The following is a 57,671-nucleotide window of genomic DNA, read 5'->3' as shown; positions in this document are numbered from 1 at the left end:
CAAAGACACGTCGTCATTTGATCGAATTTTGGATGATTGAACCTGAGATGGCATTTACACATCAAGAAGAAAGTCTAGAGGTCCAAGAACAATATGTTGCTTTCTTAGTACAAAATGTATTGGATCACTGTGATTACGCATTAGATGTCTTGGAACGAGACAAAGAAGTATTGAAAACTTATACGAAGTTACCATTCCCACGTATCTCTTATGATGATGCGATTGAATTATTGAAGAAAAATGGGTTTGATGATATTGAGTGGGGCGATGATTTTGGTTCTCCGCATGAGACATTCATTGCCAATTCATTTGAACAACCCGTATTTATCTTGAATTATCCAAAAGCAATCAAACCTTTCTATATGAAACCACATCCAACTCGTGAAGATGTAGTGATCTGTGCCGATATGATCGCACCAGAAGGATACGGTGAGATCATTGGTGGTAGTGAACGGGCAACGGATTATGAATTCTTATTAGAACAGATCAAAAATCATGGTTTAGACGAAAATGAATATTCTTGGTATCTTGATTTGCGTAAATATGGTTCAGTGCCACATTCTGGATTTGGATTGGGCTTAGAGCGAACAGTTACTTGGATCGCAGGTATCGACCATGTGCGTGAAGCAATTCCATTCCCACGTTTGTTGAACCGTATCTATCCATAAAAATGAAATAGCTGGTTCAACCACAAAAAACTGCAGAAAGTGGCCTCTTAGGAGGTTAACTTTCTGCAGTTTTTTTATAACTTAGTCAGTTGGTAATGGCTTTTTTAAAGCTTCGATTAATGGTTGGATCGTTGATTGCTGAAGAAGCAATTCTAAGGTACGAATCTCTTTTAGCGAAGGATAATTGTCTAAAAGTAGCCAGTTTTTCTGAGGAGCTATTGGAAGATTAGAAATCCAGTAATCGATGGAATCTGCATTTTGATCGTTCATTACAGAATCTTGGACATCAATGATTTCAAAAACTGCGTACTCATTCAATTTCGTTTTAAGAAGCGTAATCAGTAATTCACTATGTACTTGGTCGTAGGTAAAAGCAAGACCAATTTTTTTCTTCTGTTGATTTTTTCTAATAAGTTCCTTTAAGTGTTTATCATAGATAATTGTAAGATAGAGCCATTCATAAAATAAAGGATCATCATTTATTTCATTTCTGAAAGTGATCAATTTTTGTAACAGTCGGTTAGCAGTATGGGCAGAAAAGCGCCCATTTTGCTTAAAAAATTCAATCACAAATCGTTTTTTTTGATCATTTAACAAATATTTGATTTTTCCAGACAAAGTTAGTGATTGATCGATCGAATAATGGAGCTCGATTTCTTTATTTTCTCCAAATAGCTGGTAGAGTTCAGTTGTCAACTGAATCAAGGATTGCTTTTTCTCTTGCATTTCTAGTGAAAGCTTTGGTTCTTTCATCATTGACTGAAATGTTAAGAGATTTGATTGGACGACACCCGTATATGAAAGCTTGAATACTTCTTTGAAGTGTGCATAATCAATGACGATTCGTGAATCATCAAATGGTAAAGTTGCTGAGGATATTGCCTTTTTATCCGCTGATTTATAATAAGTCGTTGATTTTTGGATATGGACACTAAGCTTAATAATCACCCAGATCCAGCTACTTAATCGTTGTTGTTCTCGAGAAGTAGAGAAGTTGGGCAATTCGGTAAATGCTTGCAACAGTTGATCAAGAATTAATTGTTCTTTCGGAAGAATATATTGAGTATTAGCGTGATATTTTTCTGAAAAAAAGACATAAAAAAACTGATATAGTTTAGATGAATCTCCTGTAAAGTAGAAAGGAGAGTCAGTCAGACAAATATCATGGCAGTTCAAAAAATCAGCTACTTGTTTTTTGATACGGCGAAATTGAGATTTACTGATTTTTAGTTTTTTTAAAATTTCCGAAGTTGTTATAAACGGACGAGAAAAAACCAGAGAAATAAATTGAAGCTGTACAGAATCTTGATAAATATAACTGTATACTTCACTATAGCTGATTGGTTTATTTTTTCTCAGCAATAAATGATCTTTTTTCTTTTCCACTTGAAAAAAGCCACGATTTTCCAGCTCATTCAATTGTTTAAGAATCGTTTGCTTGGTTGCTTGGGTTGTTTCTTCTAGTTGTTGAACGGTCACTTGTCCATTTGCTAAATATGTTTCTAAAATAATTAATTGGATATAATGTTTTTTGGATAATATCGCTTTCATCTTGGTTGGAACCTCCTTACTCGTTATAAGGATTGTACTAATGAAATAGCTGCTATCGGCAATGATAATTTCTTTTTTTGGAAAAAAAAATTATGGACAATTCCAAAAAATTAGTAAACATTAGCAGGATTGCTAAATAGAGAGATGAAAAATGGGAATTTGGCGATTTATTTCTTTTTTTGTGTAAAAAAGGATCTTTAAAATAAAATGTTCATGAAAATTCAAGGCAAATAAAAGAGTATCTCCAGAGATAATATAGAATGAGTCTCGTTACCTAATCGTAACAGCAGAAATCAATTAGTGGGGGAAAATAGAATGAAAAATAACATGAAGAAGGTATTTGTCGCAAGTATTGCCTGTCTGTCTTTAGGAACTTCTATAGGCGTACATGCAACAACCATAGGCAAGGAAGCTATTACTATCAGTGATAACTTGAAAGAAGTGGTTGAGGACTCGATTATCAGTAACGGGGATTTTAGCGCTGGTTTAGATCATTGGATCGTGTCAAACCCAGAATCGAACAATCCAACACTGGTAACTGAAAATGGGGTTTCTTATGTGAAAGCAATGTTGGGCGAAAATATCCATCAATATGTGAAATTACAACCCAACACGACCTACACATTTTCTTATGACGCTGCGGGAAGTAAAAATTTTCCGGGTAAAGTCGAGTTTGGTACATTGAATCACGGAGAAGAATTTGTTTCTTTACAAGAATCGGCACATAATAATGAACAATGGGAAAGACATTCGTTTACTTTTACGACACCAGAAAAAGACAATACATATATTATCCGTTTTTCTTCTACGGGAAATGGTTGGGCAACTTTTAAAAATATCGATATCCAATCAGAAGATGACACATCCCAAAATACTTTGTTATCTGTTGGAGTAGAAAGTCACCAACCATATATCTACTTAAACTTAACGCCAGAACAATTTAATAGCAAACAACGCCTGATGGTTTATTTGGATGGTAACTATTATTTTGAAACGTATAATGGTAAAGCTTACTACTCTTACAAAGATATAACAGACGAACTAGTAAAGATACGTCGTGGGTTTGAAGGCAACAAAGGTGAAAAAATTGAAGTTTATTTAGCGCCTGGATCACCTGGTCAAAGCTCTGCAGGTAAAGTATTGTTAGAAACCTATGTAGTAGAGAAAAAATTGGAATCAGCAGCGACTGAATATGATCAGATCGTGAAAGATATTCAAGTAGTTGGAAATAAAGTAGTGATGGATATTGATCGAGAAATATTTGAGCAAGACAATCGAATCGTACTTTATAAAAATGATGCATATATCGCGGAAACTTATAAAGGAAAAGCTTACTATTCATCAGTCAAAAAAATGAATGAGACTGTTCGGGTGACTTACAGTAAAGGCGTGGTTGCTGGCGATATCATTTCAGTTAAATTAGTAGGTAATCGACCAGGAACAAGTACTACGAATAGTTTCCAACAACTACTAGCGACTATAGAAGTGGAATAATCCCAGTAAATAGATATCGCTTAGGATGAAGAGATACGACAACAATAAAAAAACTCCCTCACTCGTTTGGCTAGTGGGGGAGTTTTAATCAAATAGGAGAAATGCTTATTTTTTTTATTGCTGATAAGATAGCTATTAGGTATGGATTAGTTCGGGTAAGGACAAGTGTAGATTCCGTTGTTCAGTTCTTTTTTATTTGTGACACTCCTGTACTCTTACAATGGATGATATGGTTTTCACTTTATGAGTCGCTTTTTTTATTGTAAAGGTAATGCTTTTTTGATTGATAAAAAATAGAAGAAGTATTAGTTTGACAAATGAGTGACCACTCATATATAATTATACATGAATAAACGTTCATGTTTAAAGTGAGGAGGTCAGAGCATGAAAAGCTATCGATTAGAAGGATTGGATTGCGCAAACTGTGCAATGAAAATCGAAAAAAGAATCAACGAAATCAATGGGGTAAAGCAAGCAAATGTTAACTTTGCTGTAGGTAAATTAACGATTGACGCAGATCAGGATAAGATAGGTGAAATCGAAACTGAAACTAGAAAAGTGATCAAGGAATTAGAACCAGAAGTTGAGGTAAAAGAGATGGAAGAAGTGACTTCGACATTAAATGAAGAAAAAAAGGATCTGATTCGTATTGTCCTATCAGCTATTGGCTTATTAGGCTTGTTTATTTGGGCTCCAGCTGAACCGATTCGTTTTATTGGATTTTTACTTGTCTATTTATTTATTGGTTTTGATGTTATCAAGCAAGCTGCATTAAACATTACGAGAGGTCAATTGTTTGATGAAAATTTTTTGATGGCAATCGCAACGATCGGTGCGATGTTGATTGGTGAATATCCAGAGGCAGTAGCGGTCATGTTGTTTTATCAAGTAGGTGAATATTTCCAAGGCTTTGCAGTCAACCAATCAAGAAAATCGATACGTGCATTGATGGAGATTCGACCAGAAGTGGCTCATGTTGAAACAGAAGCTGGATTGGTGACAACCCAGCCAGAAAGAGTAATGATTGGGGAGCATGTTTTTGTCAAACCAGGAGAACGAGTACCATTAGATGGGAAAGTCATCAGTGGGCAGTCATTAGTTGACACTTCTGCATTAACGGGAGAATCGGTTCCAAAAGAAGTTTTTGAAGGAGAGTCAGTATTAAGTGGTTTTATCAATATCAATCAACCATTAGTTGTTGAAGTAGAAAAAAATTATCAAAACTCAACCATTAGTAAATTGCTCGAATTAGTAGAAAATGCAAGTAGTAAAAAGGCACCAGCAGAAAATTTCATCACTAAATTTGCTCGTTACTACACGCCAGTGGTAGTAGTATTAGCTGTTTTATTAGCCATTTTACCACCACTTGTGTTACCAAATACAGGATTTGATGAATGGATTTACCGAGCTTTGACGTTCTTAGTGATTTCGTGTCCTTGTGCTTTAGTAATTTCGGTACCCTTAAGCTTTTTTGGAGGGATTGGTGGAGCTAGTAAAATGGGTGTATTAGTGAAGGGTAGTAATTACCTTGAATTATTAGCTCATACAGACACCATGGTTTTTGACAAAACAGGAACTCTGACAAAAGGTGATTTTTCTGTTCAATCAATTGAAACTACTATGGTTGAACCTTTATTCATGCAATATGTTGCAAGTGTAGAACAATATTCGACACATCCGATTGCACAAGCGATTTTAGCTGATTATGAAGGAGCATTATTACCCACGGATCAAATGGAAGAAGTTTTAGGCGAAGGAATCAAGGCAGTTGTGGATGGGAAAGTAGTCTTAGTAGGAAATCATAAACTTTTCACTCGATACAATATAGCCTTTCCAGTCAATCAAGCAGTTGGTACCTTAGTATATGTGGCAATTGATCAACAGTATGTTGGAAGCATAGTGATTGCAGATTCCATCAAAGAAGATGCAAAAGCAGCTTTACAAAAACTAAAAAAACTTGGAGTTAAACAAACTGTGATGCTTACCGGGGACGCACAAGCAATTGCGACACATATTGGAAATGAATTAGGAATCGACACGGTCTATAGCGAGCTCTTACCGCAAGACAAAGTGGCTAAATTAGAGCAAATCCTCACGAACGCATCGCAAAAGACTGCGTTTGTTGGTGACGGAATCAATGATGCACCTGTGCTAGCTAGAGCTGATGTCGGAATAGCGATGGGAGGTCTTGGAAGTGATGCAGCAATCGAAGCGGCTGATGTAGTGATCATGAATGATGAACCTGGAAAAATCGCAGATGCTATTCGCTTATCAAGAAAAACGTTGAAAATCGTTAAACAAAATATTATCTTTGCAATCGGGATCAAAAGTGTTGTCTTAATTTTAGGCGCATTCGGGATCGCCACAATGGGAGATGCCGTATTTGCTGATGTAGGTGTCACTGTACTAGCAGTCTTAAACGCTATGAGATGTTTAAAACTCTAACGATCGACTGTTGATCTAAACACAAGCATCGTTAAAGTGAACTTTTCTTGCCTACGGAGTAGGATTATCAGAAAATAAGTGAAAATCTTTAACCAAACTATTTATATGCGTATTTAAAATGAAGTTCTTAAGTGTATCTTGTTTGTTATTGATCAATAGAAAAGAAATTTTCCTTTATTCGTCAGCTTGATGACTGTTCGGATGAAAGGGGAATTTCTTTTTTTTATGTAAAAGCAACGATTTTTGAATTGTACTACCCATTGTTGTTTTTTGATTAGAAAGTAAGCATATTAAAATAACTATTTGATCTAATTTTTAGAAAATTCTTTTACATCGTTCAGTTTGAAAGGGATTAACTAATTTATACAAGGTGTTATCTTGTGTTAAATGATAAAAAGATGGAAAAACAGTGTGGGAAAATTAAAAATATACACACATAAAATAACGAACTATTGTAAATAGATAAGAATTTGTTTATGATTGTGAATAGATAAATATTTTATTTAAAAAAATTTAAAAGGAGAAAACAGATGAACGATAAACAACTACGTTGGTTTACCGTAGCACTCATTGCTTTCAACATGGTTTGGGGCATGGGGAATGTAGTAAACAACTATGCGCAACAAGGAATCTCAGTTGTTACTTCTTGGCTATTGATTCTTGCTATTTATTTTATCCCTTATGCCTTGATCGTAGGGCAACTTGGTTCCGCATTTAAAGACAGTAAAGGTGGCGTCAGCTCTTGGGTCGAAAATACGACATCAAATAAACGGTTGGCATACTATGCTGCATGGACTTATTGGGTCGTCCACATTCCTTATCTTGCACAAAAACCTCAGGCAATTTTGATTGCTGCTGGATGGGCAGTTCAAGGAAATGGAAATATTGTTAACACAATGACTGTTCAAATGGTAGCAGTGATTTCCTTAGTAATTTTCTTAGCCTTCTTGTATCTTTCTACAAAAGGATTATCCACATTGAAGGTCATTGGTGGATTAGCAGGAACTGCGATGTTTGTCATGTCACTTTTATTTATTTTGATGGCAGTAACAGCTCCATTTATTACTACTGATATGGAATTTGCTACTACAGGAATGAATCAGGTCAAAACATACATCCCGACATTTGACTTTAGCTATTTTACGACCGTTTCGATGCTTGTATTTGCAGTAGGTGGGGCAGAAAAAATCTCTCCTTATGTTAATTCCACAAGAAATCCAGCCAAAGAATTTCCAAAAGGAATGATTTTCTTGGCTGCAATGGTTGGTGTTTGTGCGGTTTTAGGTTCTGTAGCGATGGGAATGTTATTTGCGAGTGACAATATTCCGAAAGACTTAATGGCAAATGGTGCTTACAGTGCTTTCCAAATCCTAGGCAACTATTATGGCATTGGTAATTCGTTGATGATCATCTATGCTTTGACAAATATGGTTGGTCAAATTTCCGCATTAGCCTTCTCAATCGATGCACCACTGAAAATTTTATTAGCAGATGCAGATCCAGAATTTGTTCCTTCATGGTTACGTAAACGAAGCAATAAAGGAACACTCGTCAATGGCTATTTATTGACTGGGATTTTAGTTAGCATCATCATTTTACTACCCATTTTTGGAATCAAAGACATGAACGAATTAGTGAAATGGTTGACTAATCTAAATTCAGTAGTAATGCCTATGCGTTATTTATGGGTATTCTTAGCGTATATGATGTTGAATAAAGCTTACAAGAAATTTACTTCTGAGTATAAATTCGTGAAGAATCCAAAGGTTGGTTTTATTTTCGGTGCTTGGTGTTTTGCCTTTACCGCTTTTGCTTGTATTCTGGGAATGGTTCCCAAAGTCGAGTATGCGGCTGATCCTAAAGCTTGGTGGTTCCAGTTGATCTCAAATGTCGTTACACCAATTATTTTGATCATGTTGGGAATGATCTTACCAGCGATTGCCCGTCGTGATAAAAATAAAAATGTAAAAGAAACATTGATTGAAACATAATGAGTTGAGAGAGAAACGATCGTTTCTCTCTTTTTTTGTGCCTCATGTTATCATAAATAAAAAAAGAAAAAGTTTTGAGTGGAGGAGGAATAAGATGAAGATAGTAATTTTAGGACAAAGTGGCTCTGGAAAATCGACACTGGCAAGAACTATTCAAGAAACGGCAAAGATTCCTCTTTTACCCTTAGATTTTTTATGGCATGGTACAGATTATAGTGAAAAGGCACAAGTTTGGTTTCAACTAGAGCAAGAAAACTTTATGGCTAAACATGAGAACTGGATCATCGAAGGAAACTATCTTGCTACTGCTAGGAAGAGACTGCAAGAAGCAGATCAAATCATCTTATTACGAGTGCCAACGTATCTTGCAATGGCTCGTGTCATCAAACGAACTTTAAAAAGAAAGCGAGATCGTGCGACCAGACCTGACATGCCTAATGACTTTACTGAAAAGTTGGATAAAGAATACTTGGATTTTTTGTGTTTTGTTTGGCGTTTTAAGCGAAAGAATGAACCTCGAATCTTCCAACTGATTGATACATTGCAAGTAAAAAATAAGTTACTCATTTTAGATAATAAACGTGATCGACAAAAGTATATTAACCAGTTGAAAAAAAATAAGCCCATTGGTTGACAATTTACGATTACAGTTGTAATCTATTATCGAAGTTAAGTTTACAAATGTAATCGATGGAGGTGGAAAACTAATGGAAGAAAAGAGAGTATTAATTAAAATCAGTGATTCTGAATGGGAAGTCATGCGAGTTATCTGGACTTTAGGTCAAGCAAATGCCCAACAAATCACTCAGATATTAGCTGATTCGATGGATTGGAAAGTAGCAACTGTTAAAACCCTTCTAGGGCGTTTGGTGAAAAAAGAAGCGCTTTGGACTGAACAAGAGGGAAAGAAATTTATTTATCATCCAGCTGTTTCCGAGATGGAAACCGTTCGAAGTGCTACTGAAAATCTCTTTTCACATATTTGTGCAAAAAGAGTCGGTGCGACGATTGCTGATTTGGTTGAAGAAGCGACATTGACCCAAGCAGATATTCAGCAGATCATGAAACAACTCAATAAAAAAGAGCCAGTCGAAACGATTGAATGTAATTGTATACCTGGCCAATGTGAATGTAAGAAATAGTAATAAGGAGGAAACAAGAATGAAACAAGAATTTTCAGTTAAAGGGATGAGTTGCAACCATTGTGTGGCTCGGATTGAAGAAGCGGTCGGAAGAATCAGTGGTGTCAAAAAAGTAAAAGTTCAGCTGAAAAAAGAAAAAGCCGTTGTGAAATTTGATGAAGCAAATGTTCAAGCGACAGAGATTTGTCAAGCAATCAATGAATTAGGCTATCAAGCAGAGGTGATTTGATGGCAACGAATACTAAAATGGAAACATTTGTCATTACTGGAATGACATGTGCGAATTGTTCTGCTCGAATCGAAAAAGAACTAAATGAACAACCTGGTGTCATGTCCGCTACTGTCAATTTAGCCACTGAAAAGGCAAGTGTGAAATATACCGACACTACTACAGAAAGATTGATCAAAAGTGTCGAAAATATCGGCTATGGGGCAATTTTATATGACGAAGCGCATAAACAAAAAATTGCTGAGGAGAAACAAACCTATTTAAGAAAAATGAAGTTTGATCTTATCTTTAGTGCGATCTTGACTTTACCCTTGATGTTAGCAATGATTGCCATGATGCTTGGAAGTCATGGACCAATTGTGTCGTTCTTCCATCTGCCTCTTGTGCAGTTGCTCTTTGCTTTGCCTGTGCAATTTTATGTAGGTTGGCGCTTTTATAAAGGAGCCTATCATGCATTAAAAACTAAAGCGCCGAATATGGATGTCTTAGTTGCGATTGGAACATCTGCAGCCTTCGCATTAAGCATTTATAATGGTTTTTTCCCTAGCCATTCCCATGATCTTTATTTTGAAAGTAGCAGTATGATCATTACCTTGATTTTACTTGGAAAGTATTTAGAACATACAGCAAAAAGTAAAACAGGCGATGCCATCAAACAGTTGATGTCCCTTCAGACAAAAACAGCACAAGTTTTAAGAGATGGCAAAGAAGAGACGATTGCAATTGATGAGGTCATGATCGATGACATCTTAGTGATTCGTCCTGGTGAACAAGTACCTACAGATGGACGGATCATTGCTGGCACTAGTGCATTGGATGAAAGCATGTTGACAGGAGAAAGTGTACCTGTTGAGAAAAAAGAAAAAGATATGGTTTTTGGTGGAACGATCAATACCAATGGATTGATCCAAATACAAGTTTCTCAGATAGGAAAAGATACGGTGTTGGCACAAATCATCCAAATGGTGGAAGATGCTCAAGGAAGTAAAGCACCGATCCAACAAATTGCTGACAAGATTTCAGGGATTTTCGTACCGATCGTTTTGTTTTTAGCATTGGTGACACTATTAGTTACAGGATGGCTCACGAAGGATTGGCAGTTAGCATTGCTTCATAGTGTGTCCGTTTTAGTCATTGCTTGCCCATGTGCGCTTGGTTTAGCAACACCAACCGCCATCATGGTAGGAACAGGAGTCGGTGCTCATAATGGGATATTGATCAAAGGTGGCGAAGCGTTAGAAGGAGCCGCTCATCTAAATAGTATTATTTTGGATAAAACTGGAACGATTACACAAGGCCGACCAGAAGTAACAGATGTCATCGGTCCCAAAGAGATCATTTCCCTTTTCTATTCCCTTGAACATGCTTCTGAACATCCTTTAGGAAAAGCTATTGTTGCTTATGGTGCAAAAGTCGGTGCAAAAACTCAGCCAATCACTGATTTTGTTGCTCATCCTGGTGCAGGAATCAGTGGAACGATCAACGGTGTTCATTATTTTGCTGGGACTAGAAAGAGACTAGCTGAAATGAACCTTTCATTTGATGAATTTCAAGAACAGGCGTTAGAATTAGAACAGGCAGGGAAAACAGTGATGTTTTTAGCCAACGAAGAACAGGTTCTTGGAATGATCGCTGTTGCTGATCAAATCAAAGAAGATGCAAAACAAGCAATCGAGCAACTACAACAAAAAGGTGTCGATGTATTTATGGTTACGGGAGATAATCAACGAGCCGCTCAAGCAATCGGCAAACAAGTAGGAATCGATTCTGACCATATCTTTGCAGAAGTTTTACCTGAAGAAAAAGCCAACTATGTAGAAAAACTACAGAAAGCTGGAAAGAAAGTTGGCATGGTCGGTGATGGAATCAATGATGCCCCAGCGCTAGCTTTAGCAGATGTTGGAATTGCAATGGGAAGTGGAACCGATATTGCGATGGAAACAGCCGATGTGACATTAATGAATAGTCATTTAACTTCTATCAATCAAATGATTTCTTTATCAGCTGCCACATTAAAAAAAATCAAACAAAATTTGTTTTGGGCATTCATTTATAATACGATCGGGATTCCTTTTGCTGCCTTTGGTTTTTTAAACCCAATCATTGCTGGTGGCGCAATGGCCTTTAGTTCAATCAGTGTATTATTGAATTCTTTAAGCTTAAATCGAAAAACGATCAAATAAATCGTTTCAGAGGAAAGGAAGGAAAAAGATGAATAATGGAATAGATCCTGAGAATGAAACAAATAAAAAGGGCGCTATTGGAAAGAATCCTGAGGAAAAAATAACTGTAGAACAAACGAATACCAAGAATAATTTACAGGAACATGGAAAAATGGAAAATATGGATCAACACCATACGCATGGACACATGGAACGGCACCAACAGATGGACCATGGACACATGAGCGGAATGGATCATAGCCATATGGATCATGAAGATATGAGTGGAATGAATCATAGCCACATGGGTCATGAAAATATGGGTGGAATGGATCATTCTATGCACATGGGGAACTTTAAGCAAAAATTTTGGCTTTCTCTGATTTTAGCGATTCCGATTATTCTTTTTTCACCGATGATGGGGATGTCCTTTCCTTTTCAAGTGACGTTTCCTGGCTCTAATTGGGTGGTGTTGGTTCTGGCAACGATTTTATTTATTTATGGCGGACAACCATTCTTAAGCGGAGCCAAAATGGAATTGAAACAAAAAAGTCCAGCAATGATGACACTGATTGCTATGGGGATTACCGTCGCATATGTTTATAGTGTGTATTCTTTTATAGCCAACCTCATCAACCCCCATACACATGTCATGGATTTTTTCTGGGAATTAGCAACGTTAATCGTAATCATGTTATTGGGACATTGGATCGAAATGAATGCAGTCTCTAATGCCAGCGATGCTTTACAAAAATTAGCAGAATTATTACCTGAATCGGTAAAACGATTGAAAAAAGACGGGACTGAAGAAACCGTCTCTTTAAAAGAAGTCCATGAAGGTGATCGTCTAATTGTTCGTGCTGGAGACAAGATGCCAACGGATGGGACGATCGACAAAGGACATACCATTGTTGATGAATCTGCTGTTACGGGTGAATCCAAAGGGGTTAAAAAGCAAGTGGGCGATTCGGTCATTGGTGGATCAATTAATGGCGACGGAACAATTGAAATTACTGTAACAGGTACTGGCGAAAATGGTTACCTTGCAAAAGTAATGGAGATGGTACGAAAAGCCCAAGGAGAAAAATCTAAATTAGAGTTTCTATCAGATAAAGTAGCAAAATGGTTATTTTATGTGGCTTTAGTAGTTGGGATCATCGCCTTTATTGCTTGGCTCTTCCTAGCAAATCTACCAGATGCACTAGAACGAATGGTCACCGTGTTCATCATTGCTTGTCCGCATGCACTGGGACTTGCGATTCCATTAGTTGTTGCTCGTTCGACTTCGATCGCAGCTAAAAATGGGTTGCTTTTGAAAAATCGGAATGCGATGGAACAAGCCAATGATCTAGACGTGATCATGTTAGATAAAACAGGCACGTTGACCCAAGGGAAATTTACTGTAACTGGTATTGAGATTTTAGATGAAGCTTATCAAGAAGAAGAAATCTTGAAATATATCGGTGCTTTAGAAGCACATGCAAATCATCCTTTAGCGATTGGGATAATGAATTATTTAAAAGAAAAAAAGATTACTCCTTATCAAGCACAGGAACAAAAAAATTTAGCAGGTGTTGGTTTAGAAGCAACTGTGGAAGACAAAGATGTTAAAATTATTAATGGAAAAGAAGCAAAACGTTTAGGACTAAAAATTGACCCTGAACGATTAAAAAACTATGAATCTCAAGGAAACACTGTCAGCTTTTTAGTAGTTTCAGATAAATTAGTGGCTGTGATTGCTCTAGGAGATGTCATTAAACCAGAAGCAAAAGAGTTTATTCAAGCGATCAAAGAAAAAAATATTATCCCAGTCATGTTGACTGGGGATAACCCCAAAGCAGCCCAAGCAGTAGCGGAATATCTTGGAATCAATGAATATTACGGTGGTCTACTGCCAGATGACAAAGAGGCGATCGTTCAAAGATATCTTGATCAAGGAAAAAAAGTGATCATGGTTGGTGACGGCATCAATGATGCGCCAAGCTTAGCACGTGCAACGATAGGTATGGCAATCGGAGCAGGAACTGATATTGCGATTGATTCTGCAGATGTTGTCTTAACGAACAGTGACCCCAAAGATATCTTGCATTTCTTAGAATTAGCAAAAGAAACAAGAAGAAAAATGATCCAAAATCTTTGGTGGGGCGCTGGTTATAATATTATTGCTATTCCTTTAGCAGCAGGAATCTTAGCACCGATCGGACTTATTTTAAGCCCAGCAGTGGGAGCAGTCTTGATGTCACTAAGTACAGTGGTCGTTGCACTCAACGCCCTAACTTTAAAATAAGTTGTTAACGTTACTTGATTAACGAGTGAGTGTAAGAATAGAAAAAAGACAATCTTTAAGGACAAACACAAGCAAATTTATTCAAATGAAAACTGGCAAGCAGCTATTTTTCAGCGAATCAATTTTAGCAAAGGTCGTTAAAGATTGTCTTTTTTATTTATGTAGACAAAATGAAAAGAAAAAATGGCAGGAGAGAGGTTGAGAGAGGTATTCAAGAAATAATCAGTAACCATAGTTGTTCCCATTGTACGAAATTTTGCACAGTTCAATGTGTGACGGTAAGAAAAAAATAGCAGTAGTTAACTTTTTCGATCTGTTAAATTAGAATTTAATGAATTTCGTTTGAATTAAAGAAGAAAAAATGTTTTTTTTCGTAATTTATATATAGGGAGATGTATTAATCTATAGTTGATCGTACTCCTGAAACACACAGTAAAAAATAAGTGAGGGAACGCCAATGAAGTGGCAAAGATTATTGTCAAAAAATGTACAAAATCTATTTATATTGATCCATCAAATGAAAGATTTATCGTGGAAAAAAACGGATCTAGCAGAAAAACTATTAGTTGATGTAAAAACGATCGATATTTAAAAAGATTAGAAGAAGGAGATTTTCCGATCCAACTGATTCAACATAAAAAAAGCGTAAAGCTGATTTATAATAAAGGTTACAGTGAGCCCTATTTATTGTTTGATTTTCTGATCCACTCCTCATCCTTTTGCTTATTGAAGGATTTGATTTTGAACACGGAGTATCAACAAGAGTATGATCGCTCCTCACAAGAGCGTCTAAGAAAATGGCTGGGTGAATATCATTTGTCTTTTTCTTATCGAAAACAACAACTTTATGGTTCTGAAAGAAAGATACGCTATCTTTTTTTCTGTTTTCTTAAAGATTTTCCCCTCTTTTTTATTGGGGATACAGAACAGTCTTTTTCCGAATTATTTATCCATTTGTTGGAGACACGTGCCCAAAATGCCGAAATCAAAATATTAGACGAACATCGCACGCTTTTTTTTGAACTTTTTCCAGAGTTGTTATTCCGACACGAACAACGTTTATCTGTCCGCGAAAAAAATTACCGCTGTATCGTTCGTTTAAGTTGCAACATCATTATCGAAAAATACTGGAAAAAAATTGAAGAAACGAAAATCTACCGAAAATTAATGACCTTAACAGAGAAATTGGATTCGTTGTTTTGGTTGGCTAGTGAATTTGAAAGTACGAATAAAACAACGATTACGCGAGTTATCTATCAAGAGTGGCTCCGTTACTCAATTGGACTACACGAAAGAGTAGTCAAAGAGGAATTTCATGAGTATCAGGAAAGCTTGCGTTTGGTGCCGAATGTTAATGAAAAACTTTATCAATACCGGATGGCTTTACAACAAGCACTTACATATCCATCGTATGAATGGGGCCTACTTTTACTTAAAGTTTTGCAAGAAAGAGGATACCTGGAAATCTATCCACCAGAAGTAAAAATCGTCTTTTTTTTTCGTTACGATCATGAGGAAGCGCGCCGCCTAGCTTCTGTTCTGGATAAGACCTTGCGACATCGAAAACGGACCTCCATACATGTTTGTACTCGATCAATCCCTCCAAGTTATGCACAATTGATTATTACGGACCATTTTTTTCCATTAAATAATAGTAAACATCAAAAGACTTATTTCTACCAACCTTCTTTTGGGGTAGATCGTCTACTATCAGATATTGATTATTGGATTGATACGAAAAATTGATTTTTATCATATGAAAAGGGTGTGTTATAATAAAGAAGATGAGTAAAGGAGGATGTCTTTTGGATTTAAAGAAATTAGAAGTTCCTACATCTTCAATCACTGAAGTAAAACGATCACCGATGGATGTATTTGATCAGGCAAGAAAAGCTGAAACCGGTGTATATATATTTAATCGTGAAAAAGTTGCAGGAGTGATGTTGACACAAGAGCAATATGAAACACTGTTACAAGAATTAGCAGATTTACGTCAGAAGGCAAATGAAGAAGTACAGGCACCTATAGAAAGTAATGAACTACTTGGAAACTACGCTGACCAAACATCTGCTGTCGTTTCGACTTCTGATGGTCTAGATGAGTTGGTACAAACACTGAAACGTTATTTGATTACTGGTGTAACGATTTCTGCTAAAAATTTAGATGAACGAATGGTTACACTAGGTTTCATTACGAAAAAGACGGGCTTTGGAGGAGTGGTCGATATGTTAAACGAATTGACCGCAACTGGAAAGATCAATTATCAGTTACGTAGAAAACCAAACAGTCGTACAGTAATTGCCGAGATTATTGGTGAACAAGACAGTCAATCACAATTATTTGATAAAATTATTATAAAAAAAATCTATCTGCATGAACTTTAATGAATAGCGTAAATTTTTATTTTTTGCTTCTTTCGGTGCTATGATTTTTCAGACTTTTTTACAAGGATCAATGAGAAATCATAGCTGATTTTCTATAAAAATTGGGTGTTTACCGATCCTTTGCTAGTCATATTTTTTCGATTCACTGATTTAACGAGTGAAAATTCTTGCCCAAAAAGCCCCAAGAATTTGAGGGATCAAATACAAAACCGAAAGCAGTAAAATCAGTTGGGTTGGTTTGAATGGCTGGTAAAAGAAATGCCAATCAGAGTAATAGTGACAAATCAAATAAGAAATGAATGTTGAACTAATATTAATAAAGAAGAGAAAGAGTAACTGTTGCTTTTTCTGGAAGCTAAAGCCAGCGTAAAAAGACAGAAAAATCAAAAAAATCAAGCCAAAAACAGAATGATACCGATAATCTAGTAGTAAAGAGAAGTACACATACGGAATGAAAAGTAAGAGCAAAATTAATTTTTTTCCATGATTTTTCATGGTGTGTTCCCCCAATCAGGTGAATCCGATTTCTTCTACTTTCATTCTAAAATCAACCAGCTAATAATCAAACACTTTTTTGAAATTTGTAGATTAAATGAATAAACTCTCATAGCCTTATCTCTAAAAAAAAAGATTTTCCCCCTAATTTTTTTAGAGAAAACGCTTATAGTAGGTGAAAGAAAAAATCGCGTAGGAGTAAAGTGATGAAAAAGAAAATAAAACTTGAACAATTGTATTTATTTTTTTGGTTTTTTCCAATTCTGCTGTTGCCGTTTACTTGGGTGAATGCCGTTGTTCAGGGAGCAGAAATTTTGGGGCTAATTCATGGTACTGGGATTGTAGTATCGAAAAATTTTCCAATTTTAACACTATTCTATTTTTTAGTGAGTATGAGCTTGATTTTGACAAATAAATTTATGAATAGTTATAATTGGCATTTGATTCATTTTTCTTGTATGTTGGTTTTTACTTCCTTTTTTTCTATTCTGCCACGAATCATTGTTGGACCGAATGGCTTAAGTGAAAGTAGATTGAAAGATACAGGGGAAACTTCGATGTACTTTTTGACCATTAAACCAAGTTTTTATCTAGCGATTCTTTCGTTTTTATTAGCAGTCATTTTTTATTCTATAGCAAAATTAAGAATAGAAGAAAAACTGTCCGGCGAAGTTAATAAATAGGTTCAATAAAAAGTAAACATTGTGAGCAAATATGTGAGCAAATGATAGTAGCGAACAGTGTTTTTTTTGCTTTTTGTCAAATGATGTTGAAGAAGAGAATCTTAGAATCATTTGGCCAGAAAGAGGAAACCTTTTTTATATCACACTACTTGATCCCAAAATAGGCATTGACATGATTCGACGTTTTAAAAGCACTGAACAAAAATACCTGAAAGGATGGCAGGAAAGCAAGAACAACTTAAGGAAATAGAAGAGAAGTTAGAAATAGCGAAAAAACAGCTTCGTTTCCCACAAAAGGAAGAACTCAAAGAAAAAGTGGTAGAACAAACTAGAATAAACATAGAAATGGAGTATTCACTAAGTAAGAAGTTAGATACGCAATCAATGGATGAAGATATGAATGAAGCAATGTTGCCTGAAGAAGAATACAATGAAGAAAATCAAATCGAAATATAAAAGAATAAATAACTGAATGTATTACATATTCCGCAAAGGAAATATCTCTTTTCGTATAATAATCAACCTATTTAAAAAATTCAAATAGCCTTTTTAGGCAAGCTAAAGATCTTTATTCTATGATATAATATTATTGTAGAAAGTTTGTGGCGGTTTGGCAAATCCAATTGAAGGAGCGTGGTGCCTATGGGCTTATTAGCTTATCGGACGTACTCTTTAGAAAGGAAATGCCTGATTTGTTCTCGTTGGATCAAATCATTGCTATCATCGGAACAGCAGCAGTAATAATTACTGCAATAGCGAAAGCTAGTGATTCGATTTTAGCATGGTTAAAGTTCAAAAAAGAACAAAAAAAATAGAGCCGTCTCAACTTTTGGCAGAGTAGACAGGCTCTAAACTTGTTAAAAAATGCCATCCGCTTTGAACGGACTACACTGGGCATGTTACAGCATGCCCTTTCATTTTTATTATAACCCATTTATCTAAATTTGAAAAGTAACTTTGTTTGCGAAGTGTTGTTCTGCATGACATTAAATATAGCATATTGCTACTTCTTCAATCATAGTAGAATCATTAATCCCAATTGCTATTCTATTACTTGAATAGGGCTTTTTGTCAAATGATGATTGTAGAAAGTTTGTGGCGGTTTGGCAAATCCAATTGAGGGGGCGTGATGCCTATGGGCTTATTAGCTTGTTGGACGTACTCTTTAGAAAGGAAATGCCTGATTTGTTCTCATTGGATCAAATCATTGCTATTATCGGAGCAGCAGCAGTAGTAATTACTGCCGTAGCGAAAGCTAGCGATTCGATTTTAGCTTGGTTAAAGTTCAAAAAAGAACAAAAAAAATAGAGCCGTCTCAACTTTTGGCGAAGTAGACAGGCTCTAAAGTTTTGTATATATGCCATCCGCTTTGAACGGACTACACATGAGGGGCTATGTTAGCGCATAGCTCCTCTATTTAATTATAGTATATCGTAGATAGAGAAGAAAGAAAAGGATTAAAGGTTAGTTTTGATATAAATTAACCTTTATTTTTGGGCTTTTTGTCAAATGACGTTGGTAAAGAGAAAATCTAGAATCATTTGGCCAGAAAGAAGAAAACTTCTTTCTGTGTTTTTTTTTTGGTTAAAATAGTTTTACGTGACGGATCATGGTTTAAAGGATTTCAGGGGGGCTCTTCTCTCTATTTTTACATCATAAAAAATTTGTCGGTGAATTTCACCAACATCAAAAAGTACGAAGCCTTTTTATTTGGCTTCGATTTACGATAACTTTACATAAATTAACTGGATATTTACACCTTCAATATGCAGGATTTACAGTGGATTGCTACAATTTACTTGTAAATAAGAAAGGGGTATATCAATGAAAAAAGTATTATTTTCTTTAGGTGTTTTAGGTCTTATGTTAGCTGGCTGTGGTTCCGGTTCTGGTAGCACGGATGGCTCCGCAGCACAAAATAATTCTGCAACTTCTGGCGATCAAGTCAAAATCGTGGCTGTCGGATCTACTGCGCTCCAACCTCTAGTCGATGCAGCACAAGAAAGTTTTGTCCAAAAAAATCCCAACTATCAAATCTCTGTCCAAGGTGGCGGAAGTGGTACTGGGTTAAGTCAGGTCGAGTCTGGGGCAGTGACAATCGGAAACTCCGATGTCTTTGCTGAGGAAAAAGAAGGCGTAGATGCAAGTAAAATAAAGGATCATAAAGTTGCGGTGGTAGGTATGGCGCCAATCGTCAATAAAGACACGAACGTCAAAAATATTACAAAACAGGAATTAATTGATATATTCACTGGAAAAATTACCAATTGGCAAGAACTAGGTGGGAAAGATGAAAAAATCAATGTCATCAATCGGGCAAATGGTAGTGGTACACGAGCTACTTTTGAAAAGTGGGGATTAGATGGTGCTACTCCAGTACAATCACAAGAACAGGATTCATCAGGAACTGTTCGACAAATTGTTAGCCAAACTCCTGGCGCAATCAGCTACCTTGCTTTTTCTTATTTGGATGATAAAACACAGGCTTTAAGTATTGATGGTGTAGAACCAAAAGAAGAAAATGTTGCTGACAACAGTTGGAAAATTTGGTCTTATGAACACATGTATACAAATGGTGAGCCTTCCCCGGAAGTTCAAAAATTTTTAGATTATATGATGACAGACGAAATCCAACAAGGACCGGTGAAAGAACTCGGTTACTTACCAATTACTGCGATGAAAGTAGAACGTGATGCTGAAGGAAACTTAAAATAAGCAATCATGTACTCAAATCTGCTACCCCTAAAAGTGTGCCTTTAATGGGCATGCTTTTTTTTAGCTATTTCCTGCAAATGAATATGACAGTAATGAAAGATATTTATTAGTCATTTCATAGGCTTTTTTTTTACAAATGTATTAAGGTAAATATAATACTAATAATCGAGGTAAACGGTAAATGAGAATATTTAGTCATCAAACGGAAGTTGAAAAAGATCAAACTTCAGTTAAAAATATTACAAGATATGCTCCCGATTATCGAGAGGGGCTAACAGATGAGCAAGTTGCAGAACGAGTGCATGCTCAAGCAACAAATGAAACGATCGACCCATCATTTAAAACGAACAAACAAATCGTTTTGCAAAATATATTTACTTATTTTAATTTGATTTTTATCGTCTTAGCAGTTTTATTATGTCTAGTTAGTTCCTATAAAAATTTGACTTTTTTGCCAGTGATTCTTGCAAACACGGGAATTGCTATCTATCAAGAGATTCGCTCAAAAAAGATATTAGATAATTTGAGTGTACTGAATGCAGCAAAAGTCACAGTCGTAAGAAACGGCGTAGCCAATAAGATCGATATGGAGGAATTAGTTTTAGATGATGTCATCTTGCTCGAAACGGGTCAACAGATTCCTGCAGACGGTTATGTCTTAGACGGTAAATTACAAGTCAACGAAGCACTTTTGACAGGTGAAGCAGATGAGATCGTGAAAGAAGTAGATGATTATTTGATGTCAGGGAGCTTTGTCGTTTCTGGTAAGGCTTATGCACGATTAGACAAGGTTGGCTATGACTCTTACATCTCCCAATTAACAGCAAAAGCAAAAAAAATGGGAGGAGGCGAACAATCAGAAATGATTGCTTCGCTGAATAAATTAATCAAATGGATCGGGATCATTATTATTCCCATCGGCATCACTTTGTTTTCACAAAGTTACTTTTTTAATGGCAACACGATCAAAGAAAGTGTGGTAGCCATGGAAGCAGCTTTAATCGGGATGATACCAGAAGGCTTGTACTTATTGACAACGATCGCTCTAGCAATGAGTGCCGCTCGTTTAGCTAAGCAACGAGTATTATTACATGATATGAAAAGCATAGAGACTTTAGCAAGGGTTAATGTACTATGTGTAGATAAAACGGGAACTATTACTGAAAATCAGATGTCTGTACAAAAACTAGTGATTGCTAAAAATGAGCAGGCGGAGCAACAGGCAACTAGGATTCAAGAACTCATTTCAGATTATGCTAAAGCTATGGCAAATGACAATGCGACGATGCAAGCAATCAAAACGTACTTTAATAAGCCTACAGATCAAGAGCCTTTATCTATCTTGCCTTTTTCGTCGGTACAAAAATTCAGTAGCGTAACATTTGCGGATGGGGTCTATGTATTAGGAGCGCCAGAAATGGTTTTACGTGAACGTTTCGAAACAGTTAAAAATGAATTTAGTCAATATGCTGATCAGGGCTATCGTGTGTTGGTTTTCGGTAGTTACCAAGGAATATTGAGCGAAGCACTTTTAGAAGCAGAAGTGATTCCGCTTGCTTATCTTTTGATTGCCAACCCAATTCGAAAAGAAGCCCCTGACACATTTGCTTATTTTAAGGAACAAGGGGTAGCAATCAAAGTGATTTCAGGGGATAATCCGCAGACCGTTTCAACTGTCGCATTACAGGCGGGCATTGCTAATGCAGACCAATATATTGATGTTTCTCAACTTGCTGAGGAAGATTATCTCTCAGCAGTGGAAAAATACACCGTATTTGGACGGGTTAAGCCTGAACAAAAAATGCAGTTCGTTCAGCTTCTTAAACAAAAAAATACAGTTGCGATGACTGGTGATGGTGTCAATGATATTTTAGCAATGAAAGAAGCTGATTGTAGTATCGCTATGGCTTCTGGCAACGAAGCAACGATCCAAGCTGCGCAAGTTGCTTTATTAGATTCTGATTTTTCTAGAATGCCTGAGATCGTAGCAGAAGGTCGGCGAGTTGTTAATAATATTGAACGATCTGCTAGTTTGTTTTTAGTAAAAAATATTTTTTCTTTCTTACTTTCCGTCTTTTCTGTCTTGTTCGCACTGACTTATCCGTTGGAGCCTTCTCAAATTACATTGATTAGTCTGTTTACGATTGGTTTGCCATCGTTTTTACTTGCTCTTGAAGAAAACAAAAATCGAATTGAAGGAAAGTTTATTGTGAATGTCTTAGAAAAAGCCATTCCTGGTGGGCTAACAGATATGACTGTCGTGGGGACTTTAGTGGTAGGCGGTGTCATCTTGCATTTGAATAAGACAGATGTTTCCACGGCTTCAACGATGCTACTGACAGCGGTTGGTTTTCTCGTACTCTATAAAATTTGTCACCCATTGAACCAATTCAGAGGGCGGATCATTTTATTTTGTGCAGCAGGTATCTTATTTTCAGTCGTCTTTCTGCATAAATTATTTTCTATCTCCGCTATTTCACCCGTTTCGATTCTGTTGCTTTTGATTCTATTTTTTGCGGCGGACTCGATTTTCCGGCAGTATTCGCGAATGATTGAAAATTACAGCCAGTTGAAGGATGGAAAGAAAAAACGGTCTATTTGGTTCTGGCTCAAAGTGCTGTTTTCAGTAGACAATAAACACGATTAACAGATAGACAAAACAAAAATAGGCGGTTATGCCAACCGCCTATTTTTTTCTGTTCCGCTATTTCACTTGTTCATTTATTTTTTTGAAGATTTAAAGGTGTTCATGCTGGAGGGATGGTGACGGTAAAAGTCGACCCCATTCCTGGATGACTTTCCACTTTGATCGTACCACCCAAGAGATTGACGTAATCTTTCACAATAGCCAGACCTAGACCAGTACCACCTGAGTGTCGACTACGTGCTTTATCCACTCGATAGAAGCGCTCAAAGATTCTTTCTTGATCTTCACGATCAATCCCAATACCAAAGTCTTGGACAGAGAATGTCAATTGGTTGTCAACCTCGTAACGGATGATTATTTTCTCTGATTCTTTAGAATATTGGATTGCATTTTCGATCAAATTTTTGATGATCGGGTATAAGAGTTCAGTTTGAGTTGTAAATGATTGTTCTTTCTGTTGCATTTCCAGGGTTAAGTGTTTCTTTTCGATCATTGGTTGGTAACTTTGAATGATTTGTTCAAAGTAAGTTGCTAAATGGATGGTTTGCGTTTCGTGTGCCGTTTCTTCATCTTTTGATAGCTGAATGATTTCTCGGATCAGCTTATCTAAACGTATCGCATCTTTTTGCATGATCAATAGGAACTCATTCAATATTTTTGGGTCATCTTTGGCTCCATCCAGCAGTGTTTCAGTAAATCCGATCAATGAAGTAACCGGTGTTTTAAGTTCATGAGAAACATTTCCTACGAAGTCTTTTTGCAGTTTTTCTAATCGTCTTACTTTTGTGAGATCATAAGCCACGCCTAGAATCTGCCCAGTCTCTTCAGAACTATTGAAGTAACGTAAGCTGATGTCTAATGTTTGTTGTCCCTCTGAAATAGTAATTTCTTGATGGATCAATGGTTCATTTGGCGTAACTTGATGAATCAATTGGATTAATTTTGGCTCTTGAATGATCTCAGTATACCGTTGATTAGGCTGATAATCATGTACCCCTAAATGTGCCTGCATTTTTGGATTCAATAGCCGCAGATGTGACTCTGAATCGATCAAAAAGACACCAATCATTAATTCATTCAATAGAGTATACAATTGTTCTTCAGTGGTCGTATAGGCACGATAGACTTTACTCATTTGTTCACTCAAAGCATTGATCGTTTGGTAAAGTTCTTCCCATTGATCAGAAGTTTGCATGATGGTCTCGGTTTTATCAGGGTTTTTGACCATTTTCTTTAAGACGGGCAGCACGGTTTTCAAGGGACGGTTACGTTGATAAACCAAATAATAGCTCATACTGGACAAAACAACGAAGAAAACCAAAAAGAAGAAAAAGACCCAACGACGAAAATTTTCTGTTCTTGGCAAAAAGCCATTTGTTGGTTCTGCGATTCGAATAATGGCTTCCAACTGCCCATTCTTCTTGATCGGTAGTGCTACATATAATAGTTCTTCCTTTAACGTACTGCTCATTCTTAAAGAAGTACCTAGTGAGCCGCCATCAAGGACTGCTTTGATTTCTGGACGAGTATTTCGCTGCCCTCGTAGTGAGTGATCGGTCGTATCGAATAGGATTGTACCATTTGGAGCTAATAAGGTTAGTCGTTCATTTGATTGATGAACAAAGTCTGTTAAAACTGCTTGATTATGCTTCGAAGATAAATCATCAATAGTCAATTGCTGGATCAGCAATTGCCCTTTTTTTGAAAGATAGCTTTCTTGTTGCTCGATGATTTGTTGTTTGAAATATTGAGAAATCATTTGCCAGCCACCGAAAAACAGTCCCACTAAGAGAATGAAAAAGAAGACACGCTCAGAAATTTTTTTCCAATTCATCGTTTTGGTTCCTGAAATTTATAGCCAAAACCGCGAACTGTCACTAAATATTTTGGATGTTTAGGGTCTCTTTCGATTTTTTCTCTTAAGTGACTGACATGGACATCAACGATTCGACTTTGACCTGCAAAATCAAAATTCCAGATGCGATTTATCAGCGTATCACGATCAATTACACGATCTTTTCGTTTCATAAAATAAACGAGCAGTTCAAATTCTTTTGGCGTTAATTCGATCGGTCGTTCCTCTACGGTTACTTGAAAATTCGTTAAATCTGCTTTGATCTGTCCAATCGTTAGGTAAGCAGGTTCTGCTTCTTCTTGTTGGACATGGCGTGGTTCGATGCGGCGAAAAATAGCTTTCATTCGAGCAAGTACTTCTCTAGGGCTGAAAGGCTTTGTTAAATAATCATCAGCACCAATTTCCAAACCGATGATCCGATCGACCTGGTCATCTTTGGCTGTAAGCATTAAAATTGGAGTATCAATTTTTTCTTGTCTCAACTTTTGGGTGATTGCCATACCATCTATAGAAGGCAACATCACATCTAAAATCATAAAATCAAAAGGTTCTTCCAGTGCTAATTCCAGTCCTTTTTGTCCGTCTAAAGCACTTGTTACTTGATACCCTTCTTTTTCCAGATTGAATGTCAACAATGTGACGATTGAAGGTTCATCATCTACCACTAATACTTTTTTCATAACTTCTCCCTTTTCTTGCGTTCATTCTTTTTGTTTATTTAAAAACAGCTATCAACTAATGCCTGGGTTTTTTAATTAAGTGTCATGAATAGACATTTCTTATTTTAGCATAGAATCCAGTAGAAGGACTATTTTACCAACTAAATAAATGGTATAATAGGAAGGCACTTTGTTGGATAAAGGAGTGAGTGGCAATTGATCGGAATTAGCGCTTGTTTAGGCGGTGTCTTATGTCGGTATGATGGACAAGAAAAAGCTGTGCCGGAATTAAAGAAACTGGTCGCTGAAGGTAAAGCGATCATGGTTTGTCCTGAAGTAATGGGCGGTCTTTCAACTCCTAGAGCCCCAGCAGAAATCGTTGGTGGCGATGGATTTGACGTTTGGAATGGTCAGGCAAAAGTGATTACTACAAATGGTGAAGACGTCACAAAAGCCTACCAAGAAGGGGCAATCCATGCTTATCAAAAATTAAAAGAGCAAGAAATAGATTTAGTGATATTAAAAGCGAAAAGTCCTTCTTGTGGTTCCTCTCTTATTTATGATGGGAGTTTTTCAGGAACCTTGAAGTCTGGAACTGGTGTAGCAACTGCTTATTTTATCCAACAAAAGATGACCGTACTCTCTGATGAAGAATGGTTGAAATTGCGAGGTGAACAGAATGGAAATCGAGAAAACGAACCGAATGAACGCACTTTTTGAATTTTATTCTACGCTTTTAACCGAAAAACAGATGAATTATATGGAGTTGTATTACGCAGACGATTTTTCATTAGGAGAAATAGCAGAAGAGTATGAAGTAAGTCGCCAAGCAGTATACGATAATATCAAACGAACCAGTAAGATTTTAGAAGATTATGAAAAGAAACTCCATCTTTTCTCTAATTATATTGTTCGGGAACAGTTATTAGAAAAAATGAAAACTTATGTAAAGGAAACTTATCCTAAAGATGAAGTTCTCCTTGATTATGTGAAACAGATCCAAGAAATTGAAGAATAAAGGAATGAAGAAATCATGGCATTTGAAAATTTAACTGAGCGCCTTCAACAGGCAATGAGCAAGTTAAGAAAAAAAGGGAAAGTTTCAGAAGCTGACGTCAAAGAAATGATGCGGGAGATCCGCCTTGCATTACTAGAAGCCGATGTAAACTTACAAGTAGTAAAAGACTTTACGAAGCGTGTTCGAGAACGGGCGATTGGTGTAGAAGTATTAGAAAGTTTAACACCTGCACAACAAATCGTTAAGATCGTTGATGAAGAATTGACGATCACTTTAGGGGCAGAAACTGTTGAATTGAATAAATCACCAAAAATTCCAACAGTCATCATGATGGCAGGTTTGCAAGGGGCAGGTAAGACGACGTTTACTGGTAAACTAGCCAACTATTTAAAGAAAAATGAAAATGCACGACCTTTACTGATCGCAGGTGACGTGTATCGTCCAGCTGCGATCGATCAATTGAAAGTTCTAGGGCAACAATTAGACGTACCTGTTTTTGATATGGGAACAGATGTTAGTCCAGTTGAGATCGTTCGTCAAGGGATGGAATTAGCAAAAGAAAAGAAAAATGATTATGTTCTGATCGATACGGCGGGGCGTCTGCATATTGATGAAACCCTGATGGATGAATTGAAACAAATCAAAGAATTAACACAACCAAATGAAATCTTGTTGGTTGTCGATGCGATGACCGGTCAAGATGCTGTCAATGTGGCAGATAGTTTTAACCAACAACTAGGGATTACTGGGGTAGTTATTACTAAATTAGATGGTGATACACGTGGTGGTGCAGCACTTTCAATCCGTTCTGTGACTGGCGCACCAATCAAATTCATCGGGTCAGGGGAAAAATTAACAGATCTTGAAGTTTTCCACCCAGACCGTATGGCAAGCCGTATTCTTGGTATGGGCGATATGTTGACGTTGATCGAAAAAGCGCAACAAGACTATGACGAGAAAAAAGCAGAAGAATTAGCGAAAAAAATGCGGGAAAATTCATTTGATTTCAATGATTTCATTGAACAGTTGGATCAAGTGATGGGGATGGGACCGTTAGAAGATCTGATCAAAATGATTCCTGGGATGAACCAAGTACCAGGGATTGAAAATGTCAAAGTAGATCCTAAAGATGTCGAACGTAAAAAAGCAATGGTTTACTCAATGACACCTGCAGAAAGAGAAAACCCTGATTTATTGAATCCAAGTCGTCGCAGAAGGATTGCCGCAGGTTCTGGTAACAGTGTGGTTGAAGTTAACCGCATGATTAAGCAATTTAAAGAATCACGCAAAATGATGCAACAAATGTCTAAGGGAGATATGAATATTCCTGGAATGGACCAAATGTTTGGCACAGGTGTCAAAGGAAAACTTGGAAAAATGGCGATGAATCGCATGATCAAGAAAAACAAAAAGAAAAAGAAAAAACGGAAATAAAGCTTCTATCGTACGTCTATCGTACTTCTATTATATAGTAGAATTTTGTTTACCGTTTCATCCATCGAAAGAATCGTTGAGTTAGCTTCTGCTGGCTTTGCGATTCTTTTTTTGCATACTAGATAAACCCAATTCAAAAACTACCTGCCATAGCGTTCCTCATTTTAGATAGAGAAACAAAGGAATGGTACAATAAAGCTAAGAGGTGAAGAGAATGAAACGAAGATGTCCTTGGGGTGAGCAAACAGCAAGTATGAAACATTATCATGACACAGTTTGGGGTGTTCCAGAATATGATGATCAATTACTTTTTCGTAAATTGATGTTAGATATCAATCAAGCGGGATTAAGCTGGCAAACGATTTTGAATAAAAGTGCCTCCTTTGATGAAGCTTATGACTTTTTTTCGATCGGTAAAGTAGCCGAATATACAGAAGCAAAAATCAATGAGTTGATGGAAAATAAAGGGATCATTCGTAACCGTCGTAAAATTGAAGCAGCGGTAGCCAATGCTCAGGGTGTCCAAAAAATCCAACATGAATTTGGTAGTTTTGCGGATTATTTGTGGTCATTTTCGGATCATCAAGTGATCAATCACTCGTATAAAGAACAAAATGAGGTACCAACAACGAGCCCGTTATCTGATCAAATCGCCAAAGATCTAAAACAACGCGGATTTAAATTCATCGGAAGCACAACGATATATGCTTTTTTAGAAGCTGTGGGAATTGTCAATGATCATTTAGATCATTGCTTTCGCAAACAAGAAGTCAGCCAGATGGGAAAAGGAGAGTGAATATGATGGGGAAAATCGTCTTTTATGGTGCCATTAGTTTAGATGGCTACTTAGCAACAAAAGAGGATAGTTTACAGTGGTTATTTGACACACCAACTGGAGAAAAAACAACTTACGAGGCTTTTTATCAAACAATTGATCAAACGATTATGGGAAGAAAAACTTATCAGGAAGCAAAAAAATTGTTAGCAACTGACCATCTGTATCCTGAAAAAAAGAATTTTGTATTTTCTTCTAATAAAGAGCTGGTATTAAATGATGCAACAGTTGTTCATGAAGATCCCGTTTCATTCGTGAAAAACATAAAAGAACATTCTAACCAAACAGTCTGGGTCGTTGGTGGTGGGAATTTGTTGAAACCTTTGATCGAAAATCATTTGATTGATGAATGGTGGATCCAAATCGCACCTGTGCTTTTGGGAGAAGGTATTCGATTGTTTCAAGAAGGCACATACGAAGAACGCTTGAAACTAGTTGATACTAATTATTTTGGAGAGTTCATTGAATTGCATTATGTAAGTAATCGTGGAATATGATGGGAAAGATTATGTTGTGATGGCAAGTATTACTGTTTAAAAATAGTTTGATTAAATCAAGAGAGAAGGCGATTAAGACTTAAGTTAGTATGATGTATATTATAACTAACTTAAGTCTTAATCGTCTCTCATGTTAATAAATTGAGCGATTTCTTTATCACTACAACGATAAAGATTAAAAATATTGCGCAAACATTCGTAATTAGGTCTTCCTTTTCCTCTTTCCCAACAAGAAACGGTTTCTCGACTTACATTGAGATAATTTGCAACAAATGTTTGAGTATAATTTGCCTTTAATCTTTTTCGTTTTAACCACCTTGCATAGAAAATACAAATCACCCCTTAATATAAAGCGCTTCACCTTGAATTATATAGGTAACATATTGTATTTAAAAGGTGTTGTGTGGGGAAATTTTCCCCTTTACTAAAATAATACAAGGGTATACGATTTACATATATAAAAGTAAACGATTACTTTACTTTCTATAAAATGATAAATTAAGGAGATTTGATTGGATTAATGTTTTTTCAATTTCTATCCATCTCTTTCTGATAGTACTATTATTATTAATCGGTATATTAGTAACTATTTCTATTATTAATTTTAGATGGGAGAAGGAAAGTCTATGAGAAAAATATTCGTTGATCTTTTAAAATGTAGCGGTATATCATTTTTTATTACATTTTTGATGTTAATCATGTCAATTATCCCTATTTGCTTGATCAGTTTTTTTTATGGAACAAATTTTCACGCACCTTATAATTTATTTACTGTCATAGGGAATACGAATGATTTAGGAAACGCAATTGAATTTAATTTTAATCAGAATTTTGGGATACAAATTCTATTATTTTATTTTTGTTTCACTTTTGTAATATTAGGAATTACATATACAAAACGCTATAAGAAAATGATATATTTAATAATTTCATTGTTTGCCATTTTGCTACAAGTTCTCTTAATGAATAGTATTGTATTAAATAAAGAACCGTTTAAGGAAACATCTATAAATGAAATCAAGGAATTAATTAAAAGTAATGAAGATACAGTTATTTATGTGGGAAGAGACAATTGTCCAGAATGTATCATTTTTAAGCCAAAATTAAGTTCATTTTTAAGTAAAGAAGGTCTGAGAATCAATTACCTGAATACTACTGGAAATGAAGAAGAAGTATCTAATTTTAAAAAATTTTATAATGAACTTGGTGTGGTTAGCGTGCCAGCAGTCATCTTTATGGAAAGTGGTAAAATTGTCAAAGTACTTCATGGAAATAAGGCCTATAATGAGATAGAAAATAGAATGAAACAATTTACTCAGCTCAAAACTGAACAAATAAGTAAATAATTAGATCGCGGGGGCTATGCTAGTATGACAGATTCTAGTAGTGATAGTACTTTGACCATAAATAGGAAAACAAGCCGAAGAATTCCAAAAATAGGAGAAGCTATTTTCGGATTCTTCGGCTTGTTTTTCAGAGCTAGACATGCCACAACCTTTTTTCGATTGTTTCCTTCATATATGATCTATTTGATTCGACCCATCGCTTATCAAAGCTAATTTTTACTTAGTTAATTTATTTAAAAAATCAAGATAAGCATCTAGAATCGTTTGGAAGAAGCTGAGTGTTCCTTCCACAATATGACCTTCTTCATCAACTAAGTTTGCAATATTGCCAATATAAGCTTCAGGTTGTTGTAAGGTAGGAACATTTAAGAATACAAGTGATTGACGTAGGTGATGGTTCGCGCCAAATCCACCGATACCGCCAGGGGAAGCAGTGACAACTAACCCAGGTTTGCCATCCCATGCGCTTTGACCGTAAGGGCGAGAGCCTACATCTAGTGCATTTTTAAGTACAGCAGGAACCGAACGATTGTATTCTGGAGAAACGAAAACAACACCTGCTAATTCCTTGACCTCATCACGGAAACGACTCCATTCAGCAGGAGCATTCTCTGGAGTTTCAAGATCTTCGTTATAAAAAGGCAGATCATCAATCTTTACAAAAACACCTTCATATCCTTCAGGTAGCAAGTTAGCGAAAGCCTCTGCTACTTTTCTATTGTACGAATCCTTACGCAAACTACCTACAAAAAATCCAATTTTTTTAGTCATAAAACAATTCCTCCTTCAAACTTTCTATATTTATCTTACAAAAAATAAGTAAACTCAGCAAATAAAAACACTTGAGGAACATAGCGACTAACTTAACTACTTTTTTCGACTACTTATAGTAGTTATTACGTATATATATTTGCATCACTTGACATGGATCTTCTATAATTAGTGAATAGAAGTCTTGTCTAAAGGAGTTTGTGTGATTTTTTTAGAAAAGAGTGTAGTACATGAACTTTTGATAAAGAATGTTTCTCATTGAAACATCGGTACACATCATCGCATGACTTGGGGTAATGCAGCATCAAATAAAAAGACGAAATTGGTAGGTGGAACAAATGCATATTAACGAGTTTTTACCATTTTTGATCCCGTTAGTGATCATACAACTTGGATTATTTTTTTATGCCCTTTATCATATTTTGACTCATACGCATTATCGATTTGGCAGTCGAACACTCTGGATCATCGTAATTCTCATAGGATTTCAATTTGTTGGTCCAATCTTGTATTTCGTGTTCGGTAAGGAGGAGGCATAATGGCGATCCTTGAACTAATCGATGTATCAAAATCTTTTGGTGAAAAAAAAGTGTTGAACCATCTTTCCCTTACCGTCAAGGAAAAGACGATCTTTGGGTTTATTGGAAAAAATGGTGCAGGGAAAACGACAACGATGAAATTGATTTTGGGGTTGCTAAAAAAAGATGCTGGAACAATCAAGGTTAATGATGAAACGGTTCACTATGGTCAAACAAAAACGAATCGCTGGATCGGCTATTTGCCAGATATTCCGATGTTTTATGACTACCTTACCGCCGAAGAGTATTTGCAATTATGCGGGGAAATCACCGAGATGCCTAAACATAAAATCCAACAAAAAACGCAAGAGTTATTAGCGTTAGTCGGATTGGCTCACGAGAAAAAAAGGATTAGGACTTTTTCAAGAGGGATGAAGCAACGTTTGGGGATTGCCCAAGGGTTACTGAACGAACCAAAACTGTTTATTTGTGATGAGCCGACTTCGGCGTTGGATCCATTGGGGCGTAAAGAAATTTTGGATATCTTATTACGTGTCAAAGAGCAAACAACGATCCTTTTTTCCACACATATTCTATCAGACGTGGAACAAATTTGTGATGAAGTGGCTTTCTTAAATAAAGGAGAAATCGTTTTATCAGGCACGGTAGCAGAATTGAAAACCCATCCTAAAAATGAAGGATTTGAAATCCAATTTCCAACTGTGAAACATTCTCAAGAATTTTTATCGCTTTTGCCGGGAGCAATCATGAAAAATGAAACCCTTATTTATCCTGGCAGAACTAACGAAGACTTACTTCGTGCACTATCTTTAATTGTTGATCACAAATTACCGATTCAATCGATTCATCGTTTAGAACCTTCCTTAGAACAAATTTTTATGGAAGTGGTGGACAAATGAAGCAATTACTCGCATTTTCAAAAAAAGAATGGAAGGAAAATTGGCGTACAGGTAGATTATTACTGTTGCTTTCATTAACGATCATTTTTGGGATCATGAATCCACTGATAGCCAAATTAACACCCTACATCGTTCAATCGATGTCAGAAAATTTAGCAGCATCTGGTATGAAAATCGGGGAAGTCAATGTAGATGCGCTGACTTCTTGGGGACAATTTTATAAAAACATGCCTATGTTTCTTTTATTGTTTTTGTTATTGTTTAGCTCGACATTGACGAATGAATATCAAAAAGGAACATTGATTAATCTTTTAACCAAAGGGATGGTTCGCTGGAAAATTTATTTTACTAAATGGATCATGGGACAGTTTTTTTGGGCAGTTAGTTTTTGGGGTTGCTCCTTCATTACTTACTTTTATACTGCTATTTATTGGGATAATGAGCTGATTATTCAATTAGGGACAAGAAGTTTTTATTATTATTTATGGGGTGTGTGGTTATATACTTTATTTCTATGGTTGTCCTCCTTTATTTCTTCTGGCTATTTTGTGCTAGCTTGTGGAGGGATTTGTGTGGCTGGCTGTTATCTGTTATCTATGTTTACAAAAGTTGCTGAGTATTCTCCTTTTTATTTAACGACAGTTTCGAACGCATTGGGGGAAAGGATTGATTCGAGTAACTATTCTTTTTCTTTAGTGGTAACAGGTTTGATGATTGCTGCCTTTTTAGTGACAGGAATTCTTTTTTTCAATAAAAAAGAGAGTTGAAAAAATTTTTTATTAGCTGTAAAGAAAAAAAGCTTTACAGGGTAAAAAAAAACTGTTACACTACAACTTGTGAATAAAACAATGGAGGTGGAAATATATAATGGCAGTTAAAATCCGTTTAAAACGTATGGGTTCTAAAAAGAGTCCTTTTTACCGTATCGTCGTAGCTGATTCACGTTCTCCTCGTGATGGACGTTTCATCGAAACTGTAGGTACTTACAATCCTTTGAAAGACCCTGCAGAAGTAGTTTTAAAAGAAGATTTAGTTCTTAACTGGTTATCTAAAGGTGCGCAACCTTCTGATACTGTACGTAACATCCTTTCAAGAGAAGGCGTTATGCAAAAACACCACGAAGCTAAATTCTCAAAGAAATAAGGTGATCGGATATGAAAGATTTAAGCGAATTAGTCTTAACAATCGTTCGTCCGTTAGTCACTTATCCTGAACAAGTCCAGTTAGAAGTCACTGAGTCAAAAGACTTCTATGAATATAACCTAACTGTGGCTCCTGAAGATATTGGTCGTATCATCGGTAAACAAGGGCGTGTTGCGAAAGCAATTCGGACGATCGTTTACGGGGTACGAACAAATGCACCGAAAAAAGTGCGTTTAAATATCATCGATCATAAGGAATAAAAAAAGCTGTTTCGTCTTGACGAGACAGCTTTTTTCTTTTTGAGGTGACTACTTGGCAAATGATTATAGAAAGCGTATCCTTAATATATAGAAAGGAGTAGATACCTATGAAAAAAGTTGCATTATTGATACCAGCTCTTTTACTTTTAAGTGCCTGTCAAGGGACAAATAATTCTACTGAAACAACTGATACGGTGACACCAGCGACTCATTCAACGAGTCATAGTACTTCCAAAGAAACAGATACTCAATCAACAACCAAAAAGAGTGAAAGCTCTGAGATGTCTGGAAATACAACGGAAACGGCGACTACAAAAACAGAAACATCTACACAGAATAAACAAGCACAAACCGCATTTGAAGAACTGAAAGAAAAATACCCAACGACACCGATGCCACAAGAGATGCCGATTACAACAGGGAAATTAAACATCGCTGCTGCCGAAACCAAACAGGGCTTTTCGATCTTATACTATGATCTACCGAAAGCCTATGTCTTAAATGCCAAAGAGTTAAACCAAGAAACCCCGATGGCTTCTTATCTTTACCAATATGGTTTTGCTTCTAGTCAAGAAGCAATTGATGCCTTGCAACCAGTTACGGTTGATACAAACGGCCGACAAGTCGATTTGGGCTACAATATTACTGGCTATCAACAAGGAGCGGCGGGATCTAGTATTCTAGAATGGCAAGAAGGAAATTGGAGTATTCGTGTCCGGGCAAGTAATATTGAAGGACAAGATCCTGTACCGTTAGCCAAAGAAATCGTTGCTTACTTAGAAAAAGCAAGTTTGCCTGCGCCTGAGAAGTACGGGAAAATTACGGTTGAAATGAATGATTCTTCCCAACAAGCTACACAAGTAAGCTGGCAAGAGCCTAAAAATGTTTATACTGTTACCCACAAAGATACTCTTTCCGCATTGAAAATGGCTGTTTCTATGAACCAATAAATGATTGGAAAATGATATAGAAAAGCGAAAAGAAAGTAGAATTGCATATGCACACATGCTAAAATAAGGCAGATACGTCAAAAACACGTTCAGCCATTTAAAAACCATTGTTTGGTTGAAACATGTGTGAAAAGGAAAAGGGGATACAAGTTGACTGAATATTTAAATGTTGGAAAAATCGTAAATACTCAAGGGATCAAAGGAGAAGTGCGCGTCATTTCTACCACAGATTTTCCAGAAGAACGATATAAAAAAGGTGCTGTACTTACCTTGTTTCAAGAGAAGAAAGCGCCAATTGAATTAACCGTCAAAAGTCATCGTAAACATAAAAATTTTGACTTGTTAAGTTTTGAAGGGCATCCTTCAATCAATGATGTTGAAAAATATCGAGACGGTATTTTAAAAGTTTCAAAAGAAGAAACGATCGAGTTGCCAGAAAATGAATTTTATTATCATGAGATCATTGGAGCAAAGGTCGTTGAGGAAAATGGAAATGAATTAGGTAAAATCAAAGAAATTCTTTCACCAGGTGCTAACGATGTTTGGGTAGTCCAACGACCAAAGAAAAAGGATGTTTTGCTTCCTTATATTGATTCAGTGGTTAAAACAGTTGATTTAGAAAATGGGGTCATTTACGTCGAGATTCCAGAAGGATTGATCGATGATGAAAATTGATGTCTTAACACTCTTCCCACGAATGTTTGAAGGACCAATGGGTGAATCGATCATCGGTAAAGCGGTCAATAAAGGATTGTTAGAGATCAATGTTTCTAATTTTAGAGACTATTCCGATAATAAACACCAAACGGTCGATGATTATCCATATGGTGGCGGGGCAGGGATGTTGTTAAAAGTCCAACCTATCTATGACAATATCAAAGCAATTGAACAAGCAAATCCTGAAACAAAAAAACGTGTGATTTTATTGGATCCAGCTGGTAAACGATTTGATCAAGCGATGGCGGAAGAATTTTCGAATGAAGAACATTTAGTATTTATTTGTGGACATTACGAAGGCTATGATGAACGAATCCGTTCGCTAGTTACGGATGAAGTCTCTTTAGGTGATTATGTCTTGACTGGTGGCGAACTTGGCGCAATGGTGATGATTGATGCAACGGTGCGCTTATTACCGGACGTTTTAGGAAATCAAACATCCGCTCAAACAGATTCTTATTCAACGGGATTATTGGAACATCCTCAATATACACGGCCAGCAGAATTTAACGGGATGAAAGTCCCAGAAGTTTTAACAAATGGAAACCATAAATTGATTGAAGAATGGCAACTGAAAGAATCCTTAAGAAGAACCTATCAACGCCGACCTGACTTATTGGAACAATTATCAATGACTCCACAAATGCTGAAATTGTTAGAAGAAGTCAAAAAAGAAGAATCAGACGAAATAGAATAAGAAATATCAATATGACTCTTTACACTAAATTGATAGTGTGATAATATTTTATGGTGAGTGCAAAAGCACTTAACTATTACGATGTTCCGCTGTGAGGGAAAACTCATAAGAATGTTTGGAATAAGGAGAAAAGATCAATGAATCCATTAATCGAAGAATTAACAAAAGAACAATTACGTTCTGACATCCCAGCTTTCCGCCCTGGTGACACTGTACGTGTTCATGCGAAAGTTGTCGAAGGTACACGTGAACGTATCCAGTTATTTGAAGGTGTTGTAATCAAACGCCGCGGAGCTGGAATCAGCGAAACTTATACAGTACGTAAAGTTTCTAACGGAGTAGGCGTTGAACGTACATTCCCATTGCATACACCACGTGTTGCAAAGATCGAAGTCGTTCGCTACGGTAAAGTACGTCGTGCAAAATTGTACTACTTACGTGCATTACACGGAAAAGCTGCTCGTATCAAAGAAATCCGTCGTTAATCTATCGTTATCTGATAGTGGAAGAACCCTTGATTTTCAAGGGTTCTTTTTTTGATTATTTTTATAAGCAGTAAGTCTAGATTGTTTGACATTATAGATTTGCAAGAGTGGCAAACAAGGAGCAAAAAGTCGAGTCACTTTGGTATATCTTAAATATACGTCAATCAGATGACACGATGACAGTCCTATTCATACCAAAGGGGCGACAGATCTGGTAGGTGAACGTAATCAGCTTATCAAGTTTATATGTACTACACGCAAACGCTATGCGTATTAAAGAGATCAGAAAAAAATCCTGCTAGAGAGTGTCTAAAAATATAAATTGCGACAGTCCTTGAATAATAAGAACTTTTTTTGAATGTTTTTACTAACAATCGTTTTGTCATTGGCAAGTTAACTGAAAATGAGACTGAAGAATCTGTTCTGATTCATCAGTCTCATAATTTCGACTTATTCAAAATGCAACGATGATCCCAAAGGTCGGTTGTTAAGAGAATTGAGGACTTTTTTTACATATTTACTAAACGAGAAAGTCCACTTTTTTAGGAGCGGAGGTGTCAATTATTGATTAGTGATTTCAGCTTCCTTTTGAGCCATTTTTGCCGTTACGTGTTCATCAATGCGTAGGAATGGTAGATAGATAAATACGCTAACCGCAATGATTAGAACTTGCAATACTGCTGCTCGCCAATCCCCACCTGTCGCAAGGAATCCTGAAATAACTGGTGGTGTGGTCCACGGTATCTGAACTACCACATGATTGATTAAGCCGGCTGCAGTCGCAAAGTAGGCAGTTACTAATGAGAAGATTGGTGCTAACACAAACGGAATAATTAGACTCAAGTTAAATACGATCGGTAATCCAAAGATGATCGGCTCACTGATATTAAACATCGCTGGTGTTACCGATAGTTTAGCAAAGTCTTTATAATCTTTTCGACGACTGAATATGAAAATCGCAATCAATAAGGCGATCGTATTTCCTGAACCACCCATAACAGCAAAAGTATCCTTGAAAGCCATGTTGATAATATGTGGGATGTGTTCATGGTTTGCATAAGCTGCCATATTTTCTTGCATGTTTTGTAATAAGAACGGATCAAGTAAAGAACCTGAAATTACAGCTTGATGAATTCCAAAACCAAAGAATAAATTGGCGATTGATGTGATTAAGATAAAGCCAGGTAAACCAGTTGTGATGTGACTTAAAGGTCCCGTGATCGCTTTAGTGATCACGCCATTTACGTCCATGTTGAATAACTGATTGACAGCGAAAGATAGAATCGCAAAACCAGTAACAGTAATCATAATCGGGATCAATACATTGAATGACTTCAACACTGCGGGCGGGATATTTCCAGATAGTTTGATTTGCAATTTTTCATTTGTAGATAATTTAATGAATAGCTCAGTAGCTACTAATCCAACAAAGATTCCGACAAACATTCCTGATGCACCTGTATGGGAACCTGGAATAACTCCGGTTACTTCAATCGCTTTTTTTGCATTTTCCGGAGTGAACATCATTTTCATTGGTGTTAAAACGATGAAAGTTGAGATCGAAACTAAAACCGCTGCGATATGATTTGTATAATTTCTGCTAACACACATATGATAAGAAACTGCAGCTACAACTAATAGCGTCGTAATACTCAATGTTCCATTGGCGATCGACATGCCAATTTCTTGAACTTTCATTAATGTTTCGGGTTTAACAATTTTACCCATAAAACCAGTTGGTTCTAAGATAACGTAATTAATCAAAGTCACGAATCCAGCTAACATCATAAATGGCATGAATGTTGCAAATGCATCGCGTAATGTACGCATATGAATTTGATTTCCTAGCTTCGATGCGATCATACCAAATCGTTCAAACACCTGTTCCTTCTTATTTGTTTTCTTCATGGTATATTCTCCTTGTTTTTTATTTGTAAGCACTTACCGTAGTTCAATAATAGAACGGAATTTGATAAAAGTAAATAACTTTTTTTAAAATTATATACTTTAATGAAAAAGGGCAAAAAAAAGAGCTGATTTCCTCAGCTCTTTCAATCATTTTTCAACAAAAACGGCTTCAAAAACAAAATCTTGATATAAATGCCTTGTAATGGAGTATTCAAAAGGAGTCCCGTTTGCCAAAGAAACACTTTTTTCAACTTCGATCATAAAGTCTCCGGCATCAATTCCTAATATAGTTGCATCAAACTCGGTTGCCAGTACGCCCTTCATCCAAACGTGAGAAGCATTGATCTCTAACTGCAGTTCATTGCGAATATAGGAATAAACCGATTTTTTCAAGTGTTTAGGTTCCAAACCAGGAATAATTGATAGCGGCATAAAAGTTTGTTCCAATGAATAGGGTTGTTGATCGACAAAACGACTGCGAACAATATTATAAATGTATTCCTTGTCGTTAATCTGTAATCGCTCTGCTATTTTTTTTGATGGTAATTCAATTGAAAACATATGAATTTCAGAGTCTACATGTTCTTCGCCAACTACACTCATAAAACCTTCGCTTGGACCGAAAACTTTCGAATTATGGATCGGTTTGCGCAAAACTTCGGTTCCAAATCCACTTCGACTATGTAAAACTCCTTCAGAAACTAACATGTCTAATCCTTTTTTTACTGTCAATTTACTCGTATGATATTGTTTTGCCAATTCGGAACCAGTTGGTAATTTTTCACCGATTGCGTAAGTACCGTTTTCAATTTTCTTTTTTACATCAGAATAAACTTCCATATATTTCGCATTCTTCTTCATTTTTTCCCTCCTATAGTTACCGCGTAAAGATATAAATAATTATATACCTTTCTTTAATTTTAGCAATCTTTAAAGGGTAAAACAATTAACATTTATAAAAAGTATATATTTTTTAATAAAAAAATATTCCAATTTATTGGAAGCGGTGTTATGATGGAGTAGTACTCAAGAGAATGTCATTTTAGGAGGATACAATGAACAAACAACAATTAACATTTCCAGAAAACTTTTGGTGGGGTTCTGCTTGGTCAGCTGAGCAAGCAGAAGGTCGTGGTGAAACTGGAAAAGCCGAAACGGTTTGGGAACGTTGGTACAAAGAACAACCATACCGTTTTTATCAAAGGATTAGTTCAGAAATTACGACAGATCACATTCATCGTTATAAAGAAGACGTTCAACTGATGAAGCAAACCGGACATAATTCCTTTCGGGTCTCGATCTCTTGGGCGCGGATGTTCCCAAATGATGGAGTAGGGGAGGTAAATCCAAAAGCGGTTGAATTTTATCGGGATTTATTTACTGAGATGAATAACAATGGTATTAAAGTATTCGCCAATCTTTATCATTTTGATATGCCAGCAGCCCAACAGGATAAAGGGGGTTGGGAATCACGGGAAGTTGTCGATGCATATGTGCAATTTGCAGTTACTTGTTTTAAGGAGTTTGGCGATCTCGTCTACCACTGGTTCACTTTCAATGAACCGTTGGGGCCGATCTTAGGGTCATATTTGGAAGACTTCCATTATCCAAATTTGATTGATTTCAAACGAGGAGCGCAAGCGGCTCACTTTACTATTTTGGCTCACGCGAAAGCAATTGCAGCACACAAAGAGTTGAATTTGAACAGTAAAATAGGTGTTATCTTGAATTTAAGCCCGACGTTTCCAAGGAGTCAAACCCCCGCTGATGTGAAGGCAGCTGAAATTGCAGATCTTTTTTATGTTCGCAGCTTTTTAGATCCAATGGTCAAGGGTGTTTATCCAGAAAAATTAATTAACCTTTTACGTGAATATGATCAATTGCCAACGGATTATACCGAGGAAGACCTGCGCTGTATCAAAGAGAACACGGCACAAATCTTAGGATTGAACTATTATGAACCACGTCGTGTGAAGGCTCGTTTAACTGCAATCAATCAAGAGGGTCCGTTCTTACCGGATTGGTTTTTTGAGAATCATGTGATGCCGGGACGACGGATGAATGAATATCGTGGTTGGGAAATTTATGAAAAAGGTATCCATGATTTATGCATGGATATCAAAGAAAACTATGGGAATATCGAATCCTTTATCTCTGAAAATGGGATGGGCGTAGCAGATGAGGAACGCTTTATGGATGAAAGTGGGCAAGTGATTGATGATTACCGGATCGAATATATCCAAGATCACCTCGCCTATCTTTGGAAAGCAATCAATGACGGCTGTAATATCAAAGGGTATCATCTTTGGACCTTTATTGACTGCTGGTCCTGGATCAATGCATATAAGAACCGTTATGGACTAATTTCTCTTGATCTGCCAACCCAAAAACGGACGATCAAGAAAAGTGGTGAGTTCTACAAACAGTTAAGCAATCAAAATGGGTTTGAGTATGATATTGATCGATTGGTATAGCAAAAAATGAGTGGAAAAACTTGTATTTTTGTTTGAAAATCTTTTATCTAGAAATCATAGAGTTATTCATTCAATGGGATTGTTCAAATAAGCATCGGGACTGGGACAAAAGTTCTCTCAGTATCTTCTAGTATCTCTAAAAACGAATAAACGGTGTTCAAAGAGCTGACCTTCGGCGATAAGTCAAAAAATCTCAAAACATGGGGAGCTGTTTCGAGATTTTCATCCTTAACGCTTAGGTCAAGACGCTCTTTTCACAGCCTCTTGCTAAACGGCGTTCAAGAAGCAACTCCTCAACAATAAGCGATGATTTTCTAAAATATGAGGAGCTATTTTAAAAAATCATCGCTTATTCGCTCGGAGCTAAACGCTTCTTTCACAGCCTCTTGCTAAACGGTGTTCAAACATCAGCTCTTTGAAATAAGCCTGAATTTTTCAAAACATGAGAAGCTGTTTCAAAAAATTCTTTCTTATTGTCATCAGAGCTACCCGATGTTTTCACGACCTCTGATTCACGGTGTTCAAAGAGCTGACCTTCGGCGATAAGTCAAAAAATCTCAAAACATGGGGAGCTGTTTCGAGATTTTCATCCTTAATGCTCCTGCGATTACTCGTCGCAGTTTTTACTTGGTGAGCGCTCCGGTCAAGACACTCTTTTCACGACCTCAAGAGAAACACAAAAAACGCTTGGTGTTCGTTTATTTGTTCCCATAGATCTACTGGCTATAAATAGCTCATCGCTTTGTTCAAAAAACCAGAAGCCATTTTCAGTATTGTGCACGAATTGTTTAACTATCACACATTGATTAGTAACTGGGATAGTAGTTGAGAGCGTAGCGTATTCTTTTGTAAAATGAAAGGTCTGAAACAATCATTAACCTAAAAAGAAAGTAAGCCTGATTTTGATTCATTCCGTCAAAGTCAGGCTTATTTTTTCTGTTCTAGGCACGATCTTTCACGAATTTTCTTCAATTAAGTACCATGAGTACGAAGGTGCTTAATTAATGGATCCTGTTTTCCACGTAAATGAAAACGACGGAATGTCAATTAGATACCTGATTGTTTTTCTATGTTTTTACTAATTGTTCAAGCAACGATTAAATGAACATTAGCAAGAAATTTCATTTAGCTATACGAACAACTGCAAATTATTTTGAAAATAGAAGATTCAATGAGTAAACCAACGCACCAGTATGTCCTAGTACAGCCGGAAATCAAAAAGCCTAAAATAATTAGGAGCAGTGAGATTGAAGAGGGATCGGAATATTCAGATGGGAAATACCGAAAGAGTTTTTATAGGTGAGTCATTTTCATTTTTAACAAAACAATTTACTCCGGTTTCAGTGAGGTAGTTTGGTAATGGAATAAGATAAATATTTTTTATTGTTATTTTAAAATAACATTTTCAATAGGAAGGTGTATCTCGTTTATTATGTGTATCTTTATTATTAATATTGCTAATGTAATTTTTTTGTTGTAATATTTTTTTATGATAACAGACTTTTTGTTTTTATTATAACAAATTTATCTTATTAAATATTTTCTATTTTTTTATTTTATAAATGAATATACTGAATATATTATGAGATGTGTACTTATGTTATATATGAAGGGGTAGGGAAGGAAAAGGGGACATAAGATGACATAAAATGGCTTTACACTCAGTTCAAAAGGAGGGAAGTGTCCAGTGAGGTTGTAGATTAAGGAGTATCATCTTATTTTGATCAGATCATAAAAGAGCAAGTATACATATCATGTGAAAAATCTGTATGGCATCATGAATTATTCTCTAATTCATTTATAGGAGGAATCGTTATGGCTATTGATCATAAACAAGTGACTCAATTGGAAAAATTAGCATTAAACATTCAACTAGATATTTTGATAAGTGTTAAACAAAGAGGAGAAGAATCAATGGATTGTTCTTTTTCTATGATCAAATTGTTAGCTGTTTTATACGGTAAACAGATGAAGATTGACCCGAAAAAACCAGATTGGGGAAATCGTGATCAATTAGTTTTAGCTAAAAGTCATGCGGTATTGGAATTATATAGTACTTTATCTAATCTAGGGTATTTTGATAAGAAGTGGCTATGGACGATGAGTCATCAAGGGGACAGACTCCCTAAAAAGTTAGATCGTTCAAAGACTCCTGGAATCGATGTGACAATCGGGGACTTAAATAACGGTGTTGCAATAGCTGCAGGTCTTGCGATGGGATTAAAAATAGCAAATAAGGAAAATGATGTTTATTTAGTGATGGATGAAGACGAATTAAAAGATGAACGTTGCTGGCAAGTATTTCAGTGTATTGCTCATTTTAAATTAGATCATTGCTTGGTAATTATTGATAGTGGTTATAGAAAACGAGAACAGTTAAGCAAAAGGTATGAGAAATCTTATCTATTGAAAAGAAAAGCAGAGAAGGCTGGGTTTTATACGTTGCTCGTTGATGGGACAAATATCAAAGCAATCAATGAGGCGATTGAAGAGTATAAAATGAGGACGACACAAGCCTTCTGTATTGTTTTAGAAAGTTATCCAGAGCGAGTGCTATCAGACTTAACAATGGACGATCATGAGGATTCAAGTAAAAAAATTCCTAAAACATTCCATCAAGAGATAGAAAAAACGATTTTGAAATTACAAGAAAAGCTTGAAAGGATGAGCTAAATGGTTCAGTTAAGTAACTCGTTATCTGTAAGGAAAGAACTTCGTACTTGCATAGTTGATACATTAAATGAATTAATGAAAAAAAACCACAATATCGTTGCGTTAGAAAATAAGTTTGAATCATTTAGTAATTGGGTTGATTTAAAAAATGAACACCCAAAGAGATATCTCAACATGCCTGTGGATGAAGAGAACATGGTAGGTATTGCAGCGGGGTTAAGTTTAGCTGGCTACCAACCTTTTATTCATCTTTTTGATTCTCATGCGATTCGAAAAATTTTTGATCAATTATTTATTTCCGAAGGATACGGTGGAAATACCATCAATATTTTTGGGGAATATTTCGCTTCTAATCGAAATGGAAAGGAACGCGTCAATGAACTAGGGGAAGATTTAGCGTTGATGACAATGATCCCAAATTCAATTATTTGTGAAGCAACAGATGAGGTGCAAATGGCATGGATCATCAAAGAATTTAGCCAATTGAGCGGTATTCACTATGTACGCGGAGAAAATAAAAGGATACCTAATATCTATAAAAAAGAAACGACTTTTCAATTAGGCAAAGGAAACATTGTTTGGCATGGAACAGATATTTTAATTATTGTCGCTGGCAGATTAGTTTACGAAGCTCTCAATGTTGCTAAGCGGTTAAAGTCCTGTCAAATTAGTTGCGAAGTCATTGATATGTTTACGATCAAACCAATCGATAAACAGTTGATCCTTAACGAGTTGAAAGGGAAAACACAAGTGGTCACTATCGAAAATTATGCAGTTATTGGTGGCTTGAGCAGTGCGGTGAACAGAGCTCTTACAGAAAATAAAGCAGCTGTTCCGTTGAGAAAGATAGAGATTGTGAAGCTTAGGCAACAAACGGATGTGCCAATCCAGACAGAAGGTTTTGACTTAGTGGTTCAGTTGATTGTTGAAACAATATTAGCGAATGAGCTAGATCGATAACGGAAAAATTGAGCTGGATCATGATAAAGGATAAAATTTCTTGAAAAAAATTAGTGTATCAAAGAAAGCATATGAAATATTGATTCTAATCGAAATACATAAAGAGTCTTGATTGATCAAGGGAATGAAGAAAACGAAAAAGGCAGCGTTTGGATTGGCCCGATGAAAGGGCCATTTGGGCGCTGTCTTCCTTTAATTTTTCGTTTCTTTAACTACTTAAAAGAGTTTTAATCAATTAATAATTGAACATGTTTGCCAAAGGTCTCTTTTTGGCTATCGGATATAGCAGAATCGGTAATCAAATAGTCGACTTCTTGGAGTGGATAAAAGCCATAGAAATCTTTTTTATCAAGTTTATGATGATCTGCTACGATATATCGTGTTTCAGCGCTGTTCAATGCGTAACGTTGAGTCAATCCTTCATCTTCATTTGAAGTGAAAACGGATGTTTTATCTAATCCATTTACCCCGATGAAACTTTTTTTTACATGGATATTTGCAATAAAATCATTGGCGATCGTCCCAACGAAAGCGCCGGTCTTATTTCGATAGGAGCCGCCGATCAGGATGATCTCAAATCGAGGATCACTTTTGAATTTGTTAAACACATGGATCGAATTGGTGATGATTTTAGCATGGTTAATCGTCAAAAAATCATAAGCTAATTCAATCGTTGTTCCAGGTCCTAAAAAGACAGTATCGCCTTCGTGGATATGATTCGCAATGATTGTGGCAATTTCTATTTTTTCTGACAAATGAAGATCCTTTTTTTCCCGATGACTTAGTTCGATCACGGAAGTTTTAGGATTTAATAGTTTGGCACCACCATGAATGCGAATGATTAACCCCTTATCCTCCAATTCCTGCAAATCTCTACGAACAGTCATATCAGCTACTTTCAATTCTTGAACAATATCGGCCACTTTCACGATGCCGTTCTTCTCTAGTTGTGCTAATAAGTATTTTTGTCGTTCTTCTTTTAACATGATATAAACTCCCTGATATTTCGTGGTTCTTATTTTTTTGTTTGAAATAAACATAAAACATTCAAAGGAGGTTGTCAAATATTAAAGGTTTGTATAAGAAAATAGATTGACATGTTAAAAACATTCGGTTACTATTTGTTTGTAAAGGACAAAAACGAACACAAACAAACATAAACTGGAACAAATATAATGTTCTTGTAAGAGAATGGAGGAAGAAAAATGGATAAAGAAACAGTAGCAATGATTGGATTTGAAGTGGTAGCTTTTGCTGGTGAAGCAAGATCGAAATTGATCGAAGCGTTAGCTAAAGCAGAGAAGGGGGAATTTGAAGAAGCCAATGGATTAGTTGAAGAAGCCAATCAGAGTTTGGTTGAAGCGCACAATTCTCAAACTAAAATGTTAGCTGCTGAAGCGAGTGGTGAAACAATTGAAGTAGGGTTTATTATGGTTCACGCCCAAGATCATCTAATGACCACGTTGCTATTGAAAGATGTCATTCAACATCTCTTTAATATTTATAAAAAATCATAGAGGAGCCTGGGTATGAATGCAATGATCAAACGTATCGAAAAAATGAAACCGTTTTTTGAGAAAATTTCTAATAATTCTTATTTAAGAGCAATTAGGGATGGTTTTATCAGTCTTATCCCTGTCATTCTTTTTTCAAGCTTTTTTTTATTGGTAGCATATGTTCCCAACGCATTCAATTTTCATTGGGGAGAAGAAATAGAATCCATTCTAATGAAAGCGTATAACGGGTCCATGGGGATATTAGGGATCTTAATGGCTGCTACAGTGACCAAGAGTTTGACAGAAAACTTTAATACTAAATTGCCAAAAACGAATCAAATCAATAGTACTTCAACCATGATCGCTGCTTTTATTGGTTTCTTGATTGTTGGGGTTGATTCGTTAGAAGGTGGATTTGCTTCTGATTACATGGGGACCAAAGGATTGATGACAGCGTTCATTGTTGGTTTTATTGTTCCTAATATCTATCGATTCTGTGTTAGCAAGAATTTGACAGTGAAAATGCCAGAGGAAGTTCCTGGTAATATCTCACAGACATTTAAGGATTTGATCCCGATTACACTGTCGACCGTCTTTTTTTGGGGATTTGATTTGGGTTTTCGTAACCTTGTCGGTAGTGGGTTTTCAGAAAAATTGATTGAACTGTTCCAACCAATTTTCTCAGCGGCCGATGGCTATTTTGGGTTAGCACTCATTTTTGGGGCAATGGCGTTTTTCTGGTTTGTTGGTATCCACGGTCCCTCTATTGTTGAGCCAGCTGTTGCTGCCATCTACATAACAAATGTAGAGATGAATTTTCAACTGTATCAAAGTGGGGAACATGCACCGAAAATTTTATCTCAAGGCTTACAATACTTTGTTGCCACACTAGGTGGGACGGGTGCGACATTGGTCATTACGTTGATGTTTGCTTTTCTAGCAAAGTCAAAGCAGTTAAAAACAATGGGACGTGCCTCAGCGATTCCCGTTTTGTTTGGTGTGAATGAACCCATGCTGTTTGGTGCACCAATCGTATTGAATCCTATCTTTTTTATTCCTTTTATTCTTGCACCGATCCTCAATGTCTGGATCTTTAAATTTTTTGTTGAGGTGTTAGATATGAATGGATTCATCTACAATCTGCCATGGACAACTCCTGGACCAGTAGGGTTGATCTTAGGGACAGGTTTTGCTGGACTATCGATCGTTTTGATGATTGTTTTATTAACCGTTGATTTTGCGATTTACTATCCATTTTTCAAAGCCTATGACAATGAATTATTAGTGAAAGAAAAAGAAATAGGGCACGGGGATCAGTTGGAAAGTACAACTGTCAAACCAGCAGTCGTTTCACCGGCATTTGCTAAACAAAAGAATGATCAGACTAATGTTCTTGTACTTTGTGCCAATGGAGCAACTAGTTCGATGTTAGCCAATGCAATTAAAAAGGGTGCGAAGGAATTGAGTATCGGTGTGGATGCGACGGCAATGGCTTATGGGCAACATAAAGATCAGATTGGCGAGTTTGACTTGATTATCTTAGCTCCGCAAATGGCTTCGATGCTTGAGGAACTGAGAGAAAGTGCGAAGGACCATAAAACACAAACTGTTTCTACTACGGGAATCGAGTACGTCAAACTTGCAAAAGCACCTACTGATGCGGTCAACTTTGTTTTTGAAAATCTAACATGATGTGGAGGATGCGATGAATAAATTTCCAGAACATTTTATTTTTGGAGCGGCAACGGCCGCTTATCAAGCTGAGGGTGCCCTTTCAGTAGGAAACCGTGGGAAAAATTATTGGGATGATTACCTTAAAAAGACAGGGACATTTGACCCTAGTCAAGCAAGTGATTTCTATAATCGTTATGCAGAAGACTTACAAGCATGTTATCAGTTTGGCATCAATGGCATTCGGATTTCGATTGCCTGGTCTAGGATCTTTCCTAGTGGGAGGGAGAAGGTCGATCCGATCGGTGTCCAATTTTATCATCGTTTGATCGATTCTTGTATCAAAAATGGAGTCACGCCGTTTGTGACTTTGCACCATTTTGATACACCAGAGAAGCAATTTAAAGATGGTGATTGGTTGTCTGCAAATATGGTGGATGATTATGTTGATTTTGCGCAATTTTGTTTTAAAGAATACGGGGACAAAGTGAAACATTGGATCACGATCAATGAACCTTGGTCAGTGGTTGCCGGTCAATACATCATCGGTCATTTTCCGCCGAACAATCAATATGAGCTGGGTAAAGCGATCCAATCGATGCACAACATGATGGTTGCCCACGCTCGCGTAGTCAAAAAATACAAGGAAGCTAATTACCAAGGTGAGATCGGGATCGTTCATATTTTAGAATCAAAGTACGGGATAACTGATCAGAGAGAAGATAGCCTGTCAGCGAAGAAAGAACATATCTTGGCGAATCAATTTCTATTGGATGCGACGTTTAAAGGGGAATACTCAGCAGAAACGATGCGTGTGATCAATGAGATCTTATCTGCAAATGGGGCGCAGCTTGAACTCAAAATAGAAGATTTTGATCATCTAAAAGAAGCAGCAAAAATGATTGATTTTTTAGGAGTCAATTATTATGCGAGTCATTTTTTAAAAGGCTATACAGGAACATCAAAAATCCAACATAACGGAACTGGTGAAAAAGGAAGTAGTATCTTTGCCTTGCAAGGTGTAGGAGAAAGGGTAACAAATCCTGTAATCCCAACGACTGACTGGGATTGGCCGATCTATCCACAAGGGTTGGAAGATATGCTTCTCTTGATCAAACAGAATTATCCGAACTATGGAAAAATCTATGTAACAGAAAATGGTTTAGGGAGTAAGGATCATTTTGAAGCGGGACAAATCAATGATGAGGAGCGGATCGATTATGTTCGTCTTCATCTAGCCGCTATTTTACGGGCGATCGACCAAGGTGTGAGAATTGAGGGATACTTTATTTGGTCGTTGATGGATATGTTTTCTTGGACGAATGGTTACAATAAACGTTATGGATTATTTTACGTAGATTTTGATACGCAGCAACGATTTCCTAAAAAGAGTGCTTATTGGTACCAAAAAATCAGCAAAGAAAAAGTATTGGATCAACCGATTAAAAATGAAACTAGCGAGAAATGAGAAAACTAAACAGGAGGAAAAATGAGTATGCGAGTAGTCATTGGTGCGGATAGCGACGGAATGGAATTAAAAGAATGGTTAAAAGATAAGCTCGTGCAAGAGGGATTTGAAGTAGAAGATAAAAGTATTCAACCAGCAGAAGATTTTATTGCATCTACATTAGCTATCACAACAGATTTAAAAGAACACCCGGAAAGTCTAGGGATCGCTATTGATGGTTATGGTGCAGGGAGCTTTATGGTCGCAACAAAAATAAAAGGAATCGTGGCAGCTGAAGTGTCGGATGAAAGAAGTGCTTATATGACTAGAGATCATAATGATGCCCGAATGATTACCTTAGGCGCAGCGATTGTTGGTAAAGAGCTTGCGTTAAATATCGTTAAGGGATTTTTGACCGCATCTTATAGTGGTGGTCGTCATCAGATTCGTGTAGATATGTTAAATGAAATGGGTTAAGAAAGGAGCAGATAATGAGAATAGCAATTGGATGTGACCACATCGTAACAGATACAAAAATAGCAGTTGCGGATTTTTTGAAATCAAAAGGGCATGAAGTATTGGATGTAGGGACCTATGATTTTACCCGCACACATTACCCGATATATGGGAAAAAAATTGGAGAAGCAGTAGTTAAAAAAGAAGTTGATTTAGGCGTATGTTTATGTGGAACAGGTGTCGGGATTACCAATGCAGTCAATAAAGTACCTGGAGTAAGAGGTGCGTTGGTTCGTGACATGACCAGTGCCATCTATGCAAAAGAGCAACTAAATGCGAACGTCATTGGTTTTGGTGCCAGAATCACAGGAGAATTTTTGATTTGTGATGTCATCGAAGCCTTTATTCAGGCAGAATATCAAGAAACAGATAAAAACAAACAGTTGATCGAAAAAATCAACCAGTGTGAAAGCACAAATGCTTCGCAAGAGAAGCCGGAATTTTTTGCCAAATTTCTTAAAAAATGGGAAATGGGCGAATACGAAGACTAAAAAGGAGCGTGACATAGAAGCAATGGATGGAAAAATGAAACATTTAAAAAAACTCTGGAATAAAGAACAAATCTTTGCCGCTTTAGCAATTGATCAGCGAGGTGCATTACGTAAAATGCTTACCAAAGCAAAAGGAGAAGAAGCAAGTGCTAAAGAGCTGGAAGAATTTAAGATGATCGTGTCTTCGCAACTAACAAAAGATGCGTCAGCGATTTTGTTAGACCCGGAGTATGGCTTGCCTGCAGCGAAAGCGAAAGCGCAAGAAGCTGGCTTACTTCTTGCCTATGAAAAAACGGGATATGATAGTACCGTGCCTGGAAGACTTCCTGATCTTTTACCTACTTGTTCAGTTAAGAATCTAAAAGAGGCAGGTGCAGATGCTTGTAAATTCTTACTTTATTATGATGTTGATGAAAGTGACGAAATCAATGAGCGAAAACAGGTATTTATCGAACGGATCGGCTCAGAATGTCAGGCAGAAAATTTACCATTCTTTTTAGAATTAGTTTCATATGATCAAAACATTTCTGATAGTCAATCAAAAGAATATGCGATGAAAAAACCTGGTAAAGTCATAAAAATGATGGAGAAATTTTCTGAAGAGCGATTCAATGTCGATGTCTTGAAAGTGGAAGTTCCTGTCAACATGCACTATGTAGAAGGATATGGTCAAACGGATTTCGTACATACGAAAGAAGAAGCAGCGAAATTTTTCCAAGAACAAGCTGCTGCTACCCATTTGCCTTATATCTTTTTAAGTGCCGGTGTCGAAGCAGAATTATTTTATGAAACACTACGTTTTGCCAAGACAGCAGGATCGACCTTCAATGGGGTTCTTTGTGGTCGGGCAACGTGGAGTGCTGGGGTAGAAACTTTTGTCAAACACGGAAAAGAAGCGGCGATGACGTGGATGAACGAAGAAGGAAGTAAAAAAATCCAACAACTCAACCAAGTGCTGAAAGAAACTGCAACACCAGTAGCGTTATAAAAAAGGCTATGAATACCATTTGTTCGGAGGGTATAAACATAGCGGGCAACTTTACTGAATGAACATTTTTTGAAACGCTTCTTCTATTTTTATAATGGAGAAAAATAGACAAGAATAAATAATCAAGAGATATAAAGATAGTGTAAAGAAACGATTTAAAGTTTCACACTATCTTTATATCTTTTTTTGTATGATCAAATCATAAAGGAGAGAGGAAAAATGATGATTATATTTGGTTTGATTAGTGCTTTATTAATGATTTATCTTTTCTGGTTTTTATTTAAGGGGGAAGAGTTATGAGTAGTATCATTTATCAAGGATTGTTTTTTTTATTTGTGTTACTAATTCTAGCGTTACCTCTTGGGTGGTATATTAAACAAATCATGCAAAATAACATACCTAAAGGTGTACGATTTTTGCAACCCGTTGAAAAACTATTTTATAAAATAATCGGACCAGTAAGTCAGAAAGAAATGACGGCGAAACGCTACATTTTTAGTGTATTGTCATTAAGCCTTTTTTCGCTCATTTTACTGATTGGTCTGTTAATGACACAAGAATGGTTGCCGGGAGGGAATACAGTTAAAAATCTTTCTTTCCCATTAGCCCTCAATACGGCAGTTAGCTTTGTAACGAATACTAATTGGCAAGCCTATGCTGGGGAAACTACCTTATCGAATTTTTCGCAAATGTTTGGCTTAACAGTTCAAAATTTTGTATCTGCAGGTGTTGGTTTAGCAGTTTTGATTGCCTTATTAAGAGGTTTGACTCAAGTGAAAAATAAACGGCTAGGGAATTTTTGGCAAGATTTAACCAGAGGTCTAGTCTATATCTTATTGCCGCTTTCCATCGTTTTAGCCATCTTATTGATCTCTCAAGGAACGATCCAAACGTTTCAATCAGGGCTAGCTTATCAAGGATTAGAAGGAAAAGATTTGTGGTTGTATCTAGGACCAGTAGCAAGCCAAGTAGCTATCAAGCAGTTAGGAACGAACGGTGGTGGTTTTTTTGGAGCAAATTCAGCTTATCCTTTTGAGAATCCAACGATTTTAGCGAATTTTTTGGAAAATATTGCCATTTTGCTTATTCCTGCTGCATTGATTTTTACACTAGGTTTTTGGGTAAAAGAATGGAAACAAGGGCGGACGATCTTGATCGTTGCAACCACTTTTGTTCTATTAGCGTTTATCGGGGTAACAGTTAATGAATATTATGGACCAAACTTTACTCAAGTGTTAGGTTCGGCCAACATGGAAGGAAAAGAAGTTCGTTTCGGTGTGGGATGGTCAAGTTTATGGGCTGTCAGCACGACTGCTGCTTCTAATGGTTCGGTCAATGCGATGTTAGATAGTTTTACGCCCTTAGGTGGAGCGATCCCACTCTTTTTGATGCAATTAGGAGAGATTATTTTTGGTGGGATTGGTAGTGGACTATACGGCATGCTTGCTTTTCTTTTGTTAGCCGTTTTTATTGCTGGTTTATTAGTTGGTCGTACGCCCGAATATTTAGGGAAAAAAATTGAAGCGTTTGACATCAAGATGGCTAGTTTAGTTATTTTGACTCCTTTAATGTTGACCCTCTTTGGAGCTATGGCCTTGATCAGCCACAGTGAAGTCTTCACTTGGTTAACTAATGAAGGACCTCATGGATTTAGTGAATTATTATATGGTGCAACTTCCTTAGCAAATAATAATGGGAGTTCATTTGGAGGTCTATTAGCAGATACGCCGTTTATTAACTATTTAGGCAGTTTCTTGATGCTGCTTTCCAGATATCTACCGATCGTTGCGATTTTATTCCTAGCAGAAAACATGGGGAATAAGAAAAAAGCAGCGTTGAGTCCAGGGACATTATCAACCGTCAGTCCAACGTTTGTTACGATGTTGATTATTGTCATTTTAGTGATCGGCGCCTTGAGTTTCTTACCAGCATTAGCCTTAGGACCAATTGCTGAGTATTTTACAGTAAAGTGAGTGAGAAAAATGAAAAAAATCTATTTATGGGCTGTGGGTCAATCGTTCAAGAAGTTGGACCCACGACAGCAATTAAGAAACCCAGTCATGTTTGTTGTCTATTTAGGCGCGATTTTGACAACCATTTTGTGTTTTTACCCGATGGATGTACCGTTATGGTTTAGTCTTGCTATTACGGTTTTCTTATGGTTGACTCTATTATTTGCCAATTTTGCTGAAGCCGTTGCTGAAGGTCGTGGGAAGGCACAAGCGGATAGTTTGAAGCAAGCGAAGAAAGAAGTAATGACCTATAAGATCACCCGTTTAGAAGATGTGCAAGAAAAAAACTTTATTGAGATCCGTTCTTCTGATTTGAAAAAAGGCGATCTGGTTTATGTCCAGGCAGGTGAACAAATCCCAGCAGACGGGGACGTTATTGAAGGGGCTGCCTCCGTCGATGAAAGTGCCATTACTGGAGAATCAGCACCAGTCATTCGGGAATCCGGAGGGGATCGAAGCGCTGTGACAGGAGGAACGACAGTCGTCTCTGATTATTTAGTGATACGGGTCACTTCCGAAAACGGGCAATCATTTTTAGATAAAATGATTGCGATGGTGGAAGGCACCCAACGAAAAAAAACACCCAATGAAATCGGGCTGCAAATCTTTTTGATCACTTTGACGATCATTTTCTTAACAGTTTCGATTACGCTGATCCCGTTTACTCACTTTAGTAGTCTGCTGGCAGGAAAAGGTGGCCCGCTTTCTTTAATCATTGTGATTGCGTTATTGATTTGTTTAGCACCCACGACAATTGGTGCGTTGATCTCTTCGATCGGTATTGCTGGTATGAGTCGATTGACAAAAGAAAATGTCATTGCCATGAGTGGTCGAGCAATCGAAGCGGCAGGAGACGTCGATGTCTTATTATTGGATAAAACAGGAACGATTACGCTGGGCAATCGACGTGCAAGTGAATTTTTACCAGTTCATCAAGTGAGTGAACGAGAACTGGCGGATGCTGCCCAACTTTCCTCTTTGGCAGATGAAACAGCAGAAGGCAGAAGCATTGTGATTTTAGCCAAAGAACGATTCAATCTACGGGAACGTGAATTTCAGCAATCTGAGGTGAAATTTATTGATTTTAGTGCCAAAACAAGAATGAGCGGGATCGATTATCGCGGGGACGAAATTCGTAAAGGCGCGGCTGACACTATGAAAAAATACGTGGAAGCAAATGGACATACCTATCCTGAAGAATGCGATCAATTAGTGGCTCAAATCGCACGTGCAGGGGGAACCCCATTAGTAGTTGTCAAAAATTACCAAGTTTTAGGTGTCGTTTATCTCAAAGACATTGTAAAAAATGGTGTGAAAGAAAAATTTGCGGATATGCGGAAAATGGGGATCAAAACGATCATGATCACAGGGGATAATCCCATGACGGCGGCAGCGATTGCAGCAGAAGCGGGCGTTGATGACTTTTTGGCAGAAGCAACACCAGAAAACAAAATGGAATTAATCCGTGAGTACCAAGAAAAAGGTCACCTTGTAGCAATGACGGGTGATGGAACGAATGATGCTCCGGCATTAGCACAAGCTGATGTAGCGATGGCAATGAATACAGGAACCCAGGCTGCCAAAGAAGCAGGGAACATGATCGACTTAGATTCAAGCCCTACTAAGCTCCTGCAAGTAGTTCAAATCGGCAAACAACTATTGATGACTCGTGGAGCGTTAACGACCTTTAGTATTGCCAATGATGTTGCTAAATATTTTGCGGTGATCCCAGTCTTGTTCTATAGCATCTATCCACAATTAGATCAATTGAACATCATGGGACTTAGTACGCCTTTAACAGCTATTTTATCTGCGGTCATTTATAATGCGGTGGTGATTGTGGCATTGATCCCGTTAGCGTTGAAAGGTGTTGCTTACCAGGAAAAACCAGCTAGTCAAATCCTGCGACATAATCTACTTGTCTATGGATTAGGAGGAGTCATTGCACCATTTATTTTTATCAAACTGATTGATGTCATTTTATCATTCGTGATTTTGTAAAGGAGAAAAGTGATGCGAAAAACAGTTATGGGAAGTATTCGTTTTTTATTGTTAAGTTTACTTGTTTTTGGAGGGGGTTATACATTACTAGTTACCGGGGTCGGTCAACTTTTTTTCAATGAACAAGCTAATGGTAGCCAAGTTACCAATGATGGGAAAGTCATAGGTTCGAAGTTGATTGGGCAACCTTTTGAATCAACTCGCTATTTTTCTGGACGGAATGAAAAAGTTAGCCAACTGTCACCGGTATCCAAGGAACAGGCTTCACGTGTGGAACAGAGAACGAAAAAACAACTTCAAGAAAACCCAGCGCAAAAAGAAGTTCCGGTGGATCTAGTGACTGCTTCGGCAAGTGGTGTAGACCCGGATATCAGTGTGGAAGCAGCCAATTTTCAAGTGTCAAAAATCGCTCAAGAGCGAGGTCTTAAAGAAGCGGATATCTATGCTATAATAGAAAAAAACAGCCATAAGGATTGGTTTTCAGATCGCAAATACGTTAATGTATTACAATTGAATCTTTCGTTAGATCAGATGTCTGATTCATAATCGGTTCTAGCCATTTTCTTGATTGGTTTTAGCCAATCGGAAAATGGCTCAGACTTACATAAAGGATAAGTTGGAGGGGGAAAGGATGTCGTTATCGAGTGTATCAGAAGATTTTATGCAAAGACAGCAAGGGAAGAAAGGTAAATTAAGAGTATTCTTTGGTTTTGCGGCTGGTGTCGGTAAAACGTATGCGATGCTCTTAGAAGCTAGAGAATTATTTGCCTTAGGTAAAGATGTCGTGATTGGCTATATTGAGCCTCATGATCGACCAGAAACGAATCAACTACTCGAAGGTATGCCTCAGATCCCACCCAAAGAAATCAATTACAAATCAATCACTTTATTTGAACCTGATATTGATCGCTTGATCAAGCGAAAGCCCGAAGTAGTTTTGATCGATGAATTAGCACACACCAATGCGCATGGTTCAAGAAATAAGAAACGTTACCAAGACGTGGCAGAGTTACTGAATGCTGGAATCAACGTTTTTACAACGATTAATGTGCAACATATCGAAAGTTTGAATGATGTTGTTGTTAATGTAACAGGTGTGGAAGTAAAAGAAACCGTGCCAGACACTTTCTTTCAACAAGCATCTTTGAAAGTGATCGATGTTGAGCCGGAAGAATTGATCTTACGGTTAGAAGAAGGAAAGATCTATACCAACGAAAATGCAAAACGAGCCTTAAAAAATTTTTTTACCCCACAAAAGTTGAACCATCTGAGAGGTTTAGCGATCCAAAGAGCTTCCGATCATATCAATCAAGTTAGTAGTCAAACCAATCGAATTCAAAGCAAGTTGTTGACTATTGTTAATGACGATTTTCCTAAAATGGCAGAAAAGTGTATTCGTTGGACTGCAAGATTAGCGCAGGGCTTAGGTGCGCAATGGGTCGTTATTCAGATTCGTTCACATGAAGACACGCCGACAAACTTACCACTTGCTGACAAACTTGGTGGAGAAGTGATCAGTATGGAAGAAGAAGGAAGCTTTGAAACGATCGTTGAATACGCTAAAATGACTGGTATCACAGATATCATCATGGGAAAGAATCTACGACAACCATGGTATGAACGATTATTTTTAGAATCGTTTGAAAACCGATTGCTGAAGCGATTGAATGATACAGAGATCCATTTGATCCCATTTCAAGAAACTAGACCGTCTTTTTTATTTCATACAAGAAAAATCATTGAAGGCGGCGGGAAAGATCTAGGGTATGCATTAGGTGCTGTTTTTTGTGCCACTTTAATTACTGAGTTGATGCAGTATTTGAACGTCGGTGATCAAAATCTGATGTTGATCTATCTCTTTTTTGTCTTATTAGTCGCTCGGATGACTTCCGGTTATTTTTGGAGCGCTTTAGCATCAATCCTTAGTGTACTATCGTTCAATTGGTTTTTTGTTGAACCGCTTTATTCATTGACAGTCTACAAACAAGGCTATCCGTTCACTCTTTTGATCATGTTTTTAGTTGCTCTGATGATTA

At 36.9% G+C, this 57,671-nt stretch carries 53 protein-coding genes and 1 pseudogene (2 of these 54 running past the window's edge); 45 read left to right on the top strand and 9 right to left on the bottom strand.

Annotation, left to right across the window (positions count from 1 at the left end; genetic code table 11):
• Positions 1–668 carry the 3' portion of an asparagine--tRNA ligase gene (gene asnS / locus IGK21_RS08905; RefSeq protein WP_010718497.1) on the top strand. Its footprint begins 631 nt before the window's first position, so the window shows 668 of its 1,299 coding nt (coding positions 632–1,299); its start codon lies beyond the left edge, outside the window; the stop codon is at positions 666–668.
• 81 nt (positions 669–749) lie between these two features.
• On the opposite strand, the gene IGK21_RS08900 is transcribed toward asnS, so the two are convergent.
• Complete coding sequence (locus IGK21_RS08900; RefSeq protein ID WP_232622378.1) at positions 750–2,219, bottom strand: MarR family transcriptional regulator; 1,470 nt, start codon at positions 2,217–2,219, stop codon at positions 750–752.
• A gap of 315 nt (positions 2,220–2,534) precedes the next feature.
• Here IGK21_RS08900 and IGK21_RS08895 point away from each other — a divergent pair, with 315 nt between their 5' ends.
• From IGK21_RS08895 to IGK21_RS08850, 10 genes and pseudogenes are all read left to right on the top strand, one after another.
• Entirely contained in the window at positions 2,535–3,713 is a 1,179-nt protein-coding gene (locus IGK21_RS08895) for a carbohydrate binding domain-containing protein (RefSeq protein ID WP_034700867.1), read from the top strand.
• A 384-nt stretch (positions 3,714–4,097) separates the two neighbouring features.
• Positions 4,098–6,158: a heavy metal translocating P-type ATPase gene (locus IGK21_RS08890; RefSeq protein WP_034700865.1), complete on the top strand. Its 2,061-nt coding sequence runs from the start codon at positions 4,098–4,100 to the stop codon at positions 6,156–6,158.
• A 530-nt stretch (positions 6,159–6,688) separates the two neighbouring features.
• Entirely contained in the window at positions 6,689–8,149 is a 1,461-nt protein-coding gene (locus IGK21_RS08885) for an APC family permease (protein WP_010718493.1), read from the top strand.
• Positions 8,150–8,243: 94 nt separating this feature from the next.
• Entirely contained in the window at positions 8,244–8,783 is a 540-nt protein-coding gene (locus IGK21_RS08880; protein ID WP_034700862.1) for a topology modulation protein, read from the top strand.
• A 73-nt stretch (positions 8,784–8,856) separates the two neighbouring features.
• Positions 8,857–9,291, top strand: coding sequence for a CopY/TcrY family copper transport repressor (locus IGK21_RS08875; protein WP_034700861.1), 435 nt, complete (start codon positions 8,857–8,859; stop codon positions 9,289–9,291).
• 19 nt (positions 9,292–9,310) lie between these two features.
• Entirely contained in the window at positions 9,311–9,520 is a 210-nt protein-coding gene (copZ, locus tag IGK21_RS08870; protein ID WP_010718490.1) for a copper chaperone CopZ, read from the top strand.
• Positions 9,520–11,703, top strand: a complete 2,184-nt coding sequence (gene copA / locus IGK21_RS08865; RefSeq protein ID WP_034700859.1) for a copper-translocating P-type ATPase CopA — start codon at positions 9,520–9,522, stop codon at positions 11,701–11,703. Before copZ ends, copA begins: the two co-directional genes overlap by 1 nt.
• Positions 11,704–11,731: 28 nt before the next feature.
• On the top strand, positions 11,732–13,969 hold the full coding sequence (copB, locus tag IGK21_RS08860) for a copper/silver-translocating P-type ATPase CopB (protein WP_181915061.1): 2,238 nt from the start codon (positions 11,732–11,734) through the stop codon (positions 13,967–13,969).
• A gap of 457 nt (positions 13,970–14,426) precedes the next feature.
• Positions 14,427–15,715, top strand: a pseudogene (locus IGK21_RS08855) (helix-turn-helix domain-containing protein).
• A 59-nt stretch (positions 15,716–15,774) separates the two neighbouring features.
• On the top strand, positions 15,775–16,353 hold the full coding sequence (locus IGK21_RS08850; RefSeq protein WP_034700854.1) for a prevent-host-death protein: 579 nt from the start codon (positions 15,775–15,777) through the stop codon (positions 16,351–16,353).
• A gap of 150 nt (positions 16,354–16,503) precedes the next feature.
• Here the strand turns inward: IGK21_RS08850 and IGK21_RS08845 are convergent, their stop codons facing one another.
• Positions 16,504–16,848 (bottom strand): hypothetical protein, encoded by a 345-nt coding sequence (locus IGK21_RS08845; RefSeq protein ID WP_014834534.1) that lies wholly within the window; start codon positions 16,846–16,848, stop codon positions 16,504–16,506.
• Between the two features lie 206 nt (positions 16,849–17,054).
• Between IGK21_RS08845 and IGK21_RS08840 the strand changes: the two genes are divergently transcribed.
• The 6 genes from IGK21_RS08840 to IGK21_RS08815 all read left to right on the top strand — a co-directional run bounded on the left by IGK21_RS08840 (position 17,055) and on the right by IGK21_RS08815 (position 22,893).
• On the top strand, positions 17,055–17,531 hold the full coding sequence (locus IGK21_RS08840) for a hypothetical protein (RefSeq protein ID WP_438719242.1): 477 nt from the start codon (positions 17,055–17,057) through the stop codon (positions 17,529–17,531).
• A gap of 216 nt (positions 17,532–17,747) precedes the next feature.
• Positions 17,748–17,987, top strand: coding sequence for a hypothetical protein (locus IGK21_RS08835; RefSeq protein WP_063627364.1), 240 nt, complete (start codon positions 17,748–17,750; stop codon positions 17,985–17,987).
• Between the two features lie 146 nt (positions 17,988–18,133).
• Complete coding sequence (locus IGK21_RS08830; RefSeq protein ID WP_034700849.1) at positions 18,134–18,346, top strand: hypothetical protein; 213 nt, start codon at positions 18,134–18,136, stop codon at positions 18,344–18,346.
• 280 nt (positions 18,347–18,626) lie between these two features.
• Positions 18,627–18,839 (top strand): hypothetical protein, encoded by a 213-nt coding sequence (locus IGK21_RS08825; RefSeq protein WP_034700846.1) that lies wholly within the window; start codon positions 18,627–18,629, stop codon positions 18,837–18,839.
• Between the two features lie 516 nt (positions 18,840–19,355).
• The gene (locus tag IGK21_RS08820) at positions 19,356–20,246 is read left to right on the top strand and encodes a phosphate ABC transporter substrate-binding protein PstS family protein (RefSeq protein ID WP_034700844.1); all 891 of its coding nucleotides are present in this window, start codon (positions 19,356–19,358) and stop codon (positions 20,244–20,246) included.
• 181 nt (positions 20,247–20,427) lie between these two features.
• Positions 20,428–22,893: a cation-translocating P-type ATPase gene (locus tag IGK21_RS08815; RefSeq protein ID WP_034700842.1), complete on the top strand. Its 2,466-nt coding sequence runs from the start codon at positions 20,428–20,430 to the stop codon at positions 22,891–22,893.
• 100 nt (positions 22,894–22,993) lie between these two features.
• Here IGK21_RS08815 and IGK21_RS08810 read toward each other — a convergent pair whose 3' ends face one another.
• Together IGK21_RS08810 and IGK21_RS08805 are read right to left on the bottom strand one after the other, a co-directional pair.
• A complete protein-coding gene (locus tag IGK21_RS08810) occupies positions 22,994–24,727 on the bottom strand; it encodes a sensor histidine kinase (protein WP_034700840.1) in 1,734 nt (577 codons plus the stop codon).
• Positions 24,724–25,428, bottom strand: coding sequence for a response regulator transcription factor (locus tag IGK21_RS08805; protein WP_438719238.1), 705 nt, complete (start codon positions 25,426–25,428; stop codon positions 24,724–24,726). The genes IGK21_RS08810 and IGK21_RS08805 overlap by 4 nt, the downstream gene beginning before the upstream one ends.
• A 195-nt stretch (positions 25,429–25,623) precedes the next feature.
• On the opposite strand from IGK21_RS08805, the gene IGK21_RS08800 reads away from it, so the two are divergent.
• From IGK21_RS08800 to IGK21_RS08780, 5 genes are all read left to right on the top strand, one after another.
• Positions 25,624–26,127 carry a DUF523 domain-containing protein gene (locus tag IGK21_RS08800; protein WP_010718478.1) on the top strand — a complete coding sequence of 168 codons (504 nt, stop codon included), beginning with the start codon at positions 25,624–25,626 and terminating at the stop codon, positions 26,125–26,127.
• Positions 26,087–26,425: a putative DNA-binding protein gene (locus tag IGK21_RS08795; protein WP_010718477.1), complete on the top strand. Its 339-nt coding sequence runs from the start codon at positions 26,087–26,089 to the stop codon at positions 26,423–26,425. Before IGK21_RS08800 ends, IGK21_RS08795 begins: the two co-directional genes overlap by 41 nt.
• 15 nt (positions 26,426–26,440) lie before the next feature.
• Positions 26,441–27,859 (top strand): signal recognition particle protein, encoded by a 1,419-nt coding sequence (gene ffh, locus IGK21_RS08790; RefSeq protein ID WP_010718476.1) that lies wholly within the window; start codon positions 26,441–26,443, stop codon positions 27,857–27,859.
• A gap of 214 nt (positions 27,860–28,073) precedes the next feature.
• Complete coding sequence (locus tag IGK21_RS08785; protein ID WP_010737917.1) at positions 28,074–28,655, top strand: DNA-3-methyladenine glycosylase I; 582 nt, start codon at positions 28,074–28,076, stop codon at positions 28,653–28,655.
• Positions 28,656–28,660: 5 nt separating this feature from the next.
• Positions 28,661–29,191 (top strand): dihydrofolate reductase family protein, encoded by a 531-nt coding sequence (locus IGK21_RS08780; protein ID WP_181915060.1) that lies wholly within the window; start codon positions 28,661–28,663, stop codon positions 29,189–29,191.
• 117 nt (positions 29,192–29,308) lie between these two features.
• Here the strand turns inward: IGK21_RS08780 and IGK21_RS08775 are convergent, their stop codons facing one another.
• A complete protein-coding gene (locus tag IGK21_RS08775) occupies positions 29,309–29,530 on the bottom strand; it encodes a helix-turn-helix domain-containing protein (RefSeq protein ID WP_228196763.1) in 222 nt (73 codons plus the stop codon).
• Between the two features lie 287 nt (positions 29,531–29,817).
• On the opposite strand from IGK21_RS08775, the gene IGK21_RS08770 reads away from it, so the two are divergent.
• Positions 29,818–30,537 carry a thioredoxin family protein gene (locus IGK21_RS08770; protein ID WP_181918607.1) on the top strand — a complete coding sequence of 240 codons (720 nt, stop codon included), beginning with the start codon at positions 29,818–29,820 and terminating at the stop codon, positions 30,535–30,537.
• Between the two features lie 216 nt (positions 30,538–30,753).
• Here IGK21_RS08770 and IGK21_RS08765 read toward each other — a convergent pair whose 3' ends face one another.
• Positions 30,754–31,308 (bottom strand): NADPH-dependent FMN reductase, encoded by a 555-nt coding sequence (locus tag IGK21_RS08765; RefSeq protein ID WP_010718468.1) that lies wholly within the window; start codon positions 31,306–31,308, stop codon positions 30,754–30,756.
• A gap of 338 nt (positions 31,309–31,646) precedes the next feature.
• On the opposite strand from IGK21_RS08765, the gene IGK21_RS08760 reads away from it, so the two are divergent.
• From IGK21_RS08760 to rplS, 9 genes are all read left to right on the top strand, one after another.
• The gene (locus tag IGK21_RS08760) at positions 31,647–31,847 is read left to right on the top strand and encodes a PLDc N-terminal domain-containing protein (protein ID WP_010737914.1); all 201 of its coding nucleotides are present in this window, start codon (positions 31,647–31,649) and stop codon (positions 31,845–31,847) included.
• Positions 31,847–32,746: an ABC transporter ATP-binding protein gene (locus IGK21_RS08755; protein ID WP_010737913.1), complete on the top strand. Its 900-nt coding sequence runs from the start codon at positions 31,847–31,849 to the stop codon at positions 32,744–32,746. Before IGK21_RS08760 ends, IGK21_RS08755 begins: the two co-directional genes overlap by 1 nt.
• A complete protein-coding gene (locus tag IGK21_RS08750) occupies positions 32,743–33,513 on the top strand; it encodes an ABC transporter permease subunit (protein WP_181915058.1) in 771 nt (256 codons plus the stop codon). The genes IGK21_RS08755 and IGK21_RS08750 overlap by 4 nt, the downstream gene beginning before the upstream one ends.
• A 100-nt stretch (positions 33,514–33,613) precedes the next feature.
• Complete coding sequence (rpsP, locus tag IGK21_RS08745; protein WP_010718464.1) at positions 33,614–33,889, top strand: 30S ribosomal protein S16; 276 nt, start codon at positions 33,614–33,616, stop codon at positions 33,887–33,889.
• An 11-nt stretch (positions 33,890–33,900) separates the two neighbouring features.
• Positions 33,901–34,149 (top strand): KH domain-containing protein, encoded by a 249-nt coding sequence (locus tag IGK21_RS08740; RefSeq protein WP_010718463.1) that lies wholly within the window; start codon positions 33,901–33,903, stop codon positions 34,147–34,149.
• Between the two features lie 107 nt (positions 34,150–34,256).
• Positions 34,257–35,099 carry a hypothetical protein gene (locus IGK21_RS08735; RefSeq protein ID WP_181915057.1) on the top strand — a complete coding sequence of 281 codons (843 nt, stop codon included), beginning with the start codon at positions 34,257–34,259 and terminating at the stop codon, positions 35,097–35,099.
• 150 nt (positions 35,100–35,249) lie between these two features.
• Complete coding sequence (gene rimM, locus IGK21_RS08730) at positions 35,250–35,774, top strand: ribosome maturation factor RimM (protein ID WP_010718461.1); 525 nt, start codon at positions 35,250–35,252, stop codon at positions 35,772–35,774.
• Complete coding sequence (gene trmD / locus IGK21_RS08725) at positions 35,764–36,513, top strand: tRNA (guanosine(37)-N1)-methyltransferase TrmD (RefSeq protein ID WP_025480115.1); 750 nt, start codon at positions 35,764–35,766, stop codon at positions 36,511–36,513. The genes rimM and trmD overlap by 11 nt, the downstream gene beginning before the upstream one ends.
• 137 nt (positions 36,514–36,650) lie before the next feature.
• Positions 36,651–36,998 carry a 50S ribosomal protein L19 gene (gene rplS, locus IGK21_RS08720; protein WP_002286913.1) on the top strand — a complete coding sequence of 116 codons (348 nt, stop codon included), beginning with the start codon at positions 36,651–36,653 and terminating at the stop codon, positions 36,996–36,998.
• Between the two features lie 561 nt (positions 36,999–37,559).
• Here the strand turns inward: rplS and IGK21_RS08715 are convergent.
• Together IGK21_RS08715 and IGK21_RS08710 are read right to left on the bottom strand one after the other, a co-directional pair.
• Entirely contained in the window at positions 37,560–38,906 is a 1,347-nt protein-coding gene (locus IGK21_RS08715; protein ID WP_010737911.1) for a PTS sugar transporter subunit IIC, read from the bottom strand.
• 147 nt (positions 38,907–39,053) lie between these two features.
• The gene (locus IGK21_RS08710) at positions 39,054–39,767 is read right to left on the bottom strand and encodes a GntR family transcriptional regulator (RefSeq protein WP_034700829.1); all 714 of its coding nucleotides are present in this window, start codon (positions 39,765–39,767) and stop codon (positions 39,054–39,056) included.
• A 194-nt stretch (positions 39,768–39,961) separates the two neighbouring features.
• Between IGK21_RS08710 and IGK21_RS08705 the strand changes: the two genes are divergently transcribed.
• The 3 genes from IGK21_RS08705 to IGK21_RS08695 all read left to right on the top strand — a co-directional run bounded on the left by IGK21_RS08705 (position 39,962) and on the right by IGK21_RS08695 (position 45,013).
• On the top strand, positions 39,962–41,380 hold the full coding sequence (locus IGK21_RS08705; RefSeq protein ID WP_034700827.1) for a glycoside hydrolase family 1 protein: 1,419 nt from the start codon (positions 39,962–39,964) through the stop codon (positions 41,378–41,380).
• Between the two features lie 1,815 nt (positions 41,381–43,195).
• Positions 43,196–44,053, top strand: a complete 858-nt coding sequence (locus IGK21_RS08700; RefSeq protein WP_034700825.1) for a hypothetical protein — start codon at positions 43,196–43,198, stop codon at positions 44,051–44,053.
• Positions 44,054–45,013 carry a transketolase family protein gene (locus IGK21_RS08695; protein WP_034700823.1) on the top strand — a complete coding sequence of 320 codons (960 nt, stop codon included), beginning with the start codon at positions 44,054–44,056 and terminating at the stop codon, positions 45,011–45,013.
• A gap of 227 nt (positions 45,014–45,240) precedes the next feature.
• Here the strand turns inward: IGK21_RS08695 and IGK21_RS08690 are convergent, their stop codons facing one another.
• A complete protein-coding gene (locus IGK21_RS08690) occupies positions 45,241–45,999 on the bottom strand; it encodes a DeoR/GlpR family DNA-binding transcription regulator (RefSeq protein WP_034700821.1) in 759 nt (252 codons plus the stop codon).
• A gap of 219 nt (positions 46,000–46,218) precedes the next feature.
• Between IGK21_RS08690 and IGK21_RS08685 the strand changes: the two genes are divergently transcribed.
• The 10 genes from IGK21_RS08685 to IGK21_RS08640 all read left to right on the top strand — a co-directional run.
• Positions 46,219–46,530, top strand: coding sequence for a PTS lactose/cellobiose transporter subunit IIA (locus IGK21_RS08685; RefSeq protein ID WP_034700819.1), 312 nt, complete (start codon positions 46,219–46,221; stop codon positions 46,528–46,530).
• 12 nt (positions 46,531–46,542) lie between these two features.
• A complete protein-coding gene (locus tag IGK21_RS08680) occupies positions 46,543–48,201 on the top strand; it encodes a PTS transporter subunit EIIC (protein ID WP_034700817.1) in 1,659 nt (552 codons plus the stop codon).
• A gap of 13 nt (positions 48,202–48,214) precedes the next feature.
• Positions 48,215–49,648 carry a 6-phospho-beta-galactosidase gene (gene lacG / locus IGK21_RS08675; RefSeq protein ID WP_034700815.1) on the top strand — a complete coding sequence of 478 codons (1,434 nt, stop codon included), beginning with the start codon at positions 48,215–48,217 and terminating at the stop codon, positions 49,646–49,648.
• A 27-nt stretch (positions 49,649–49,675) separates the two neighbouring features.
• Positions 49,676–50,104, top strand: a complete 429-nt coding sequence (gene lacA / locus IGK21_RS08670; protein WP_010718450.1) for a galactose-6-phosphate isomerase subunit LacA — start codon at positions 49,676–49,678, stop codon at positions 50,102–50,104.
• Positions 50,105–50,118: 14 nt separating this feature from the next.
• Entirely contained in the window at positions 50,119–50,634 is a 516-nt protein-coding gene (gene lacB / locus IGK21_RS08665; protein WP_010718449.1) for a galactose-6-phosphate isomerase subunit LacB, read from the top strand.
• A gap of 22 nt (positions 50,635–50,656) precedes the next feature.
• Positions 50,657–51,622 (top strand): tagatose-bisphosphate aldolase, encoded by a 966-nt coding sequence (gene lacD, locus IGK21_RS08660; protein WP_034700812.1) that lies wholly within the window; start codon positions 50,657–50,659, stop codon positions 51,620–51,622.
• A 296-nt stretch (positions 51,623–51,918) separates the two neighbouring features.
• A complete protein-coding gene (kdpA, locus tag IGK21_RS08655; protein ID WP_034700810.1) occupies positions 51,919–53,595 on the top strand; it encodes a potassium-transporting ATPase subunit KdpA in 1,677 nt (558 codons plus the stop codon).
• A gap of 9 nt (positions 53,596–53,604) precedes the next feature.
• On the top strand, positions 53,605–55,635 hold the full coding sequence (gene kdpB, locus IGK21_RS08650; RefSeq protein ID WP_034700808.1) for a potassium-transporting ATPase subunit KdpB: 2,031 nt from the start codon (positions 53,605–53,607) through the stop codon (positions 55,633–55,635).
• Between the two features lie 12 nt (positions 55,636–55,647).
• Complete coding sequence (locus IGK21_RS08645; RefSeq protein WP_034700806.1) at positions 55,648–56,181, top strand: potassium-transporting ATPase subunit C; 534 nt, start codon at positions 55,648–55,650, stop codon at positions 56,179–56,181.
• A gap of 85 nt (positions 56,182–56,266) precedes the next feature.
• Positions 56,267–57,671 carry the 5' portion of a sensor histidine kinase gene (locus IGK21_RS08640; RefSeq protein WP_274456562.1) on the top strand. The gene runs 1,178 nt beyond the window's last position, so 1,405 of the gene's 2,583 nt are visible here — the first part of the coding sequence; its start codon is at positions 56,267–56,269; its stop codon lies beyond the right edge, outside the window.

This window comes from Enterococcus sp. DIV1421a, from assembly GCF_051711025.1.
Taxonomy (GTDB): domain Bacteria; phylum Bacillota; class Bacilli; order Lactobacillales; family Enterococcaceae; genus Enterococcus_B; species Enterococcus_B hirae.
The sequence above is the reverse complement of the archived record's forward strand: the minus strand, read 5'-3'. Positions and strand labels throughout refer to the sequence as shown.

Coding starts and splice junctions, on each gene's coding strand:
- IGK21_RS08900 (WP_232622378.1), bottom strand. CDS start 2,219: ATGAAAGCGATATTATCCAAAAAACATTATATCCAATTAATTATTTTA.
- IGK21_RS08895 (WP_034700867.1), top strand. CDS start 2,535: ATGAAAAATAACATGAAGAAGGTATTTGTCGCAAGTATTGCCTGTCTG.
- IGK21_RS08890 (WP_034700865.1), top strand. CDS start 4,098: ATGAAAAGCTATCGATTAGAAGGATTGGATTGCGCAAACTGTGCAATG.
- IGK21_RS08885 (WP_010718493.1), top strand. CDS start 6,689: ATGAACGATAAACAACTACGTTGGTTTACCGTAGCACTCATTGCTTTC.
- IGK21_RS08880 (WP_034700862.1), top strand. CDS start 8,244: ATGAAGATAGTAATTTTAGGACAAAGTGGCTCTGGAAAATCGACACTG.
- IGK21_RS08875 (WP_034700861.1), top strand. CDS start 8,857: ATGGAAGAAAAGAGAGTATTAATTAAAATCAGTGATTCTGAATGGGAA.
- copZ (WP_010718490.1), top strand. CDS start 9,311: ATGAAACAAGAATTTTCAGTTAAAGGGATGAGTTGCAACCATTGTGTG.
- copA (WP_034700859.1), top strand. CDS start 9,520: ATGGCAACGAATACTAAAATGGAAACATTTGTCATTACTGGAATGACA.
- copB (WP_181915061.1), top strand. CDS start 11,732: ATGAATAATGGAATAGATCCTGAGAATGAAACAAATAAAAAGGGCGCT.
- IGK21_RS08845 (WP_014834534.1), bottom strand. CDS start 16,848: ATGAAAAATCATGGAAAAAAATTAATTTTGCTCTTACTTTTCATTCCG.
- IGK21_RS08840 (WP_438719242.1), top strand. CDS start 17,055: ATGAAAAAGAAAATAAAACTTGAACAATTGTATTTATTTTTTTGGTTT.
- IGK21_RS08835 (WP_063627364.1), top strand. CDS start 17,748: ATGGCAGGAAAGCAAGAACAACTTAAGGAAATAGAAGAGAAGTTAGAA.
- IGK21_RS08820 (WP_034700844.1), top strand. CDS start 19,356: ATGAAAAAAGTATTATTTTCTTTAGGTGTTTTAGGTCTTATGTTAGCT.
- IGK21_RS08815 (WP_034700842.1), top strand. CDS start 20,428: ATGAGAATATTTAGTCATCAAACGGAAGTTGAAAAAGATCAAACTTCA.
- IGK21_RS08810 (WP_034700840.1), bottom strand. CDS start 24,727: ATGAATTGGAAAAAAATTTCTGAGCGTGTCTTCTTTTTCATTCTCTTA.
- IGK21_RS08805 (WP_438719238.1), bottom strand. CDS start 25,428: ATGAAAAAAGTATTAGTGGTAGATGATGAACCTTCAATCGTCACATTG.
- IGK21_RS08795 (WP_010718477.1), top strand. CDS start 26,087: ATGGAAATCGAGAAAACGAACCGAATGAACGCACTTTTTGAATTTTAT.
- ffh (WP_010718476.1), top strand. CDS start 26,441: ATGGCATTTGAAAATTTAACTGAGCGCCTTCAACAGGCAATGAGCAAG.
- IGK21_RS08785 (WP_010737917.1), top strand. CDS start 28,074: ATGAAACGAAGATGTCCTTGGGGTGAGCAAACAGCAAGTATGAAACAT.
- IGK21_RS08780 (WP_181915060.1), top strand. CDS start 28,661: ATGGGGAAAATCGTCTTTTATGGTGCCATTAGTTTAGATGGCTACTTA.
- IGK21_RS08770 (WP_181918607.1), top strand. CDS start 29,818: ATGAGAAAAATATTCGTTGATCTTTTAAAATGTAGCGGTATATCATTT.
- IGK21_RS08765 (WP_010718468.1), bottom strand. CDS start 31,308: ATGACTAAAAAAATTGGATTTTTTGTAGGTAGTTTGCGTAAGGATTCG.
- IGK21_RS08760 (WP_010737914.1), top strand. CDS start 31,647: ATGCATATTAACGAGTTTTTACCATTTTTGATCCCGTTAGTGATCATA.
- IGK21_RS08755 (WP_010737913.1), top strand. CDS start 31,847: ATGGCGATCCTTGAACTAATCGATGTATCAAAATCTTTTGGTGAAAAA.
- IGK21_RS08750 (WP_181915058.1), top strand. CDS start 32,743: ATGAAGCAATTACTCGCATTTTCAAAAAAAGAATGGAAGGAAAATTGG.
- rpsP (WP_010718464.1), top strand. CDS start 33,614: ATGGCAGTTAAAATCCGTTTAAAACGTATGGGTTCTAAAAAGAGTCCT.
- IGK21_RS08740 (WP_010718463.1), top strand. CDS start 33,901: ATGAAAGATTTAAGCGAATTAGTCTTAACAATCGTTCGTCCGTTAGTC.
- IGK21_RS08735 (WP_181915057.1), top strand. CDS start 34,257: ATGAAAAAAGTTGCATTATTGATACCAGCTCTTTTACTTTTAAGTGCC.
- trmD (WP_025480115.1), top strand. CDS start 35,764: ATGAAAATTGATGTCTTAACACTCTTCCCACGAATGTTTGAAGGACCA.
- rplS (WP_002286913.1), top strand. CDS start 36,651: ATGAATCCATTAATCGAAGAATTAACAAAAGAACAATTACGTTCTGAC.
- IGK21_RS08715 (WP_010737911.1), bottom strand. CDS start 38,906: ATGAAGAAAACAAATAAGAAGGAACAGGTGTTTGAACGATTTGGTATG.
- IGK21_RS08710 (WP_034700829.1), bottom strand. CDS start 39,767: ATGAAGAAGAATGCGAAATATATGGAAGTTTATTCTGATGTAAAAAAG.
- IGK21_RS08705 (WP_034700827.1), top strand. CDS start 39,962: ATGAACAAACAACAATTAACATTTCCAGAAAACTTTTGGTGGGGTTCT.
- IGK21_RS08700 (WP_034700825.1), top strand. CDS start 43,196: ATGGCTATTGATCATAAACAAGTGACTCAATTGGAAAAATTAGCATTA.
- IGK21_RS08695 (WP_034700823.1), top strand. CDS start 44,054: ATGGTTCAGTTAAGTAACTCGTTATCTGTAAGGAAAGAACTTCGTACT.
- IGK21_RS08690 (WP_034700821.1), bottom strand. CDS start 45,999: ATGTTAAAAGAAGAACGACAAAAATACTTATTAGCACAACTAGAGAAG.
- IGK21_RS08685 (WP_034700819.1), top strand. CDS start 46,219: ATGGATAAAGAAACAGTAGCAATGATTGGATTTGAAGTGGTAGCTTTT.
- IGK21_RS08680 (WP_034700817.1), top strand. CDS start 46,543: ATGAATGCAATGATCAAACGTATCGAAAAAATGAAACCGTTTTTTGAG.
- lacG (WP_034700815.1), top strand. CDS start 48,215: ATGAATAAATTTCCAGAACATTTTATTTTTGGAGCGGCAACGGCCGCT.
- lacA (WP_010718450.1), top strand. CDS start 49,676: ATGCGAGTAGTCATTGGTGCGGATAGCGACGGAATGGAATTAAAAGAA.
- lacB (WP_010718449.1), top strand. CDS start 50,119: ATGAGAATAGCAATTGGATGTGACCACATCGTAACAGATACAAAAATA.
- lacD (WP_034700812.1), top strand. CDS start 50,657: ATGGATGGAAAAATGAAACATTTAAAAAAACTCTGGAATAAAGAACAA.
- kdpA (WP_034700810.1), top strand. CDS start 51,919: ATGAGTAGTATCATTTATCAAGGATTGTTTTTTTTATTTGTGTTACTA.
- kdpB (WP_034700808.1), top strand. CDS start 53,605: ATGAAAAAAATCTATTTATGGGCTGTGGGTCAATCGTTCAAGAAGTTG.
- IGK21_RS08645 (WP_034700806.1), top strand. CDS start 55,648: ATGCGAAAAACAGTTATGGGAAGTATTCGTTTTTTATTGTTAAGTTTA.